At 63.4% G+C, this 57,671-nt stretch carries 55 protein-coding genes (1 of these 55 only partly in view); 34 read left to right on the forward strand and 21 right to left on the reverse strand.

What is annotated here, in order from left to right; all coding sequences use genetic code 11:
* The first annotated feature begins 9 nt into the window (after window positions 1-9).
* The gene (locus ASU23_RS31185) at window positions 10-531 is read left to right on the forward strand and encodes a VOC family protein (protein WP_081305478.1); all 522 of its coding nucleotides are present in this window, start codon (window positions 10-12) and stop codon (window positions 529-531) included.
* 44 nt (window positions 532-575) lie between these two features.
* On the opposite strand, the gene ASU23_RS31190 is transcribed toward ASU23_RS31185, so the two are convergent.
* The 9 genes from ASU23_RS31190 to ASU23_RS31230 form a co-directional block, all read right to left on the reverse strand.
* Complete coding sequence (locus tag ASU23_RS31190; protein ID WP_007731007.1) at window positions 576-1,508, reverse strand: D-isomer specific 2-hydroxyacid dehydrogenase family protein; 933 nt, start codon at window positions 1,506-1,508, stop codon at window positions 576-578.
* A 9-nt stretch (window positions 1,509-1,517) separates the two neighbouring features.
* Window positions 1,518-1,916, reverse strand: coding sequence for an ectoine synthase (locus ASU23_RS31195; RefSeq protein WP_003944463.1), 399 nt, complete (start codon window positions 1,914-1,916; stop codon window positions 1,518-1,520).
* Between the two features lie 15 nt (window positions 1,917-1,931).
* A complete protein-coding gene (ectB, locus tag ASU23_RS31200; RefSeq protein WP_007731008.1) occupies window positions 1,932-3,194 on the reverse strand; it encodes a diaminobutyrate--2-oxoglutarate transaminase in 1,263 nt (420 codons plus the stop codon).
* Window positions 3,195-3,242: 48 nt separating this feature from the next.
* Window positions 3,243-3,758 carry a diaminobutyrate acetyltransferase gene (ectA, locus tag ASU23_RS31205; RefSeq protein ID WP_003944572.1) on the reverse strand — a complete coding sequence of 172 codons (516 nt, stop codon included), beginning with the start codon at window positions 3,756-3,758 and terminating at the stop codon, window positions 3,243-3,245.
* A 160-nt stretch (window positions 3,759-3,918) separates the two neighbouring features.
* A complete protein-coding gene (locus tag ASU23_RS31210) occupies window positions 3,919-6,018 on the reverse strand; it encodes a DEAD/DEAH box helicase (RefSeq protein ID WP_058039395.1) in 2,100 nt (699 codons plus the stop codon).
* A gap of 39 nt (window positions 6,019-6,057) precedes the next feature.
* Window positions 6,058-6,879 carry a MerR family transcriptional regulator gene (locus tag ASU23_RS31215; protein ID WP_007731010.1) on the reverse strand — a complete coding sequence of 274 codons (822 nt, stop codon included), beginning with the start codon at window positions 6,877-6,879 and terminating at the stop codon, window positions 6,058-6,060.
* A gap of 53 nt (window positions 6,880-6,932) precedes the next feature.
* Window positions 6,933-7,814: a ribokinase gene (locus tag ASU23_RS31220; RefSeq protein WP_058039396.1), complete on the reverse strand. Its 882-nt coding sequence runs from the start codon at window positions 7,812-7,814 to the stop codon at window positions 6,933-6,935.
* Window positions 7,811-9,253, reverse strand: a complete 1,443-nt coding sequence (locus tag ASU23_RS31225) for an MFS transporter (RefSeq protein ID WP_003944479.1) — start codon at window positions 9,251-9,253, stop codon at window positions 7,811-7,813. The genes ASU23_RS31220 and ASU23_RS31225 overlap by 4 nt, the downstream gene beginning before the upstream one ends.
* A gap of 243 nt (window positions 9,254-9,496) precedes the next feature.
* A complete protein-coding gene (locus ASU23_RS31230; protein ID WP_042924054.1) occupies window positions 9,497-10,600 on the reverse strand; it encodes an NADH:flavin oxidoreductase/NADH oxidase in 1,104 nt (367 codons plus the stop codon).
* A 218-nt stretch (window positions 10,601-10,818) separates the two neighbouring features.
* Here ASU23_RS31230 and ASU23_RS31235 point away from each other — a divergent pair, with 218 nt between their 5' ends.
* From ASU23_RS31235 to holA, 11 genes are all read left to right on the forward strand, one after another.
* On the forward strand, window positions 10,819-12,105 hold the full coding sequence (locus ASU23_RS31235) for a glutamate-5-semialdehyde dehydrogenase (RefSeq protein WP_058039397.1): 1,287 nt from the start codon (window positions 10,819-10,821) through the stop codon (window positions 12,103-12,105).
* Between the two features lie 40 nt (window positions 12,106-12,145).
* Window positions 12,146-13,057, forward strand: coding sequence for a MoxR family ATPase (locus ASU23_RS31240; protein ID WP_003944506.1), 912 nt, complete (start codon window positions 12,146-12,148; stop codon window positions 13,055-13,057).
* Window positions 13,058-13,065: 8 nt separating this feature from the next.
* The gene (locus ASU23_RS31245; protein WP_007731020.1) at window positions 13,066-14,529 is read left to right on the forward strand and encodes a VWA domain-containing protein; all 1,464 of its coding nucleotides are present in this window, start codon (window positions 13,066-13,068) and stop codon (window positions 14,527-14,529) included.
* Window positions 14,530-14,547: 18 nt separating this feature from the next.
* Window positions 14,548-15,264 carry a nicotinate-nucleotide adenylyltransferase gene (gene nadD / locus ASU23_RS31250; protein ID WP_003944462.1) on the forward strand — a complete coding sequence of 239 codons (717 nt, stop codon included), beginning with the start codon at window positions 14,548-14,550 and terminating at the stop codon, window positions 15,262-15,264.
* Window positions 15,265-15,310: 46 nt separating this feature from the next.
* Entirely contained in the window at window positions 15,311-15,757 is a 447-nt protein-coding gene (rsfS, locus tag ASU23_RS31255) for a ribosome silencing factor (RefSeq protein ID WP_003944502.1), read from the forward strand.
* On the forward strand, window positions 15,754-16,428 hold the full coding sequence (locus tag ASU23_RS31260) for a histidine phosphatase family protein (RefSeq protein ID WP_058039398.1): 675 nt from the start codon (window positions 15,754-15,756) through the stop codon (window positions 16,426-16,428). The genes rsfS and ASU23_RS31260 overlap by 4 nt, the downstream gene beginning before the upstream one ends.
* Window positions 16,415-17,197, forward strand: coding sequence for a diglucosylglycerate octanoyltransferase (octT, locus tag ASU23_RS31265; RefSeq protein ID WP_042924057.1), 783 nt, complete (start codon window positions 16,415-16,417; stop codon window positions 17,195-17,197). The genes ASU23_RS31260 and octT overlap by 14 nt, the downstream gene beginning before the upstream one ends.
* Before the next feature lie 4 nt (window positions 17,198-17,201).
* Window positions 17,202-18,044 carry a DegV family protein gene (locus ASU23_RS31270; protein WP_058039399.1) on the forward strand — a complete coding sequence of 281 codons (843 nt, stop codon included), beginning with the start codon at window positions 17,202-17,204 and terminating at the stop codon, window positions 18,042-18,044.
* Window positions 18,045-18,125: 81 nt separating this feature from the next.
* Window positions 18,126-19,007: a ComEA family DNA-binding protein gene (locus tag ASU23_RS31275; protein WP_058039400.1), complete on the forward strand. Its 882-nt coding sequence runs from the start codon at window positions 18,126-18,128 to the stop codon at window positions 19,005-19,007.
* Entirely contained in the window at window positions 19,004-21,364 is a 2,361-nt protein-coding gene (locus ASU23_RS31280) for a ComEC/Rec2 family competence protein (protein WP_058039401.1), read from the forward strand. The genes ASU23_RS31275 and ASU23_RS31280 overlap by 4 nt, the downstream gene beginning before the upstream one ends.
* Window positions 21,361-22,338 carry a DNA polymerase III subunit delta gene (holA, locus tag ASU23_RS31285; RefSeq protein WP_003944476.1) on the forward strand — a complete coding sequence of 326 codons (978 nt, stop codon included), beginning with the start codon at window positions 21,361-21,363 and terminating at the stop codon, window positions 22,336-22,338. The genes ASU23_RS31280 and holA overlap by 4 nt, the downstream gene beginning before the upstream one ends.
* Window positions 22,339-23,010: 672 nt before the next feature.
* On the opposite strand, the gene rpsT is transcribed toward holA, so the two are convergent.
* Window positions 23,011-23,271, reverse strand: coding sequence for a 30S ribosomal protein S20 (gene rpsT, locus ASU23_RS31290; RefSeq protein WP_003944567.1), 261 nt, complete (start codon window positions 23,269-23,271; stop codon window positions 23,011-23,013).
* 197 nt (window positions 23,272-23,468) lie between these two features.
* Here rpsT and ASU23_RS31295 point away from each other — a divergent pair, with 197 nt between their 5' ends.
* From ASU23_RS31295 to ASU23_RS31310, 4 genes are read left to right on the forward strand one after another with little or no spacing between them, the layout of a single operon-like run.
* Window positions 23,469-25,094: a circularly permuted type 2 ATP-grasp protein gene (locus tag ASU23_RS31295; RefSeq protein WP_047270788.1), complete on the forward strand. Its 1,626-nt coding sequence runs from the start codon at window positions 23,469-23,471 to the stop codon at window positions 25,092-25,094.
* A gap of 56 nt (window positions 25,095-25,150) precedes the next feature.
* Window positions 25,151-26,122 carry an alpha-E domain-containing protein gene (locus tag ASU23_RS31300; RefSeq protein ID WP_003944483.1) on the forward strand — a complete coding sequence of 324 codons (972 nt, stop codon included), beginning with the start codon at window positions 25,151-25,153 and terminating at the stop codon, window positions 26,120-26,122.
* A gap of 8 nt (window positions 26,123-26,130) precedes the next feature.
* Complete coding sequence (locus ASU23_RS31305; RefSeq protein ID WP_007731033.1) at window positions 26,131-26,961, forward strand: transglutaminase family protein; 831 nt, start codon at window positions 26,131-26,133, stop codon at window positions 26,959-26,961.
* Window positions 26,962-27,020: 59 nt separating this feature from the next.
* Window positions 27,021-27,794, forward strand: coding sequence for an aquaporin (locus ASU23_RS31310; protein ID WP_058039402.1), 774 nt, complete (start codon window positions 27,021-27,023; stop codon window positions 27,792-27,794).
* Between the two features lie 30 nt (window positions 27,795-27,824).
* On the opposite strand, the gene ASU23_RS31315 is transcribed toward ASU23_RS31310, so the two are convergent.
* On the reverse strand, window positions 27,825-28,358 hold the full coding sequence (locus ASU23_RS31315) for a type II toxin-antitoxin system PemK/MazF family toxin (protein ID WP_058039403.1): 534 nt from the start codon (window positions 28,356-28,358) through the stop codon (window positions 27,825-27,827).
* A 72-nt stretch (window positions 28,359-28,430) separates the two neighbouring features.
* On the opposite strand from ASU23_RS31315, the gene lepA reads away from it, so the two are divergent.
* From lepA to ASU23_RS31330, 3 genes are all read left to right on the forward strand, one after another.
* Window positions 28,431-30,323 (forward strand): translation elongation factor 4, encoded by a 1,893-nt coding sequence (gene lepA, locus ASU23_RS31320; RefSeq protein WP_058039404.1) that lies wholly within the window; start codon window positions 28,431-28,433, stop codon window positions 30,321-30,323.
* Window positions 30,324-30,329: 6 nt separating this feature from the next.
* Window positions 30,330-31,259: a nitronate monooxygenase family protein gene (locus ASU23_RS31325; protein ID WP_047270792.1), complete on the forward strand. Its 930-nt coding sequence runs from the start codon at window positions 30,330-30,332 to the stop codon at window positions 31,257-31,259.
* Between the two features lie 80 nt (window positions 31,260-31,339).
* On the forward strand, window positions 31,340-32,320 hold the full coding sequence (locus ASU23_RS31330) for an ABC transporter substrate-binding protein (protein WP_231783562.1): 981 nt from the start codon (window positions 31,340-31,342) through the stop codon (window positions 32,318-32,320).
* 56 nt (window positions 32,321-32,376) lie between these two features.
* Here the strand turns inward: ASU23_RS31330 and ASU23_RS31335 are convergent, their stop codons facing one another.
* Complete coding sequence (locus ASU23_RS31335) at window positions 32,377-34,335, reverse strand: glycoside hydrolase family 15 protein (RefSeq protein WP_003944557.1); 1,959 nt, start codon at window positions 34,333-34,335, stop codon at window positions 32,377-32,379.
* A gap of 82 nt (window positions 34,336-34,417) precedes the next feature.
* Here ASU23_RS31335 and ASU23_RS31340 point away from each other — a divergent pair, with 82 nt between their 5' ends.
* The 6 genes from ASU23_RS31340 (at window position 34,418) to ASU23_RS31360 (ending at window position 38,770) form a co-directional block, all read left to right on the forward strand.
* A complete protein-coding gene (locus tag ASU23_RS31340) occupies window positions 34,418-34,624 on the forward strand; it encodes a hypothetical protein (RefSeq protein ID WP_007731042.1) in 207 nt (68 codons plus the stop codon).
* A gap of 123 nt (window positions 34,625-34,747) precedes the next feature.
* Window positions 34,748-34,837, forward strand: a complete 90-nt coding sequence (locus ASU23_RS35380) for an Ms4533A family Cys-rich leader peptide (RefSeq protein WP_309599318.1) — start codon at window positions 34,748-34,750, stop codon at window positions 34,835-34,837.
* Between the two features lie 196 nt (window positions 34,838-35,033).
* Window positions 35,034-36,065 carry a sulfate ABC transporter substrate-binding protein gene (locus ASU23_RS31345; protein WP_003944569.1) on the forward strand — a complete coding sequence of 344 codons (1,032 nt, stop codon included), beginning with the start codon at window positions 35,034-35,036 and terminating at the stop codon, window positions 36,063-36,065.
* Between the two features lie 7 nt (window positions 36,066-36,072).
* The gene (gene cysT / locus ASU23_RS31350) at window positions 36,073-36,921 is read left to right on the forward strand and encodes a sulfate ABC transporter permease subunit CysT (RefSeq protein ID WP_030536617.1); all 849 of its coding nucleotides are present in this window, start codon (window positions 36,073-36,075) and stop codon (window positions 36,919-36,921) included.
* Entirely contained in the window at window positions 36,918-37,724 is an 807-nt protein-coding gene (gene cysW / locus ASU23_RS31355) for a sulfate ABC transporter permease subunit CysW (protein WP_003944503.1), read from the forward strand. Before cysT ends, cysW begins: the two co-directional genes overlap by 4 nt.
* Entirely contained in the window at window positions 37,721-38,770 is a 1,050-nt protein-coding gene (locus ASU23_RS31360) for a sulfate/molybdate ABC transporter ATP-binding protein (protein ID WP_007731046.1), read from the forward strand. Before cysW ends, ASU23_RS31360 begins: the two co-directional genes overlap by 4 nt.
* A gap of 125 nt (window positions 38,771-38,895) precedes the next feature.
* Here the strand turns inward: ASU23_RS31360 and ASU23_RS31365 are convergent, their stop codons facing one another.
* From ASU23_RS31365 to ASU23_RS31395, 7 genes are all read right to left on the reverse strand, one after another.
* Window positions 38,896-39,792 (reverse strand): universal stress protein, encoded by an 897-nt coding sequence (locus tag ASU23_RS31365; protein WP_003944544.1) that lies wholly within the window; start codon window positions 39,790-39,792, stop codon window positions 38,896-38,898.
* A gap of 55 nt (window positions 39,793-39,847) precedes the next feature.
* The gene (locus ASU23_RS31370; RefSeq protein ID WP_030536614.1) at window positions 39,848-40,624 is read right to left on the reverse strand and encodes a DUF998 domain-containing protein; all 777 of its coding nucleotides are present in this window, start codon (window positions 40,622-40,624) and stop codon (window positions 39,848-39,850) included.
* A gap of 94 nt (window positions 40,625-40,718) precedes the next feature.
* The gene (locus ASU23_RS31375; protein ID WP_058039405.1) at window positions 40,719-41,474 is read right to left on the reverse strand and encodes a sirohydrochlorin chelatase; all 756 of its coding nucleotides are present in this window, start codon (window positions 41,472-41,474) and stop codon (window positions 40,719-40,721) included.
* A 4-nt stretch (window positions 41,475-41,478) separates the two neighbouring features.
* On the reverse strand, window positions 41,479-42,765 hold the full coding sequence (locus ASU23_RS31380) for a sulfate adenylyltransferase subunit 1 (protein WP_058039406.1): 1,287 nt from the start codon (window positions 42,763-42,765) through the stop codon (window positions 41,479-41,481).
* Window positions 42,765-43,700, reverse strand: coding sequence for a sulfate adenylyltransferase subunit CysD (cysD, locus tag ASU23_RS31385; RefSeq protein WP_058039499.1), 936 nt, complete (start codon window positions 43,698-43,700; stop codon window positions 42,765-42,767). The genes ASU23_RS31380 and cysD overlap by 1 nt, the downstream gene beginning before the upstream one ends.
* Entirely contained in the window at window positions 43,697-44,410 is a 714-nt protein-coding gene (locus ASU23_RS31390) for a phosphoadenylyl-sulfate reductase (protein ID WP_003944488.1), read from the reverse strand. Before ASU23_RS31390 ends, cysD begins: the two co-directional genes overlap by 4 nt.
* Window positions 44,407-46,137, reverse strand: coding sequence for a nitrite/sulfite reductase (locus ASU23_RS31395; RefSeq protein ID WP_058039407.1), 1,731 nt, complete (start codon window positions 46,135-46,137; stop codon window positions 44,407-44,409). The genes ASU23_RS31390 and ASU23_RS31395 overlap by 4 nt, the downstream gene beginning before the upstream one ends.
* A gap of 504 nt (window positions 46,138-46,641) precedes the next feature.
* Between ASU23_RS31395 and hemW the strand changes: the two genes are divergently transcribed.
* Together hemW and ASU23_RS31410 are read left to right on the forward strand one after the other, a co-directional pair.
* Window positions 46,642-47,868, forward strand: coding sequence for a radical SAM family heme chaperone HemW (gene hemW / locus ASU23_RS31405; RefSeq protein WP_058039409.1), 1,227 nt, complete (start codon window positions 46,642-46,644; stop codon window positions 47,866-47,868).
* Window positions 47,869-47,903: 35 nt separating this feature from the next.
* Window positions 47,904-48,524, forward strand: a complete 621-nt coding sequence (locus tag ASU23_RS31410) for a hypothetical protein (RefSeq protein WP_058039500.1) — start codon at window positions 47,904-47,906, stop codon at window positions 48,522-48,524.
* 26 nt (window positions 48,525-48,550) lie between these two features.
* On the opposite strand, the gene ASU23_RS31415 is transcribed toward ASU23_RS31410, so the two are convergent.
* Window positions 48,551-48,874, reverse strand: a complete 324-nt coding sequence (locus tag ASU23_RS31415) for a type II toxin-antitoxin system VapB family antitoxin (protein WP_003944521.1) — start codon at window positions 48,872-48,874, stop codon at window positions 48,551-48,553.
* Window positions 48,875-49,031: 157 nt separating this feature from the next.
* Here ASU23_RS31415 and hrcA point away from each other — a divergent pair, with 157 nt between their 5' ends.
* From hrcA to ASU23_RS31440, 5 genes are all read left to right on the forward strand, one after another.
* Window positions 49,032-50,075, forward strand: coding sequence for a heat-inducible transcriptional repressor HrcA (hrcA, locus tag ASU23_RS31420; RefSeq protein ID WP_003944583.1), 1,044 nt, complete (start codon window positions 49,032-49,034; stop codon window positions 50,073-50,075).
* An 80-nt stretch (window positions 50,076-50,155) separates the two neighbouring features.
* Window positions 50,156-51,307, forward strand: a complete 1,152-nt coding sequence (gene dnaJ, locus ASU23_RS31425; protein WP_003944460.1) for a molecular chaperone DnaJ — start codon at window positions 50,156-50,158, stop codon at window positions 51,305-51,307.
* A 2-nt stretch (window positions 51,308-51,309) separates the two neighbouring features.
* Window positions 51,310-52,071 carry a 16S rRNA (uracil(1498)-N(3))-methyltransferase gene (locus ASU23_RS31430; RefSeq protein ID WP_058039410.1) on the forward strand — a complete coding sequence of 254 codons (762 nt, stop codon included), beginning with the start codon at window positions 51,310-51,312 and terminating at the stop codon, window positions 52,069-52,071.
* Window positions 52,072-52,194: 123 nt separating this feature from the next.
* Complete coding sequence (locus tag ASU23_RS31435; RefSeq protein WP_054187678.1) at window positions 52,195-53,433, forward strand: Ig-like domain-containing protein; 1,239 nt, start codon at window positions 52,195-52,197, stop codon at window positions 53,431-53,433.
* Between the two features lie 14 nt (window positions 53,434-53,447).
* The gene (locus tag ASU23_RS31440; protein ID WP_042924086.1) at window positions 53,448-54,224 is read left to right on the forward strand and encodes a S9 family peptidase; all 777 of its coding nucleotides are present in this window, start codon (window positions 53,448-53,450) and stop codon (window positions 54,222-54,224) included.
* On the opposite strand, the gene ASU23_RS31445 is transcribed toward ASU23_RS31440, so the two are convergent.
* Window positions 54,216-55,820 (reverse strand): MFS transporter, encoded by a 1,605-nt coding sequence (locus ASU23_RS31445; RefSeq protein ID WP_054187677.1) that lies wholly within the window; start codon window positions 55,818-55,820, stop codon window positions 54,216-54,218. The genes ASU23_RS31440 and ASU23_RS31445 overlap by 9 nt on opposite strands.
* 128 nt (window positions 55,821-55,948) lie before the next feature.
* On the opposite strand from ASU23_RS31445, the gene ASU23_RS31450 reads away from it, so the two are divergent.
* Entirely contained in the window at window positions 55,949-56,644 is a 696-nt protein-coding gene (locus ASU23_RS31450; RefSeq protein WP_007731067.1) for a TetR/AcrR family transcriptional regulator, read from the forward strand.
* A 199-nt stretch (window positions 56,645-56,843) separates the two neighbouring features.
* Window positions 56,844-57,671, forward strand: the 5' portion of a protein-coding gene (locus ASU23_RS31455) for a PhoH family protein (protein WP_223304543.1). It continues 174 nt past the right edge of the window; 828 of the gene's 1,002 nt are visible here — the first part of the coding sequence; its start codon is at window positions 56,844-56,846; its stop codon lies beyond the right edge, outside the window.

A 57,671-nucleotide genomic window follows, 5' to 3' on the forward strand; every position in this document is an offset into this window, starting at 1 on the left:
AAGTCCGAAATGTTCAATAGAACACGTGTGCGATCGCCAATACTCGTACACATGAACACAGTGAACCCGATCCCTGCTGGTTACCGCACGATCACTCCCTACCTTGCGGTGCCGGACGGCCATGCCGCACTCGACTACTACAAACGAGCACTTGGAGCTGAGATAGTCGATGCGATGAACGCACCTGACGGCTCCCTCATGCATGCGGAGATCCGGATCGGCGATTCGATGCTGCAGCTTTCGCAGGAGATGCCGGACTTCGGTCTCAAATCACCGCAGGACGGCTGGGTGCATTCGTCGATCGTCGTCTACACCGAGGACACGGACGAGTTTGTCGCTCGGGCAGTCGCCGAGGGAGGCACGCTGGTCACGGCTGTGGCCGATACATTTTCGGGCGACCGGCATGGAGTGTTTCTCGATCCGTTCGGCCACAGGTGGGCAGTATGCACGAAGGTCGAGGATGTACCTGCCGAAGAGGTCGCTCGCCGGGCGCGGGCGCTTTTCTTTCCGGAGACGCAGTCGTCACAGTAATTTGTGGCAACCGTCGTCCGAGCATTCGAGCTTCGGCGGCGTGCTCAGTATCCGGCTACGGGGTCCACGAGGGCAGCCAGCGCCTCACCCTTCGCGAAGCGGGTCACGTTCTTGGAGACGTGATCCGCGAACGCGGCGGGGCGAACGCCTGGCGGATTGGAATCGTGGGGTGTGATGATCGCATTCGTCAGATCCCACAGTGGGTGACCGTCCGGGAGGGGTTCGGGATCGGTGACGTCGAGACCGGCGCCGCCGATCTGTTCCGACTCGATGGCCTCGACCAGTGCGTCGGTGTCGACCAGTGATCCGCGCGCGACATTGATCACCCAGGAATGGGGTTGCATCGCCGCCAACTGCGCACGGCCCACGAGGTGACGGGTGGCCGGGGTGGCGGGCGCAGCAATCACGAAGTGATCTGCGCGAGAATAGATTTCATCCATTCTGGATGCGGGGTACGTGGAGATCGCCCCGGGGACCGGGCTACCGGAACGATTGACTGCGATGCTGTCCGCCCCCTGCGCGGCCAGCATCGGAATCAGCGCGCGGCCGATACCGCCCGCGCCGATGATCGCAACCGTCGAGCCACGAAGGGTGCCAATCTTGGGAAAGAACTCGAACTGACGCCACGTTCGAGCCTCGATGTGTGCAGGCAAGTGGCGAACTCCGGCCAAGAGAAGCATGAGTGCATGCTCGGCCACCGACGCCGAAAATGCACCGGCCGCCGAGGTCCACGTGATTTCTGTGTCCTTCGGAATCACACCGGAGTCGAACCAATCCTCGATTCCCGCCGACGGAAGCTGCACCCACCTGACCGACGCCGGTAACTCCGACGGAAAGGTCTCGGGTGAGCCCGCCCAGATCAGGGCGTCCGCAGTGTCGATCGGACTGATCAGACCACCGCCCCGAAGCACCGCGCTGTCGAGCAGTGCATCGGGGACGGGGCCGATCGCTACGCGTGGAGAGGTGTCAGTCGCCATGACTAGACGCTACGCGGGGACCTCCACCAGTGGGTAGACACCGTTCTCGTCGTGCACCTCACGCCCGGTGACCGGCGGATTGAACACGCACAGCATGCGCATCTGCGTGTCCGGTTCGACGCGGTGACGCTCGTGGCCGTTGAGCAGGTACATCGACCCCGGTGCGAGATCGTATTCCTTGTTGTTGTCGAGGTCGATCAGCTTGCCGGTGCCCTCGACGAGCCAGACAGCCTCGACGTGGTTGGCGTAATGGAACTCGTTGACCGAACCCGCCTTGATGGTGGTCTCGTGGAACGAGAACCCGACGCGGTCGCCGCCGAGGACGATGCGCTTGCTGCGCCAGTTTCCGTCCTCACTCGTGATGTCGCGGTCGGTGTCGGTGATCTCGGTGGTGGTGCGAACGATCATGGGAGAGTCCTTCCTCTAGCTGCAGACCTTGAGTGTCGCCTCGGCCAGAATGGAGAGGCCGTGCTCGAGCTCGTCGTCGGTAATCGTCAGTGCGGGAAGCAGTTTCACAACCTGGTCGGAGGGTCCGGAGGTCTCGGCGAGCAATCCCTCGTCGAATGCCAACTGGCAGACCTTGCCGGCGCGCTCGGGCTGTTCGAAGACGAGGCCCTGAACCAAGCCACGCCCGCGGTGCGAGACCTCGCCGGGGAACTGATCGGAGAGGTTGGCGAAGCATTCGCTGATGCGTGCGCCCTTCTTCAACGTCGTCTTGGTGAGTGCGTCGTCGGACCAGTAGTGGTCGAGTGCCACCTTGGAGGTGACGAACGCCGGGTTGTTGCCGCGGAAGGTGCCGTTGTGCTCGCCCGGTCCCCAGACGTCGAGTTCACGCTTGAACAGCGTGAGCGCCATCGGCATTCCGTAGCCGCTGATCGACTTGGACAACGTGACGATGTCGGGAACGATTCCGGCCTCTTCGAAGGAGAAGAACGGGCCGGTACGGCCGCAACCCATCTGGACGTCGTCGACGATCAACAGGATTCCGCGATCCGAGCACAGTGTTGCCAGCGCCCGAAGCCATTCGGGGCGAGCGACATTGACGCCACCTTCACCCTGCACGGTTTCGACGATCACTGCCGCGGGGCGGTTGATTCCACTGCCGGAATCATCGAGAACGCGGGAGAACCACTGGAAGTCCTCGGTGACGCCGTCGAAGTAGTTGTCGAAGGGCATCGGTGTCGTGTGCACGAGGGGGACACCGGCGCCCGCGCGCTTCATCGAGTTGCCGGTCACGGAGAGTGCACCAAGTGTCATTCCGTGAAATGCGTTGGTGAAGTTGATGACTGCCGAACGTCCGGTGACCTTGCGGGCCAGCTTCAGTGCAGCCTCGACGGTGTTCGATCCGGTCGGGCCGGGGAACTGGACCTTGTAGTCCAGGCCGCGCGGCTCGAGGATGTTGCGCTGAAAGGTCTCGAGGAACTCACGCTTGGCGACTGTCGACATGTCGAGACCGTGCGTGATGCCGTCGCTCATGATGTAGTCGACCAGTGCGGATTTGAGCACCGGGTTGTTGTGGCCGTAGTTGAGGGCGCCGGCACCGGCGAAGAAATCGAGGTAGTCGCGTCCGTTCTCGTCACGAATCCAGGATCCGGATGCGCTGGTGAACACTGCGGGCCAGTCACGGCAGTAGCTGCGAACCTCGGACTCGAGGGTTTCAAAAATGCTTGCTTCGTTGATATTCATATCTTCTTTGTTCCTCCGGGGCATGCTGTATGCCGAGCGCGAAGTGCGCTAGGCGCCGATCGTGTAAAGATCTTCGGCTTCGTGTCCATCGGGAAAATCGTTGGGTGAGAACAAGGTCTGCCTGGTTATCGGTACTTCGCGCCGACGTGCGAGCGCGGTGAAGAGTGCGATCGAAGCCTCGTTGTCGGGGCTGATCGTCGTCTCCAGATGTGTAACACCCAGCGGGGCAGTGCGATCCATCAAGTCGGACAGCATGCGGGCAGCAATTGCCTTGCCGCGCTGGTCTTCGTCGACCGCCACTTGCCACACGAACAGGGTTTCCTGAGCGCTGGGACGGGTATAACCGGAAACGAATCCGACTACGCGGCCGTCTACCTCCGCGACGATGGACGTCGCGCTGAAATCCCTGCACCACAACAGGTATGCATAACTCGAATTGAGGTCGAGCACCTTCGAATCACGTGCGATCTCCCAGAGCCGGACTCCGTCATCGATCTGTGGGCTTCTGAACAACACCGCGTCCGGCGCGGTGGTCGGGATAGCTCTCGTATCAACAGGCTTCATCGGTCATCTGAACGTAACAATCATTGCTGTCGAAGTCATGCAGATGTCCGTTTCGGGCCGTGTGGAACCCGTTGCGCCCCAGGTGAGGACATGAATGTGATGGTGCTCACATTATGTAACTTTTGCCGTTGTCGGAGCGACTATTTCGGGCAAAAACTCGCTATTTCGGGCTTGCGAGCGCCAACGGAAGTACAGAGTGAGCACCAGCCTGTCGAAGTGCGCGCGCGGCCATCGTGAAAGTCCAACCGGTATCGGCGATTGCGTCGACAAGAAGTATCGGTCCCTGGTGGATGCTCATGTCCGGGACTTCCCAAACATCGACCAGTCCGGACACGCGGTAGGCGGAGTTCGCTGCCGACACCGGAGGGTGGTCGGGGCGCAAGCGAAGAGTGCCCAGGTCGGTCAATCGCCCGACCTCGGCCAACTTGGCAGCCAGGCTCGACACCAACAAAGGATGCGTCGTGGATTCGAGGGCCATGACACCGGTGGGTCGCTCGGCCCAATTCCAGGCGGCCAGAACGCTGATACACGCGCTGACCACCGCATCGGGTACCTCGGCGTCGGGACCGTCGAAAAGCGCGCGGAGACGTTGACCCCAGCCCAGGTCCGACATCCGTCCGAGAATGCGCCCGGTTTCGGGCCCCTCGGTGATCTTCCCGGACAGCTTGACGCCCAGCTTGCTCAGGCCGGTCGGCCACATCTTGCGCGGCTCCAGGTCGAATCCGGGGCGCTGCAAGCGCGCCCGAGTCTCGTCGAGGGCGGCGGTGTCGACAGTGGTGTCGTAGCGATTGCCTGTGCAGTTGTCACAGCGACCGCACTGTGAGTTCTCCGAGTTCAGACCAGGATCGTCGAGTTGTTCACGCAGGAAGGTCATTCGACACGTCGTGATGCTCTGGTACTCGACCATTGCGGCCTGCTCGGCCTGGCGGGCGTCGTCGAGTCGGCCGTAGCGCTCGGCGTCGTACACCCAGGGTTCGCCGGTGCTGATCCACCCGCCCTTGACGCGTTTGACCGCGCCGTCGACGTCGAGGACTTTGAGGACCATCTCGAGACGCGTGCGATTGAGCTCCACCAGAGGTTCGAGTGCCGGTGTCGACGTGGCCTTTTCGGTGTCGAGGTGTTCGATGACGCTGCGGACCAGGTGCTCGCGGGGGAAGGCGACCGAGGCGAAGTAACTCCAGATCTGCTTGTCCTCGGCGCCAGGCAGGAGGATCACGTCTGCCCTGTCGGTGGAACGACCGGCGCGGCCCACCTGCTGGTAGTACGAGATCGGCGACGACGGTGCGCCGAGGTGGACGACGAACCCGAGATCAGGCTTGTCGAAGCCCATCCCGAGTGCCGAGGTGGCCACCAGAGCCTTGACGCGATTACCCAACAAGTCCTGCTCGAGAGATTCACGTTCAGTGGGATCGGTCTGGCCCGTGTAGGCGGCGACGGTATGGCCGCGCTCGGAGAGCAGGCTTGCGAGGTCGCGCGCGGCCGAAACCGTCAGCGTGTAGATGATGCCCGAACCCGGCAGCGTCTCGAGCATGTCGGCAAGCCAGGCAGCGCGCGCCGTCGCCTCCGGAATTTGGACTACAGAGAGGTGAAGCGATTCGCGTTCGAGCCCGCCGCGAAGGACGAGGGTTTCCTCACCGCCGACGCCGAGTTGGGCGGACACGTCCTCGACGACGCGGTTGTTGGCCGTCGCCGTGGTTGCGAGGACGGGAATGCCCTCGCCGAGTTCGGCGATCAAGGTCCTGATGCGGCGGTAGTCGGGACGGAAGTCGTGGCCCCAGTCGGAAACGCAGTGAGCCTCGTCGACTACGACCAGGCCGGCATCAGCTGCCAGGGCCGGGAGTACCTGATCGCGGAAGTCAGGGTTGTTCAGGCGCTCGGGGCTGACCAGAAGGACGTCGAGATTATTGGCTGCGACGCGGGCATGGATGTCGTCCCATTCGGTGACGTTGCCCGAATTGATGGTTGCGGCGCGCACTCCGGCACGTTCGGCAGAACTGACCTGGTTTCGCATCAGGGCCAACAACGGAGAGACGATGACGGTGGGGCCGTGGCCCGTTGCCCGGAGCAGCTTCGCCGAGATGAAGTAGACCGCAGATTTGCCCCAGCCGGTCCGCTGTACGACGAGCGCGCGTTTGCGCTGCACCACCAGCGCCTCGATGGCCGTCCACTGGTCCTCGCGTAGGCGGGCATCCGGCCCCGCGAGTTCGCGGAGCAGCCGCTCGGCTTCGTCGCGCATGGCTGGGGCAGTGGCGGTGGTCATGGACCCCATGGTGCACGACCCTGCCGACACGTGCGGGCTTCAGGCCTTGGCAACAGGTTCCTGCAGTTCGGTGACCCAGCCGTCGACATCCTCCGGGCACGCCAGCGTCACCTCACGGCTGGGGCCGGCATTGCGGTATCCCGCTGCGTCGATCCATTGGGCCAACGCCTGATAAGCGGGCAGGCAGTTGTCCATCGAACCCTTGTGCAGCAGCGAGGCCACGTGCTCTTCGGCCCGCAGGTCCACCACAGCGAACTCGTAGTCGCCATCGGGATTCGCGTCTACCGGTAGCGCCGCATGGACGACGACGTTCTCGTCGTCACCGGCATCCTCGTAGTAAGCGACAGCGGGTCCGATCGCGGCGATACCGGCACGATCCAAACCGGTACAAAGGCGCTCGTACAACCCGCGAACCACCGGGCCGATCGACGACGGATCCATCGTCTTGGCGGTACCGGTCAACTCCGCGACCCGCAGCGCCGGAACTGACTTGATCACAACCTCGTATGCGGACATCTGTCCCTCACTTTCGATGATCCGTAGGCGCGCCTGTACATGCGCCAGCCGCGCGGTGTCTTCCTGGATTCGGGTTTCGAGTTCTGCTCGGCGAAGCGTGAGCATCCCGCGGATCTCGTCGACGGTGACCGCTGACTCCACCACTTGCTGGACCTGGGCCAGAGTCAGGCCCAACTCCTTGAGAGCGACGATGCGGTTGAGCAGCGCCAACTGGCCCGCGGTGTACGAGCGATACCCGGTGGATGCGTCGACCCTCGCGGGTCTGAGCAGACCGATGGCGTCGTAGTGGCGGAGCATGCGCACCGACACACGACCTGCTCTCGCGAAGTCTCCGATGCTCAACATCCTTGCTCGCCCCGTTTCTCTCTCACAAACCCGATACCTACAGGTTTACGACCTCACACGGTGTCAGAGTCAAGCTGTCGGTTCAGGACTTTTTCGATCGCAGCGCGAGTGGGTGACGACACCGACGCGCCGCGGACCGTCGTCGCCAGACTTCCCGCCGTGGCAGCGAACTGCAGGGCGCGGTCCTGGCCCTGCACCCACTCCACGGCGAAGGCGCCGGTGAAAGCATCGCCTGCGCCAGTTGTATCCACGGGTGTCACGGCCGGGGAGTCGGCGTGGATTGTCTCCTCGCCCGACCGGAGATCCGCGCCGCCGGCCCCGAGCGTCGTGACGAGGTATCGGACGCGACCGGTGACCGCGGCCAACTGCTCCGACTCGGTCTGGTTGACGATCAGGATGTCGACAGACTCGATCAGGGCGCCCGGAAGGTCTTGTACCGGCGAAGGATTGAGGATGACAGTTGTTCCGTTGGCACGCGCGTGCCGGGCCGCTGCGGTGACCGTGTCGAGGGGTATTTCGAGTTGGCACAGGAGAACGTCGGCGTGTGCGATCGCGTCGAGGTCTGCTTCGGACAACGAGGTGACCGAGGAATTGGCGCCCGGGACGACGATGATGTTGTTCTCCGCGTCCTCGCTCACGGTGATGGCGGCAACGCCGCTCGGGCCGTCGACATTACGAAGCAACGCGGTGTCGACCCCGGTGTCTTGCAGGGTCTCGCGCAATTGGGTGCCGAAACCGTCGTCGCCGACCGCGCCGACGAACGACACGTCCCCACCGGCCTTCGCGGCGGCGATGGCCTGGTTGCTGCCTTTGCCTCCCGCCGCGGTGGCAAAGGCAGTGCCGAGCAGCGTTTCTCCCGGAGCGGGGAATCTGGACACTGACGTGGTCAGATCCATGTTGATACTGCCGACGACGACGATTCGAGGCGTGCTCATACCTCGAGGTTATCGGCCTTCATTCTCTTTCGACGAACCTTGCGGATGATCCGACGTGCTTCCTCGTCGGTGGCGACGGAGGGCGGAGAGCCGTCGAGTGGCTTGCGTGCGGTCTCGGGGATCATCAGGACTGCGATACCGCCGATCACGGCGGCGATCATCATGTACATCGGTGCGACCAAGTTGCTGCCCGTTGCACTTTCGAGGGCGGTGAGCACCAGGGGAGTGGTCCCGCCGAAGATGGAGACCGCGAGGTTGTATCCGATTGCCAAGCCGCCGTACCTGATTCCGGTCGGAAAGAGTGCGGGAAGCACGGACGGGAACACACCGACGAACAGCAGGAGCAAGCCGCCGAGAATTGCGAGTCCCAGGAAGACCGTCACGTAGTTGCCGACGCCGATCAGAAGGTAGGCAGGCAGGGACAGGACGAAGAATCCGATGAAACCGCTGAGCAGCAAGGGTTTACGCCCGACGCGGTCCGAGAACTTTCCGACGTAGCTGATTCCCATCATCATCACGATCATGACGATGATCATCAGAACGAGTCCGTGGGATTCGTCGTAACCCAACGTGTTGGTCAGATACGTCGGCATGTAGCTGAGCAGTCCGTAGTGAGCGATGTTGTACGTGGCCACCAGGACGATGCACAGAACAAGCGGACGCCAGTTGTCGACGAGAGTTTCGCGTAGTTTCTTGCCTGTGGATTCATCTGCGAGGGAGCGCTCTTCGGCCTGCTCCATCATCTGGAATGCGGGGGTTTCCTCCAAACGCAGACGGAGGTACAGGCCGATGAGACCCAGAGGTCCGGCAATGAGGAAGGGGATGCGCCAGCCCCACTGGAGTAGGTCCTCGGCACTGACGACGGTCTGGATGATCGTCACGATGCCCGCTGCCGCCACATATCCTGCCAGAGTCCCGAATTCGAGGAAGCTGGCGAAGAAACCGCGGCGCTTGTCCGGTGCGTATTCGGCGACGAACGTACTGGCTCCGCCGTATTCGCCGCCGGTGGAAAAGCCCTGCAGTAGGCGTAGGAGTACCAGCAGGATCGGGGCGGCGATACCGATGGATTCGTAGCTCGGGATGAGGCCGATGGCGAAGGTGCTGCCCGCCATCAGAATGATGGTGGTGGCCAGGACTTTCTTGCGTCCGATGCGGTCACCGAGTGGACCGAAGAACAATCCGCCGAGTGGGCGGACGATGAAGGCTGCCGCAAAAATTGCAAAGGTAGAGAGGAGTTGAGCGCTGCCGCTCGCGTCCGGGAAGAACACTTTTCCTATAGTGGTAGCTAGATATGCGTAAACGCCGAAATCGAACCACTCCATGGCATTTCCGAGCATCGTTGCCTTGACAGCGCGCTTGACGGACGCATTGTCGGTGACGCAGACATCGGGTGATTCGGCCACTTCGAGAGCGCTGATCGAGTTCTCTGGTGTAGTCATGACATGCGCTCCCCAGCGCAATCATCGAACCGAGCGGGGCACGTACCTGATGCACGCATCTTTTCGTTGCCCACTCGCCGATGAGCCGGTCGGGAAATCGAGCGTCCGCGTGCCCTGTGGCTCGTTGCGACCCCCGTCGCACGGCTCTGGCCCGCGGCAGTGTCCGGAGCCCTCAGGGCTCCGGACTACCGGCAAGTAAGACGCTTACGCTATCAAAGTTGTGCGCGGGAGCCGATTTTCGGGCTAGAAGGCGCGGGCGTACTGCGACGGGATATGCGGTCCTACCTCGGCGTTCAGTTCACGGGCCGCCCGGCGCGCCCAGTAGGGATCTCGCAACAGTTCGCGGCCGAGGAGCACCGCCACTGCGCTTCCGTCTTCGACGATCTTCTCGGCCTGCTCGGGTTCGGTGATGAGGCCGACGGCGGCGGCCGGTAGCAGGCTCTCGTTCTGCAGGCGACGGGCGAACGGAACCTGGTATCCCGGCTCCACCGGAATCTTGGCTGCCGGTGAATTACCGCCGGTGGACACGTCGACGAGATCGACGCCGTAGTCGGAGAGGATGTTGGCGAGGGCAACGGTCTGATCCGCGGTCCAGCTGTCGACCTCGAGCCCACGTTCTTCCGTGAGCCAATCGGTCGCCGAGACCCGGACGAAGAGCGGTAGCTCGGCCGGCCACACCTCGCGGACTGCGCTCAGGATTTCGAGGAGCAATCGGATGCGGTTCTCGAAGCTGCCTCCGTAGCGGTCCGTTCGCTTGTTGCTCTCGGGGGAGAGGAACTGATGGATCAGGTATCCGTGGGCCGCGTGAATTTCCACGACCTTGAATTCGGCCTTCAATGCGCGGGTAGCCGCCGCTGCGAAGTCCGCGACGACCTTCTCGATGCCCTCGGTGGTGAGCTCGACCGGATCGGCAAGGTGACCGAACGGAACCGCGCTCGGGGCAACCGTCTGCCACGAGAGTCGGTCGTCGGCGGGCAGACTCTTGCCGCCGCGCCACGGAACCTGCGTCGACGCTTTGCGTCCGGCGTGGGCCAGCTGAATTCCGGGCACTGCGCCGAAGTACGCGAGTTGCGCGTTGATCTCGGCGAAGGCTTGCGCCTGCGTGTCGTTCCAGATCCCCAGATCAGCTGCCGATATGCGGCCTTCGGGATTGACGGCCGTCGCCTCGGTGAGAATCAGGCCGGTGCCGCCGATTGCACGGCTCACCAGATGCGTGCGATGCCACTCGTTGGGCACTCCGACCTGGTCGCCGATGACGTCAGCGGAGTACTGGCACATCGGTGCCATCCAGACGCGGTTCGGGATGGTGACGCCGCGCAGGGTCAAAGGCTCGAACAACACACTCACGGATGGCTCCTGACTCGAAGAAGAAGGTCGGTGGGTGCAACAGTGTCGCGCGCCGGAATTGTTCCCCGGCGGTCCGCCTAAATGTTCGCAGGCGGTCCGCCTAAATGTTCGCAGGCGGTCCGCCTAAATGTTCGCAGGCGGTCCGCCGGAATGGTCCCGGGTGGTCACAGCCTCGTTCCGCCGAGCAGGCCGTCACGGTGGGTGGTTAATGTGTATTCATGACCGCTGTGACTTCCAACGCAGAAACCGTCGACTCGAACGCGTCCGACACCAAGTCCGTCGTGCACGACGCCGCACGCCGAGCCCGCAAGGCTTCGCGCGTCCTGGCTCTGCTGACCACCGCGCAGAAGGATGCTGCGCTCAACGCCGCAGCCGACGCGGTACTCGCGGCAAGTGATCGGATTCTCGCGGCCAACGCTCTCGATATCGACACCGCGAAGGCGGGCGGCACCGAGGAATCGCTGCTCGACCGTCTTCGTCTGACCGCTGACCGGATCGAGGGCATCGCGTCGGGTTTGCGTCAGGTTGCCGGACTACCCGATCCGATCGGCGAAGTTCTTCGCGGCTCCACTCTGCCTAACGGTTTGGAACTACGGCAGCAGCGCGTTCCGCTCGGTGTCGTCGGCATGGTGTACGAGGCTCGTCCCAACGTGACCGTCGATGCCTTCGGGCTCACCCTCAAATCGGGAAATGCTGCGCTGCTTCGTGGTTCGTCCTCGGCGGTCAAGTCCAACGAAGCGTTGGTGGCGGCTCTGCGTGCGTCGTTGGTTGATCAGGGACTGCCCGAGGATTCCGTTCAACTTCTGCCGAGTGCGGATCGGTCGACGGTCACGCACCTCATCCAGGCCCGCGGCCTCGTCGATGTAGTCATCCCGCGCGGCGGTGCCGGCCTGATCAGCGCCGTAGTTCGCGATGCCACTGTCCCCACCATCGAGACCGGTGTCGGTAACTGCCACGTCTATGTTCACTCGGCCGCCGATCTACTGATGGCCGAGAAGATTCTTCTCAACTCCAAAACCCGTCGGCCCAGTGTGTGCAACACGGCAGAGACGGTGCTGGTCGACGCCGCTATTGCCGAGACGGCCGTGCCGAAGCTGCTCCAAGCGCTCCAGATGCACGACGTCGTCGTGCACGGTGATCTGCCGGGACTGGTTCCCGCGACCGAGGACGACTGGTCGAAGGAATACCTCACCCTCGACGTCGCCCTCAAGGTCGTCAAGGACTTGGACGCTGCCGTCGAGCACATCGACCAGTACGGAACCGGCCACACCGAAGCCATCGTGACGTCCGATCTCTCGGCTGCCCGCGAGTTCACCGCTCGAGTCGACGCTGCGGCAGTGATGGTCAACGCGTCGACTGCCTTCACCGACGGTGAGCAGTTCGGGTTCGGCGCCGAGATCGGCATCTCCACCCAGAAACTGCACGCGCGTGGCCCCATGGGGCTGCCGGAACTGACGTCCACCAAGTGGATCGTCTGGGGCGACGGGCATACCCGACCCGCCTGAAAAGTTCACCAGACTTGCCCCACCTCTCAAGGAGTTAACCGTGGACCGAGCACTTCCCGACACGACGCCGTTCTTCTCGACCGTCGACGACGTGATCGAACGGCTGGCCGAAACCGGCTATCTGTCCGACAAGGCCACCGCGACGGCAGTCTTCCTGGCCGATCGTCTGGGCAAGCCGCTGCTCATCGAGGGCCCGGCCGGTGTCGGAAAGACGGAACTCGCCCGCGCAGTCGCCCAGACCACGGGCGCAGAACTGGTGCGTCTGCAGTGCTACGAGGGCGTCGACGAGGCTCGTGCACTCTACGAGTGGAACCACGCGAAGCAGATTCTTCGGATTCAGTCGGGCGGGGCGAGCGGCGCGAGGGGTGATGTCGCGGTCGACCACAGCTGGGATTCGACGAAGGCGGATGTCTTCTCGGAGGAGTTCCTGCTCGCACGTCCACTGCTCAAGGCCATTCGCCGCGAGGACCCGACGGTGCTGTTGATCGACGAGACGGACAAGGCAGACGTCGAGATCGAAGGTCTGCTCCTCGAAGTGCTCAGCGACTTCGCGGTCACGATCCCCGAGCTCGGAACCATTACCGCCACCCGCAAGCCGTTCACGGTGTTGACCTCGAATGCCACTCGCGAACTCTCGGAGGCTCTGAAGCGTCGTTGCCTCTTCCTGCATCTCGACTTCCCGGACGCCGACCTCGAGCGTCGCATCCTCGCAAGCCGTGTGCCGGAGCTTCCTGAAGCGATTGCCGAGCAGCTGGTCAACACCATTCGTGTTCTTCGCGGAATGCAGCTCAAGAAGGTCCCTTCGGTATCCGAGACCATCGACTGGGGACGCACCCTTCTTGCTCTGGGCATGGACACTCTCGACGACGATGCCGTTCGCGCCACGCTCGGCGTGATCCTCAAGCACCAGTCGGACCAGGTGCGTGCCGCCGCTGAACTTCGGCTGAACTGAGGTCTGACATGGCTCCCGCAGCATCGACGTCGCCGCTCTCACCTGGCGGCCTGGCAGCGCCGCACGGGATTCCCGGTCACCTCGTCGATTTTGTCGAGGCTCTGCGACGACGCGGAATCATGGTCGGCCCGTCCGAGACAGTCGACGCCGGTCAGGTCATGTCTGTTCTCGACCTGCTCGATCGTGAAGCGCTTCGTGAAGGGCTGGCATGCTCGCTCCTGCGCAGGCCGACCCACCGGGCGACGTTCGACGCCGTCTTCGACCTGTGGTTCCCCAAGGCGATCGGTGACCGTGCGGTCGGCGACGTCGACGTCACACTGCCGCGCAAGCCAGACGGCTCGATCGACCTGCAGGCATTGCGTGAGCTGATCGCCGAACTGCTGACAGACGGCAGTGACGAGGCGATGGAGATGACCGAACTCCTGACCGCCGCGATGGTCGAGGAACTCGGGCAGTACCAGTCGAGCAACGGCCCGTCGTTCTCCGCCTACCAGGCGCTGCGCGACGTCGCCCCGGAGACGTTGCTCAACAAGATCCTGCAGGGCCTGCTCGGCAACCAGGAGGGTTCCGGGTCAGAGGGCAAGGACAACTCCGACTATCAATCCGAGGTCGCCAAGCGCACGGCAGCGCAGCGCATCGCGGACTTCCGCAAGATGGTCGAGAAGGAAACGCGTCGACGCACAGCCGAGAATTTGGGCAAGGAGCGGGTCGCCACGTACGGCGTTCCGAAACTCGCCGAGGAAGTCGACTTCTTGCGAGCGTCCGATGCCGAACTCACCACGCTGAAGAAGAACGTCGCACCCCTGGCTCGCTTGTTGGCCAGTCGTCTCGCCGTGCGTCGTAGCCGCTCTCGCGCGGGTTCGATCGACCTACGTCGTACGTTGCGCAAGTCCATGTCGACGGGCGGAGTGCCGATCGATCTGGTGCAGCGCAAGCCGAAGCGGGCGCGGCCCGAACTTGTGGTGATGTGCGACGTGTCCGGCTCGGTGGCGGGGTTCAGCCATTTCACTCTGCTGCTCGTGAACGCTTTGCGTGAGCAGTTCTCGCGCGTGCGGGTGTTCGCGTTCATCGACACGACCGACGAGGTCACGCGGTTCTTCGACTCGAACGCAGACCTCGGATCAGCGATGTCACGGATGGTGCGTGAGGCCGAACTGATCACCTACGACGGCCACTCAGACTACGGACACGCCTTCGGAGTGTTCCAGGAGAAGTTCGCGCAGTCGATCACCAGTCGCACGTCGCTACTGGTACTCGGCGACGGTCGCAACAACTACCGCGATCCCAACCTTCAGTCGCTGTCGCAGATGGTGGCAGTAGCCAAGCACGCGCACTGGCTCAACCCCGAGCCGAAGGGGCAATGGGGAACGGGTGACTCCGCGGCGAAGGTCTACAACGAGGTCATCAGCATGCACGAGTGCCGCTCGGCCCAGCAGCTTGCCGACGTCGTGTCCCGTCTGCTGCCGGTCTGACCCGTAAGCTCGACACTCGTGCAGAAGGGACTATCGGTGGAACGTGCTCGACGCCTAGGAGTGATGGGTGGCACCTTCGACCCCATTCACCATGGCCACCTCGTTGCGGCCAGTGAGGTCGCCGACCGGTTCGGACTCGACGAAGTGATCTTCGTCCCCACCGGGCGGCCCTGGCAGAAGCAGGGGAAGGGCGTCAGTCCTGCCGAGGACCGGTACCTCATGACGGTCATCGCCACCGCCTCCAACCCGCGGTTTTCCGTCTCTCGGGTCGACGTCGACCGTGAAAAAGTGACGTACACCGTGGACACGCTGCGAGACCTCCGGGCCTACCACCCTGACGCCGAACTCTTCTTCATCACCGGTGCCGATGCGCTGGCCAGCATCCTTTCCTGGCAAGATTGGGAAGAGTTGTTCGCATTGGCGAAGTTCGTCGGGGTATCGCGACCGGGTTTCGATCTCAATGCAGAGCACCTGGCCGGTCACCTCGACACCATGCCCGCCGACGCGGTCACGTTGATAGAGATTCCGGCACTTGCCATTTCGTCGACCGAATGTCGGCGTCGGGCAAGTGAAGACCGCCCCGTCTGGTACCTGGTGCCGGACGGAGTGGTGCAGTACATCTCGAAGCGGAACCTGTATCGACCTGTCGACGCGGAGCGCCGCGACGGAGCTACAACGATGTCGGAGCCCGCACCGGGGAAGTCGGAAGCCGTCCCGGGCGCCGAATCGAGCTAGCCGAGAACAACAAGTACTTTCTGAAGACGAAACTGGAGAACATCGAGTGAGCGCAAACACCGAAGCCATCGACATGGCACGCATCGCGGCCTTGGCAGCCGACGAGAAGCTGGCCACCGAAGTGGTGGTGCTCGATGTGTCCGAACAGCTGGTCATCACGGACTGCTTCGTCATCGCATCTGCGACGAACGAGCGTCAGGTCAACTCGATTGTCGAGAACATCGAAGACCGTCTCCGCGAAGCGGGACACAAGCCGGTCCGCCGGGAAGGCACCCGCGAGGGCCGCTGGGCACTGCTCGACTACGCCGACATCGTCGTCCACGTCCAGCATGACGAGGAGCGCAACTTCTACGCTCTCGATCGTCTGTGGAAGGACTGCCCGACGGTCGAGGTCGAAGGCCTCGGACAGAACCGTCCCGGCCCCGCCGACGCCAACACGGTGTTCGAGACCGACACGGTTTCCGAGCCGGACGCGCAGGATCCCTCGCTGTGACTTCGTCGGCGCCCAGTGCGGCGTCGAACCCTGTCCGCCGGCTCATCCTGCTGCGTCACGGACAGACCGAATACAACGCCGACTCTCGGATGCAGGGGCAACTCGACACCGACCTGTCGGAGTTGGGACGCACGCAGGCCAAGAGTGCAGGTCCGGTGATCGCCGATCGCAGGCCGTTGACGATCGTGTCCTCGGATCTGCGTCGGGCGTACTTCACGGCCGTCGCTGTCGGTGATGCCGCCGGACTTCCGGTCCTCACCGACACGCGTCTGCGTGAGACACACCTGGGGGAATGGCAGGGCCTGACTCATCATGACGTCGACGAGCGCACTCCCGGTGTGCGATCTGCGTGGCGAGCGGATGCCACGTTGGCGCCGCCCGGCGGCGAAAGCCGAATCGACGTCGCGAATCGCAGCCTCCCCGTAGTTCACGAATTGCTCGACACGCACCCGGACTGGGCCGAGCGGCCCGTGGTTCTGGTGGCGCACGGAGGCTTGATCGCGGCACTGACAGCGGCATTGCTCGACCTACCCATCGATCGCTGGGCCGTCCTCGGCGGATTGGGAAACACCAGTTGGGTGCAACTCAGTGGACATGGTGACGTCAAGTCGATCGAGTGGCGACTCGACGTATGGAATGCTTCTGCGAGTGTCGCAAATGACGTCCTCTGAAAGTGCCGACGGGCAGCGCCCCGTCCTCCTCGTACTCGCGGATTCGCTGTCGTATTTCGGCCCCAAAGGCGGCCTCGCGGCAGATCATCCACGCATCTGGCCCAACATCGTGGCCGACGAACTCGGCTGGGACGTCGAGTTGGTCGCCCGTATCGGATGGACGTGTCGCGACGCGTGGTGGGCACTGACTCAGGATCCTCGTGTGTGGGCGGCGGTGCCGCGGGCCGGCGCCGTCGTGTTCGCGGTCGGCGGGATGGACTCGCTGCCGTCCCCATTGCCTACCGCGCTCCGCGAGACCATCCGCTACGTTCGGCCACCCGCGCTTCGACGCGTGGTGCGCGAGGGTTATCAGTGGCTGCAGCCGCGGCTTGCACCTCTGGGCCGCCCGGTCGCACTTCCGCCCAAGCTGAGCGTCGAGTATCTGGAAAGCTCGCGAAATGCGTTGGAGTACATGCGGCCCGAACTGCCGATGATCGCGACCCTGCCGTCGGTGCACCGCAGTGATGCCTACGCCAGCGTGCATGCCGGACGACCTGCCGCGGTGTCCGCGATCACCGAGTGGGCTACGGAGAAAGACGTTCCCGTAGTCGACCTTGCAGATGCAGTGCGTGACAACGTCTTTTCCGAGAACGGCAATCCTGACGGCATTCACTGGGGTTGGGACGGTCACCTCGGCGTAGCCCGCGCGATGATAGCTGCGATTCGCGGGGTCGAGGCGCAGAAAGTGGTTTCGCCGGAACTGGTAGCACCGCCGAGCGAAGTCGGGTAGCAGAATGCCGGTCGTCGTCGTCACGGATTCCTCCGCCTGCATCCCGCAGGAGTCGGCCGACGCATGTGGCATTCAGGTTGTTCCTCTCCACGTGCTCCGTGACGGCTGCGACTTGCGAGAGGGCGTCGACGCAATGCCGAGCGACCTGTCGGGAGTGACAACGGCCGGAGCGTCGCCCTCCGAGTTGTCCGAAGCGTATGCACGCGCCCTGGACATGAGCGACGGTGACGGCGTTCTCGCCGTTCACATTTCACGCCAACTGTCGGGAACGTGGGAAGCCGGACGAGTCGCGGCCCAGGAGTTCGGTGGCGCCGTCCGCATCGTCGATTCACAGTCCGCCGGTATGGGTTTGGGATATCCCGTCCTCGAAGCTGCACGCTTGGCCGAGAAGGGCGCTTCACTCGAAGAGGCGTACGGCCGGGCGGTCGACGTAGCGAGCCGTGGGCGCTGCTACATCGTCGTCGACAAACTTGATCAATTGCGTAGGGGAGGACGAATCGGAACCGCGGCCGCACTGCTGGGCACTGCATTGGCCATGAAACCGATCCTGCATCTGGTGGACGGCAAGCTGGTGCTCGGCGAGAAAACACGTACCACCACCAAAGCTCTTGCGCGCTTGGTGGATTCGGCAGTCGAACGCGCCGGTCTCGGTCGTGTGGCGATAGCCGTGCATCACATGCGCGCGCGAGAGCGTGCGGACGGGATAGCCGAACAGTTGGCCGAGCGCATTCCCGATGTAGCGGAATCCGTCGTCACCGACTTCAGTGCGGTTATCGGAGCGCACGTCGGTGTCGGCGCGATCGGTGTTGTGGTGTGCCCGTTGCCGGAGATCGACACGAGCGCCTGATCGTTTCTCCACAATCCGCGAGTTCTCCACAGATACAAATTGTTCGTCGTTGGCGGCGAGGTCTCTCGTTAGCGTCCAGTCATGAGGATCAGCGAGGAGCGCGAGCGGGCGCGTGATCGCCTCGCGGCGATGGACGGCAACTACCGGCGGCGACACGAGGACGTCGACGAATTCGAGGATTCAGGGTCTTTCGAGAGGTCCCCCGAGTGGCTTCGGGACTTCGACGAGGACGACTACGACGCTCAGCCCGACTCGTCACGGTTCGACCGATTGCCCGAACACTGGCGCGGTACACGTTGGCGCCCGAGTCGGTCGGCGACCTGGGTGTTGGCGATCGTTGCAGTTCTGGCCACGGGAATCGGCTTGTTCGCCGTGTGGTGGGATTCTCCGAGCATGCAGGCGGTCCCACCGTTGCCCTCGCCCCAGAATGTCACGGAGAAGAATGTGACTGCCGGCGATGGTGAATCAGCCAGTCCTGTACCGACCGGCGTCGTGGCAGAGCAGCCGCCCGAGGCTGTGGTGGTCAGTGTCGTCGGGCTCGTGCGCACGCCTGGGCTTGTCAATCTTCATTCGGGCTCGCGCATCGCCGACGCGCTTGCTGCGGCAGGTGGCGTGCTCGACGGTGCGGAGACGGTGGGCCTGAATCTGGCTCAGAAACTTGTCGACGGCGATCAGATCGTGGTTGGTGCGGCCGATCAGTCCGGTGGTGTTTCTTCGAGTACCACTGCAGGAGGGACCAGCCCCGCAGCTACGGGGGAATCCGGCGGGGCTGGGCTGGTGAACCTCAATATCGCCACCGAGGCCGAACTGGACGAGCTTCCCGGGGTAGGGCCGGTAACGGCTGCGGCGATCATCTCCTGGCGCACATCCAACGGAAAATTCACGGACATAGAACAATTGGGGGAAGTCGACGGGATCGGCCCGGCAAGGTTGGCCAAATTGCGAGTGCTGGTGTCGGTGTGAACGAACCGGAAGCCTCGCCGGTCCTCGACGCTCGACTGCTTCTGTCGGCGGTCGCGGTGTGGGGGAGCAGTGCGGTGGGGATCCTGTTCGGCCCGGTCGCCGCGTGGGTACTGGCGGTGGCGTGTGCGGTTCCAGCGGCACTCCTCACTTACGTGGTTGTGCGCCGGACATCAGCGGGGTGGGTACGAATCATGTTGGTTGCATTGCTGTTCGGTGCCGGGTGTAGTGCCGTCGGCGGGTGGCGGGCGTCCGAGGCGGAGAGGCACCCACTGACCCGAGCTTCTCTCGAGGGAGCTTGGGTGAGTGTCGAAGTGGAACCCTCGGAGGATCCGCACGCGGTCTCCGGCGCGGTGGGTCAAGGTCAGGTCGTCTTCAGGGCAACCGTCAATTCGGTGACTGCCCAGAACCGCAGGTACTCCGGAGGCGGCTTGGTCACCATCCGGGCGCCCAGTTCGTCGTGGCTCGAAGTTGTTCCAGGGCAGAGCCTCACGGTTCGTGGCCGGGCGAGTCAGCCATGGCGTAGCGATTCCACGCTCGCCGTGATCACGTCCGAAGGGCCTCCCGTCGCGGTGGGAGAAGTGCCCTGGTATCAGCGATGGGCGAGTGTGGTGCGCATTCGTTTCGCGGCTGCGTGCTCGGCTGCACTCCCGCCGGATCAGGCGGGTCTGCTGCCTGGCCTCGTCGTCGGAGACACGTCGGCGCTGTCGCCGGTGGTGAAGGACAACTTCACCGTTGCCGGACTTTCCCATCTCACCGCGGTGTCCGGCGCCAACATCAGCATTCTGCTCGGGGCCGTTCTGCTGTTGGTCAGAGCCGCGGCGCTCAGTCCGCGGGTCGGCGCCGCTTTGGCGGCGGTAGCCCTCGTTGCCTTTGTTGTCGTCGCGAGGCCGTCGCCGAGTGTTCTGCGCGCCTCGGTGATGGGCTTGGTAGGCCTGCTCAGTCTGGTCACTGGTCGGCGCAAACAGGCGCTGCCTGCTCTTGCTGCCGCCGTCATCGTTCTGGTTGTCGTGATGCCCGAGCTGGCCGTCGACTGGGGGTTTGCGCTGTCGACTACTGCCACGGGCGCGCTGGTGATCATTGCGCCGGTGTGGGTGGACGTGCTTCGCCGAAGAGGCTGGCCCCGTTGGTTTTCGGAGATGACAGCTGTCTCGGGTGCTGCGTTTGTCGTGACTGCACCGTTGGTGGGCGCCATGGCGGGAACCTTCAGCGTAGTCACGATTGCCGCGAACATGGCGGTGGCGCCCGTGATCGGAATCATCACGGTGTTCGGTGCGGTGATTGCCTTGTGTGCGCTGATCTGTCCACCGATCGCGGTGTTCGTCGCGCCATTGGTGCGGCCGCCGATGGGGTGGCTGCTGTGCGTGTCCGAACGGGCGGCGGCGCTTCCCGGAGCGTCGGTGGTAGTGCCGTCAGGACTCATAGGTGCCCTCGTCGTCGTGGGAGTCCTACTGGCCGCGGCCCTGACGCTGTGGAATCGGATTTCGAGATGGGTGCTCGGCGTTCTTGTTCTGGGAGTTGTTCTGGCCCTGATCTTTCAACACGTGTTCGGGGGTGGCCGTTTTGCTCCGGGGTGGGCGCTGGTGATGTGCGACGTCGGTCAGGGGGACGGTCTTGTGCTCTCGACTGGAGACGGCAGGGTAATCGTGATCGATGTCGGTCCTGATCCCACGTCGATGGATCGTTGCCTGAACATGTTGGACGTCAACGACATCGCGTTGCTGATGATCAGTCATTTTCATGCCGATCACATCGGTGGATTGGAAGCAGTCCTGAGTGGGCGTTCGGTCGCTGCGATCGGAGTCGGGTCGATGTTGTTGCCGGAGTCAGGTTTTCGAGCGGTGAAGGATACCGCCGACTCGCAGGCCGTTCCGGTTGTCCCGTTGCTCGCAGGTATGGAGTTGACGCTGGGATCGGTGAACGTGGAGGTTCTCGGTCCGTTGGTTCCAGCTCCCCGCGATTCCGTCGATGCCGCAGATGCAGCCAACGATCAGTCGCTGGTGGTGATGGCGCACACGGGCGCGGGTCGAATTCTGTTGACGGGCGACGCCGAAGTTGCGGGGGAGGAGGCCATCCTCCGATCGGGAACGGACGTGAAGGCCGATGTGTTGAAGCTGCCCCATCACGGTTCTCGGACCACGTCGTCGGCATTTCTGGAAGCGGTGCGTCCGAGGTTGACGATGATCAGCGTCGGCGTCGGCAACAGTTTCGGGCACCCGAATGCGGAGGTTCTCGATGAACTGGATTCATTGGGCGGGGCGGTGGTTCGGACCGACGTCGACGGCACCGTCGCTGTGTACGGCGGGGGCGGCGGGTCTGTGTCGATCGTGTCGGTTCCTCGTGGGACCATCTTCGGGTGAGTAATCCGTCTGGAGTCGATCCGCTGCATCTTGTTCTCGGGGACGACGAGTTCCTGATCGACCGCACGGTATCGCAGCTCATCAGAGCCGTCCGCGGTGACCGCGGCCAGGGTATTTCGGATCTCCCGGTGACCAAGATGCGCGCGGGCGACACCAATGCTCCCGAGTTGGCCGAGTTGCTCAGCCCTTCTCTTTTTGCCGAAGACCGTGTGATCGTCTTGGAATCGGCTGCAGAAGCAGGCAAAGATGCCGTAGCGCTTGTCCTGGAGGCTGCACGCGAGCCGGCAGAAGGTGTGGTTCTGATCGTCGTGCACTCGGGCGGCGGTCGCGCGAAAGCGTTGGCGCCGGCCCTCGAGAAGCTCGGCGCGACGGTTCACAACTGCGGAAAACTGAACAAGAGTCAGCTTGTCGACTTCGTCCGGGGTGAGTTTCGGACCGCAGACGTCAGGGTTGCGCCAGATGCGATCGCCGCGATGATCGAAAGCGTCGGCTCCAACCTCCGCGAACTAGCGTCGGCCTGCTCGCAATTGGCGGCAGATACGGGCGGCAAGATCGACGTCGATGCGGTCCACAAGTATTACTCGGGCAAGGCCGAGGTTTCCGGATTCGACGTGGCCGACAAAGTCATCGTCGGCGATACCCGGGGTGCGCTCGAGGCGCTCCGATGGGCAGATCAGATCGGAACAGCCCATGTTCTGCTCGCGGATGCCCTCGCTGACGCAGTCCACACCATCGCGAAGGTCGGCCCGTTTGCACGGGGCGGTGACCCGTTCCGGTTGGCGTCGGATCTCGGAATGCCGCCGTGGAAGGTCAAGAAGGCGATCAAGGAGGTCGGCGGCTGGGATCCCACGTCGATCGGCGCTGCGATGCAGATCGTCGCCGCCCTCAATGCCGACGTGAAGGGTGCCGCAGTCGACTCGTCCTTCGCCCTGGAGATGGCAGTGCGGAAAGTGTGCGCGTTGCGGAAGAACTGAGTACAACGTGGCCTACTGCGCGTCCGGCCAGAAGTAGTCCGACGACAGTGGCGGCCGTGGCCTCACCCGCCCGGTAGTCGAGGCGTTTCACGCAGGCTTGCTCCAACTGAGTATGCGGAATGGCCTGAGGCCGTGTCGTTGGTTCACCTGTTCTGATGTCGGTCACCCGTAGTGAGTCGTGCGACACCGGATTCACCACACTGCCGCAGACAATGGTTTCTTGGCCGATGCTGTCCACCGGCACCTTCACGGTGGTGAGTAGCGCTCGTCCAACGGCGAGAAACGCCAGAATCGCAACGAGTGAACACATCACGCCGAAGAAGATCCGGAATTCGCTACGTTGCCTGCGCTTACACCATCCGTAGCTTGCGGCACCTCCGACGACTGCAACCGTCAATGATTCCCACCAACGAGGGATTCCCAGGGTGGCCACTACGCCGAAAGCGACGACCGCCCAGAAGACAGTCGTGAATAACCAGCTGCGAGGGCGCTTCCCGTGCCCGTTGATCGCCATCATCAGATGGTTGCAGCCCGCTCCACATATTCGCTGCAAGACATGGATGGCGGGTCTTCGCACTGACCCGATTGAATACGCAAAATAGCCGCCTGGTCTTTCGACCTGGCGGCTATCGAGACGAACCAGTGTGACGGCGAACCGTCACAGTGGAAACGTCAGAGCTTGTTGGCAGCCTGCGAGAGTGCAGACTTCTTGTTGGCAGCCTGGTTGGCGTGAATGACGCCCTTGCTGGCTGCCTTGTCGAGCTTGCGGCTGGTGGAGACGAGGAGCTCGTTGGCCTTGTCCTTGTCACCGGCTGCCGCAGCCTCGCGGAACGAACGGATCGCGGTACGCAGCGAGGACTTCACCGACTGGTTACGGAGTCGGGCCGCCTCGTTGGTACGGATTCGCTTCACCTGGGACTTGATGTTGGCCACGCGTAAAATCCTTGTCGTCTTTAGCTGGTTACGGTCGAGAAAGCTGTGGGCGCACTGATGCACCGACTGGCAAGATTACCAGCCGAGGGCCCAAGAACCCAAACCGTCGCACGTTGCGTCTGTCGAGAAGGGTACACCGAGCGCCCGATTGCTCGCCGCGCTGCCGAATAGCCCCACTTGTAGCAGCATGTTGCCCTATGACGCCGTCGCCTTCGAAAAGTTCGAGTAAAACAGGTTCGACCACCACCCGAGCGCGTCCTGCCGCAGTGTTCGACGGATATTCAGACATCGGTCGCTACGAGTTGGCTTTCGACGAGATGTTCGAGCCCGACGGCTCGGTGCGTGGTCCGTACAAGGGTGTGTACAAAGCCCTGGCGCCGACGAGCAGCGCCGACCTCGCCGCGCGTGCCGACGCACTCGGACGCGCATTCATCGACCAAGGTGTGACGTTTTCGCTGTCCGGGCAGGAACGACCCTTCCCGTTGGATCTGGTGCCACGCGTCATCGCCGCCCAGGAGTGGTCGCGGCTGGAAAAGGGCATCAAACAGCGGGTGAAGGCGCTCGAGTTGTTTCTCGCGGACATCTACGGCGAGCAGCGAATCCTGCGCGATCACGTGTTGCCGCGCCGCCTGGTCACCTCGTGCGAGCACTTCCACCGTGAAGCGGCAGGCATCGTGCCGCCCAACGGTGTGCGAATTCACGTCGCGGGTATCGACCTGGTCCGAGACGAGGCTGGAGAGTTCCGAGTTCTCGAGGACAATCTGCGATCTCCGTCCGGTGTCTCCTATGTGATGGAAAACCGTCGCACCATGACTCGGGTGTTCCCGGATCTGTTCATGTCCCACAAGGTGCGGGCGGTCGGTGATTACGCAACACACCTGCTGAGGGCGCTGCGTGCGGGTGCTGCACTCAACGAAGCGGACCCGACAGTGGTTGTTCTCACACCGGGTATCGCCAATTCCGCCTATTTCGAGCATTCGTTGCTCGCTCGTCAGATGGGTGTGGAACTCGTCGAAGGTCGCGACCTGTTCTGCCGCGACAACATGGTGTACATGCGCACTACGGAAGGCGAGCGCCAGGTCGACGTCATCTATCGCCGCATCGACGACGAGTATCTCGACCCGATGCACTTCCGTCCGGATTCGATTCTCGGCGTCGCAGGCCTACTGAATGCGGCGCGGGCGGGCAACGTGGTGATCTCGAGCGCCGTCGGCAACGGAGTCGGTGACGACAAACTCGTCTATACCTACGTTCCGCAGATCATCGACTACTACCTCGGTGAGAAGCCGCTCTTGCAGAACGTCGACACGTTCCGCTGTTGGTTGGACGAGGAGTGCGAGCAAGTCCTCGACCGCGTCGCCGAACTGGTCATCAAGCCGGTGGAAGGGTCCGGCGGCTACGGAATCGTCTTCGGACCCGACGCGAGCCCCAAGGAACTGGCCGCGATCACCCGCAAGATCAAGGCAGACCCGCGCGGGTGGATTGCGCAGCCACTCGTGCAGTTGTCCACGGTGCCGACCAAGATCGACGATGTTCTCTCGCCGCGCCACGTGGACTTGCGGCCCTTTGCCGTCAACGACGGTGAGGACGTGTGGGTGTTGCCCGGCGGCCTGACCCGGGTGGCACTTCCGGAAGGTTCGCTGGTGGTCAACTCCAGCCAGGGCGGCGGAAGCAAGGACACGTGGGTGCTTGCGAGTCGCACCTCTGACGAAGACCCAGAGTTGTCAGGCGAGGAACTGGTGTCCGAGCCCCCGGAATCCGCGGAGCCGGTGCAGGGTCCCGAACTGAGCACCTCGCAGCAACAACAGCAGCAGCAACAGTGAACACCTCGGAAGTGCCCAGCTACCAAGAACTATCAGTGAACGGAGCGTGGTGACCGATGCTTGCTCGCAACGCAGAGTCCCTCTACTGGATCGGCCGCTACGTCGAGCGCGCCGACGACACTGCTCGGATCCTCGACGTCGCCGTCCATCAATTGCTCGACGACGCCACCGTCGACCCGGACCGCACGTCGCGTCTGCTCCTGCGTGTCCTCGGCATCGAGGCGCCGGAGGGCAAGCTCGACGTGCGCTCGCTCACCGATCTGGTTGCGTTCAGCCGCAACCAGGTTGGTTCGATCGTGGACTCGCTGGCAAGTGCTCGTGAGAATGCTCGCGGGGCGCGTGAGGTCACGTCGAGTGAGATGTGGGAGTGCCTGAACACCACGTACAACGGACTGGCCGAGCGTGAACGTGCCTCACGCAGGCTGGGGCCACACGAGTTCTTCCGCTATGTGGAGGAACGCGCAGCGATGTTCGCGGGCCTGGCGGATTCCACGCTCAGTCGCGACGACGGCTATCGGTTCCTTCTGCTGGGCAGGTCGATCGAACGTGTCGACATGATCGTGCGGATGCTTCTGGCGCGCGCCGGTGACCGCCCGTCGTCGCCGGCATGGGTCAGCGTTCTTCGCTCGGCGGGCGCACATGACACGTATCTGCGTACGTATCGCGGAGCACTCGACGCCAATCGCGTCGTCGAGTTCATCTTGTTGGACAGGCTCTTTCCGCGCTCGGTGTTCCACTCGATCAGGCAGGCCGAGAAGTGCCTGCAGGAGCTCGACCCGCAGCCGGGCAGTCGCGTCGGAATCCGGGCGGAGGCGCCGCGGCTTCTGGGCCGCGCACGCAGCGAACTCGAGTTCCTGCCGCAGGGCGTGTTGCTCGAGGATCTGCAGGGACGGTTGCTCGGTTGGCAGGAGACCTGCCGCGAACTGGGTGAGGCAATTGCATTGCAGTACTTCCACGCTGCGCCGTGGGTCGCGTGGACGGATGCCGGCGCCGCGTATGCGGAGTCGACGGTGGAGGGAGAGCTGTGAGCTGGCGGATGAGGGTCGTGCACACCACGGGATATGCGTACGACGCCCCGGTGACGTCGTCGTACAACGAAGCGCGATTGACACCTCGCGGCGACACCAGGCAGACGGTGATACTCACGCGCGTCGAAACCCAGCCGGCAACGCGTTCCTACCGATACACCGATTACTGGGGCACCGCGGTGACCGCCTTCGACTTGCACGCCCCGCATACGGAACTCGAAGTGACCGGACTGTCGGTGGTGGAGACCGAACCGTTCGTTCAGCCCGAGGAAACCGTCGACTGGGATGAATTGTCGGGAAACGCGATTAAAGATCGATTCAACGAACAACTGAGTTTCACGAGATATGTTCCGCGTGATCGTAAGCTGGCGACAATTGCCAAGGAATTGCGCAAAGATAAATCACCTGAAGATGCAGTAGTGGCTGCGTCGCAATGGGTTTACGGCGAAATGTCATATGTGCCGGGTACGACCGGAGTGCATACGTCGGCGGTCGAGGCGTGGTCGGCACGGAAAGGCGTCTGCCAGGACTATGCGCATCTGACCTTGGTATTGCTTCGAACGATGGGGATACCGTGTCGATACGTTTCCGGCTATCTCCACCCCAAACGTGATGCGGCAGTCGGGGACACGGTGGTCGGCGAATCGCACGCGTGGATCGAGGCGTGGACCGGCGCGTGGTGGGGATACGACCCGACCAATGCGATAGCTGTGAATGAACAGCATGTCTCGGTCGGAATAGGAAGGGACTATTCGGATGTGCCGCCTTTGAAGGGAATCTTTTCCGGTGGACGTTCCACAGATCTCGAAGTTGTTGTGGAGATCACCAGGCTTGCGTAAAGTCCGGCAAATCTAGGCGCGTGAGCATTACTACCGTTCGATGAGAAGAAGGTGGGAATATGTCTCCAACTGCACAGGAATTGACTGAGATCGAACCGATCTCGGATGTGAAGAAGTATGCGGCCGAAGCGGTGGGAACATTTGTGCTCGTGTTCTCCGCAGTCGGAACTGCCGTCTTTGCAGGTGCGAAAGTCGGCAACCTCGGAGTTGCCTTCGCATTCGGCCTGACCCTGCTGTTCCTCGTATATGCGATCGGCCCGATTTCCGGTTGCCACGTCAACCCAGCCGTGACTCTCGGCCAATTCGTGATCGGGCGAATCTCAGCCGTCAATGCGGCGATTTACGTTGTCGCGCAAGTGATCGGCGGCTTGGTCGCAGGCGTCGTGATCTACACGGTGGCCAACAGTCTCCCGGCGTACAACCGTGCTGCTGACGGTTTGGGTGCAAACGGTTGGGGCGCACACAGTCCGTCTGCCGAGAAGAATCTTCTCGGAAATGTGGTTTCCGACGGCTACGGCATCGGTGCCGCCATGATCATCGAGATCCTGCTGACAGCACTGCTGGTATTCGTCGTTCTCGCGTCGACCGACCAGATCTCCGACGTGCCGCTCGCCGGGGTGTCCATCGGCTTCACGCTGGCCGTCATTCACCTGATCTCGATCCCGATCGACAACACCTCCGTCAACCCCGCTCGAAGCCTCGCTGTCGCACCGTTCCAGGACGGTGCATTAGGTCAAGTGTGGTTGTTCATCGTGTTCCCGCTCATCGGCGGTGCGCTCGGTGCACTCATCTATCGAGCACTCTTCGGACGGTTCAACCGTCTGGACAGCTGATCGACACTGTTTCCATCGTCCGGGTCGGCTTCAGCTCCAGCTGAAGTCGGCCCGAAGTTTTGCCGCGACCGCGTCGAACTTTTTGTGATCCATGACGGCGCCCTCGCGCCGGATCCCGCTCTCGGGAACGTCGAGCACCCGGTCGAGCCGGACCCAGCTGGGCCTTCCCTCTCCGTCCCATGGACCCGAACCGATTGCGAGCCAATCGCGCTCACCCTGGCGTTTACTCTGCGAAGACAACATCAGGCCGATCAGCGTGTCGCCGTCGCGGCCGACAACCAGCACCGGGCGGTCTTTGCCCTGGGTCGGATCCTCCTCGTAGGCAACCCAGGTCCAGACGATTTCGCCCGGATCGGCCTTGCCGTCGAGGTCGGGGGAGTACTCGACCTTGCGGGCGCGATGTGCGGTCGGAGACGTTCGCGCGGCGATCGGGCGGCCGGACGGACCCGGCTTCGAGGCAGACGACTGGGACGTGGACGACTGCAACTGGCGCAGCAACGCGGGCCCCTTCTCCACCGCGAGGGCGCCGAGGGTTCTGCCGATCTGCTTCCACATGCTTGCCATAGCGTTCGAGCATAATCACCCGCCCGTGGGAACCCCTGGTACGGCGGCGCCGAGACTTGGATATCCTGAGGGTTGACAGTGGCCCGGATCCGGGCCGGTGCCGGTCCGACTAAGGGGTCTCCCATCAGCAGCTTCGCCGACAAGACGTTCACGGATCCTGCGCGGATCCGGAACTTCTGCATCATCGCGCACATCGACCACGGTAAGTCGACGCTGGCAGATCGCATGCTTCAGCTCACCGGTGTGGTCGAAGAGCGGGCGATGCGTGCGCAGTACCTGGACCGCATGGACATCGAGCGTGAACGCGGCATCACCATCAAGGCTCAGAACGTTCGTCTGCCCTGGACCGTCGACGGCGAAGAGTTCGTCCTCCACCTCATCGACACTCCCGGCCACGTCGACTTCACGTACGAGGTCTCCCGTGCGCTCGAAGCATGCGAGGGCGCAATTCTGCTGGTCGATGCTGCTCAGGGCATCGAAGCTCAGACGCTGGCGAACCTCTACCTGGCGATGGAGAAGGATCTCAAGATCATTCCCGTCCTCAACAAGATCGACCTCCCGGCCGCGGATCCCGACCGCTATGCCGAAGAGATCGCGCACATCACGGGCTGCGAGCCCGGTGATGTCCTGCGCGTCTCGGGTAAGACCGGTATGGGCGTCAAGGAACTGCTCGACGAGGTGATCAAGCAGGTACCTGCGCCTGTCGGCGATGCTGACGGTCCCGCCCGCGCGATGATCTTCGACTCCGTCTACGACGCCTACCGCGGCGTGGTCACTTACGTGCGTGTGGTCGACGGTCGGATCCGTCCCCGCGAGAAGATCACGATGATGTCCACGGGCACTACACACGAACTGCTCGAGGTCGGCATCATTTCCCCCGAGCCGAAGGCCAGTATCGGTCTGGGCGTCGGCGAGGTGGGCTACCTCATCACCGGTGTGAAGGATGTCCGTCAGTCGCGCGTCGGTGACACCGTCACCACCACCCGCAACGGCGCGACCGAACCGCTGGTCGGCTACCGCGATCCCAAGCCGATGGTCTACTCGGGCCTCTACCCGATGGACGGCTCGGACTACCCCGTGCTGCGCGATGCCCTCGACAAGCTCCGTCTCAACGACGCGGCCCTGGCGTATGAACCCGAGACGTCGGTTGCCCTCGGATTCGGCTTCCGCTGCGGCTTCCTCGGCCTGCTCCACATGGAGATCACCCGCGACCGCCTCGAGCGTGAGTTCGGCCTCGAACTGATTTCCACCGCGCCCAACGTCGTCTACCGCGTCGTGATGGAGGACGGGGCCGAGGTCATCGTCACCAACCCGTCGTACTGGCCGGAAGGCAAGGTTCGCGAGGTCTACGAGCCCGTCGCCAAGTGCACCGTCATCGCCCCGAGTGAGTACGTCGGCGCCATCATGGAGCTGTGCCAGTCCCGTCGCGGTGAGCTCGGCGGCATGGACTACCTCTCCGAGACTCGCGTCGAACTGCGCTACGAACTGCCCATGGGCGAGATCATGTTCGACTTCTTCGACGCCCTCAAGTCCCGCACCAAGGGTTATGCCAGCCTCGATTACGAGGAGGCCGGTGAGCAGCAGGCCGATCTGGTGAAGGTCGACATCCTGCTGCAGGGCGAGGCCGTCGACGCGTTCTCCTCGATCGTGCACCGTTCCAACGCCGGCGCTTACGGCGGACGCATGACGTCGAAGCTTCGTGAGCTGATTCCTCGCCAGCAGTTCGAGGTTCCGATCCAGGCCGCGATCGGCGCGAAGATCATCTCGCGCGAAAACATTCGCGCAATCCGCAAGGACGTTCTCGCCAAGTGCTACGGCGGCGACATCAGCCGTAAGCGCAAGCTGCTCGAGAAGCAGAAGGAAGGCAAGAAGCGCATGAAGACCATCGGTCGCGTCGAGGTGCCGCAGGAAGCATTCGTGGCGGCCTTGACGTCGGAATCGGTCGGCGAGAAGCCCAAGAAGTAGGAGCGCATGGTCACCACCTGGTTGTCCCGAGAGTTCGGAATCGAAATCCCGGTTCTCGGGGCGCCCATGGGTGGTCGCGCGGGCGGCGCGCTCGCCGGAGCTGTTTCGGCGGCCGGCGGGTTGGGGCTGCTCGGCGCGGCTCGGTACAACACACCGGAGTGGATCGAGGCCGAAGCCGAGGTGGCCCGCTCGATCGGCGGAAAGTTCGGCGTCGGCCTGATGACGTGGTCGCTGCCCGAGAACGAGTTGATGCTCGACGCCGCGATTGCCGTCGAGCCGACCATGATCACCTTGTCGTTCGGTGATCCCGCCTCGTATGTCGGACGAATCCACGATGCGGGCATTCCCGTTGTGTCACAGATCAATACGCTCGAAGACCTTCGCATTGTCGAGGCCGCGGGTGTCGACGGCGTGATCGCGCAAGGCGGTGAGGCAGGCGGTCACACGGGCCGAATCGGAACCTTGCCGCTGCTGCAGGAGATCCTCGAAACGACATCACTTCCGGTACTGGCGGCCGGCGGAATCGGGACCGGCCGCGGTTTGGCCGCAGTCCTGGCGGCCGGCGGGGAAGGCGTGATGATCGGAACGGCGCTGCTCGCCAGCCCGGAGACGGTCGGGCCGGACTATGCCCGCGAGCGCGTCGTCGAAGCCGGAAGTGCCGACACGATTTACACCTCGGTGTTCGACCGAGCGCGCAGTCAACCGTGGCCGCAGCGGTGGGGTGGCCGCGCGGTGGCCAACGAGTTCACCGCCGCCTGGCACGGAGTCGACGCCGATGAGGAAATGCTGGCAAAGGCGTACGACCCCTCGGATCCCCACAGCGGAGTCGTCTACGCCGGAGAAGCTGTCGGACTCGTACACGGAACCCATCCGGCCGGCGACGTGGTTCGACGCATCGGCGCCGATGCGGAGCGTCTGCTCTCTCGTTTCGCCTGAAAGCAAGGTCGGACACAGCCGGGTCCCATATGAGAAGGTAAGCCTCTGCTAACTAGTGGAGGAGTATTTTCGTGCGTGCGATGAAGTTTTCGGCGGTGGCTCTCTTGGGAGCGCTGGTCGTAGGTATCAGCGGATGTTCGTCCTCGGACGCCGACGAGATCGCGGGCGGTCGGGTCACCACGATCGACCACAAGTTCGGCGCCACCACGATCACCGGGACGCCGACGCGCATCGTCGCGGCCGACACCCAGTGGCTCGACGCTCTGCTCGAACTCGGAATCCAGCCGGTGGGGTACCTGGCTGCCGGCCCGATGGGCGACGAGCGTGGTCTGTTCCCGTGGGAGAGTGGCGTGGACGCGTCGGCGAAGGAACTCGATCGCTCGGCGATCCAGCAGTTCGGTGTCCCGCTCAAAGCTGAAGAAATTGCAGCCTTGGATCCCGATCTGATTCTCGGCGGGTTCTCCGTCGCCGATCAGAACGATTTCGACCAGTTGAGCAAGATCGCTCCGACAATTGCCGGTCTGTCCGACGTCCAGGTCGATCCGTGGCAGGACCAGGTGGAGATTCTCGGCCGGGTTCTCGACAAGGAGTCGCGAGCCGACGAGATCGTCGAGGCGACAAACGGGCAGATCGATGCGCTCGCACAGCGGTTGCCGGGGCTGAAGGGTAAGACCGCTCTTTTGTCGCAGTACGTCTTCCCGACGTCGCAGTTGGTGATCGTCGCTGATCCCAAGGACGGTGCTTCGGGACTGTTCACGCGTCTGGGAATGTCGTTGCCGCCCAAGCTGGTCGACGAGGCCGGTGTGACCGGTGGCCGGCTGATACTCAGCCCGGAACGGGTCGACGCTCTCAGCGCCGACGTCGTGGTGCTGCTGCCCAACGGCGGGTCGCTCGACGACATGATGAAGCTGCCGGGGTTTGCCGACCTGCCTGCAGTCAAGGGTGGCGGATTGGCCATCGTCGACTATCCGACTGTCGCCGGGTTGAACACTCCGTCGTCGCTGTCGCTGAAGTACTCGCTCGAATCGATCACGCCGCAGCTCGAAGCGGTGGCCGGCTAGACCTGCTGTGCGCCTTTATTAACCGCGGGCGGTTAATAAAGGCGCACAGCAGGGGTCTAGGTTGCGTTGTGCGCGGGCTGGAAAGCTCCGGCTTCGGCAGCTTCCTCGGCGCGGATCACATGGACCACGGCGTTGATCAGCGCCAGGTGTGTGAACGCCTGCGGGAAATTACCCAGATGGCGACCGGTGTGCGCGTCGATCTCCTCCGCGTACAGCTTGAGCGGGCTCGCGAACCCGAGCAGACGCTCGCAGAGATGCTTTGCCCGATCCAGTTCGCCGATCTCGACGAGGGCGGACACCAACCAGAAGGAACAGATGGTGAACGTTCCTTCTTCACCGCTCAATCCGTCGTCGGTGGTGTCGACGCGATAGCGCAGGACCAACCCCTCTTCGGTGAGCTCGTCGGCGATCGCCAGCACCGTCGCCCGGATGCGCGGATCGTCGGCCGGCAGGAAGCGCAGCAGCGGTGCCAACAAGAGCGACGCGTCGAGTGAATCGTGGCCGTACCGCTGTGTCAGAACTCCGCGCGAGTCGACACCGTGCGCGAGGATGTCGGCCTTGATCTCGTCCGCGATGGCCGTCCATTGCTGTGCAAAGCTCTTCTCGCCCTGCATCTCTGCCAGCTTGGCGCCGCGATCGAGAGCGACCCAGCACATGATCTTCGACGACGTGAAGTGCTGCGGTTCACCGCGCACCTCCCAGATCCCGCGGTCGGGCTGGCGCCAATGCTTGATCGCTTCCTCGACCTGCTTCTTGAGCAGCGGCCACAACGCCTCGGGGACGCGCTCGCGGGTACGGATGTGGAGGTACACCGAGTCGAGCATGGTGCCCCAGATGTCGTGCTGCTGTTGATCGAACGCCCCGTTGCCGATACGCACCGGACGGGCGCCGTCGTAGCCGGACAGATGGTTGAGTTCGGATTCCTCGAGCGTGCGCTCGCCGCCGATGCCGTACATCACCTGCAAGGGATGCGGCTGACCGTTGTCCGAACTCGACACGTCGTAGATGAAGTTGAAGAAGTCGTTGGCCTCACGGTCCAACCCCAGCGTGTAGAGGCCCCACAGTGCGAAGGTGGAGTCGCGAACCCACGCGTAGCGGTAGTCCCAGTTGCGTTCTCCGCCTGGTGTTTCCGGTAGCGAGGTCGTCGAAGCCGCAAGCAGGGCTCCGGTCGGTGCGTAGGTGAGCCCCTTGAGTGTGAGCGCACTGCGCTGCAGGTATCCGCGCCACGGGTGATCGGGGAACTTGCCGATCGTCACCCACTCACGCCAGGACTTGGACGTCTGCCACATCTTGTCGGCGGCCTCGTCGAACGTCTGCGGCGCGGGAAGATCCGACCACGAGAGCGCGACGTACACGTTGTCGCCTTCGACCAGTCGCGTCCGGGCCCGTGCCTCACGACCTTCCAGACCCAGTCGGAGATCGGTGGTCAAGCGCAGAGTGGGATGGTCGCCGGGCTTGGCGGAGCGACACGTTGCCGTTGCTTCCTCGTAGACCTTTCCGGTGTACTCCCAATTCGCCGTGCCACGGTGATAGTCGAACGCCGGCTCACAGCTCATCTCGAGTTCGACGGTGCCGCTGACGCATTTGACCGTACGGAGAAGAGTGTGTTCGGCATCCCAGTCGGTCGGTGTGCGCTTGTGCGTGTTCGATCGCTTGTCGACGTTGTGCCAGGGACCGAGAACCAGGGCGTCACGGACGACGAGCCAGCCGGTCTCGGTCTGCCAGGTCGTTTCGAGAATGAGTCCACCCGGCAGATAGCGCCGAGCGGCCGGCACGTTCTGGCCGTAGGGGCCGATACGGAAATGGCCTGCGCTGCGGTCGAGGATGGCACCGAACACGCTGGGGGAGTCCGGGCGGGGAACGCACATCCACTCGACAGATCCGTTACGGGCAATCAGGCACGAGGTTTCGCAATCGGAAAGAAACGCATAGTCGTCGATCGGGGGAAAGTTGCTTCGATGGTGACCCGTGGAGGCGGGAGGAATCGTCTGCACCACTTCGTCGTCAGCACTCATTCGGCCATCATCCGGCCAGAATCGGCACACGTCCAATCCACACGCTGTCGGGACCGTATCGTCCGAAGGATAGGGTGTTGGCGTGGATCGGATAGCGGATTGGTGGGACAGCTTCGAGCTGTGGATGGCGGGGCTCCCGTTCATCCCGCAGGTCGCGTTGGTCCTGATCGTCGTCGTTCCGCTGTGCCGCCTGGTGGCCATCGGTCTGGATCGCGTGTTGGCCGCCGTTCTCGCTCTGCCGCTCTTCGGCTGGTTGCGTAGGAATTCTCGAGAAGTAGAGGAAAGCTGATGCCCCGCTCACGGGTCACTCTCGCCCTGATAGCCCTGATTCTCCTCGTGATCGTCGCGTGGCTTCTCACCCGTTAGTTCTCCCGATTAGAGCGGGCGCCGGTGCTCTGCTAAAGTCCACCGCGTGTCCGAAGCAACAGCTCCCGTAATCCGCCACCAGTTGGCGTTGATTGCTGTCGGCATGCTCGACGTCGCTGACGTCGCCTGTTGTTGATTTCCTGAGTTCGACCTCTCCGGTGGTGCTGCGCACCCCACTCGAACTTCTCTGCGCGTAACTCGCGCCCCCGATTCAGGGCTCATCGCCCGTCGGCTCTCCATGTCTGAACATCCCGATGGAATCAGCCCCAGAGGTCTCGGACTTGTCGTTTGACCAACCCTCGTTTGTCAGTCCTTTCAGGAAGGTATCTGCAATGAAACGCCGTTCCCGCACACTTCTCACTGCTATCGCGACCATGGGGGCCGTGGTACTCACAGCGTGCAGTGGTGGCTCGAGCGACACCGTGGGTGGTGACAGCGCCGCCAGCGACGGTAGCGCCGGCACGATCAACCTGTTCGCCTACGCCGTGCCGAAGCCTGGCTTCGACAAGCTCACCGCAGCCTTCCAGGCGACCGACGAGGGCAAGAACGTCAACTTCAATCCTTCCTACGGCGCCTCGGGCGACCAGTCGCGCAAGGTGAAGGACGGTGCCGAGGCAGACTTCGTCAACTTCTCCGTCGAGCCCGACATCACCCGCCTGGTCGATGCCGGTCTGGTCGATCAGAACTGGAACCAGGACGCCTACAACGGAATTCCGTTCGGATCGGTAGTCACCATCGTGACGCGTCCGGGGAACCCGAAGGGCATCAAGGACTGGGACGACCTGCTTCAGCCCGGCCTCGAGGTCGTCACGCCGAACCCGTTCAGCTCCGGCTCGGCCAAGTGGAACCTCTTGGCGCCGTACGCCGCCAAGAGCGACGGTGGCAAAAACCCGCAGGCGGGGCTCGACTACGTCACCGCCTTGGTCAACGATCACGTCAAGATCCAGCCCAAGTCGGGACGCGAGGCTTCGGAAGCCTTCCTGCAGGGTAGCGGTGACGTTCTGATCAGTTACGAGAACGAGGCACTGTTCATCGAAGGCAACGGCGACCCGGTCGAGCACGTCACCCCGCCCACGACCTTCAAGATCGAGAACCCCGTTGCCGTGATCTCGAACAGCAAGGTCCTCGACAAGGCGACCGCGTTCAAGGACTACCTGTACACGACCGAGGGTCAGACGCTCTGGGCCGAAGCAGGATTCCGTCCCGTTGATCCCGCCGTCGCTGCCAAGTTCACCGACAAGTTCCCCGAGCCGACCAAGCTGTGGACCATTGCAGACCTCGGCGGCTGGAAGGCCGTGGACAGTGCTCTGTTCACCAAGGACACCGGTTCGATCGCAGTGATCTACGACAACGCGACCAAGTAAGACTGACGTGACTGACACTATTGACCCCACCCCCGTGGCTCGTCGGCGAAAACTCGCGCGGGTCACGGGGAGTGTGGGGCCGCTCGGAATCGGAGTGGCCACCCTGTGGCTCTCCGTCATCGTTCTGCTTCCGCTCGCCGCGTTGACCGCCACCGCGTTCGACGAGGGGATCTCCGGATTCTGGGACGCCGTCACCGCACCCGTCGCCTTGGCGTCGTTGCGCGTGACGTTGTTGGTCTCGGTGATCGTGGCATTGATCAACGTCGTGATGGGCACGATCATCGCGTGGGTGCTGGTCCGGGACGACTTCCCGGGCAAGCGCATCGTCAACTCGATGATCGATCTGCCGTTCGCGCTACCGACCATCGTGGCATCGATCGTGCTGCTGTCCCTCTACGGCCCGCAGTCACCGATCGACATCCATCTCAATGCAACTCAGCCCGGACTGATCGTGGCATTGGCCTTCGTGACCTTGCCGTTCGTCGTCCGTTCCGTGCAGCCGGTGCTGATGGAGGTCGACCGCGAAGTCGAGGAGGCCGCTGCGTCGTTGGGAGCTTCCAACTGGACGATCTTTCGCTCGGTTGTTCTCCCGACGTTGGCGCCTGCCGTCATCTCCGGTGCGGGCCTCGCGTTCGCCAGAGCGATCGGTGAATACGGCTCGGTCGTTCTGATCGGCGGCAACATCCCACGCGTGACACAGATGACGTCGCAGTACATTCAGCAGCAGATCGAGATCGATCGTCCGACCAACGCCGCTGCCGTCTCGGTAGCGTTGCTGGCCATCGCATTCGTGACGCTGTTCGTCCTGCGAATCTTCGCCTCGCGGGGACAGCGACGTGAGGAGAGTTCCCGATGAACGTGTCCAGAGGATCGAAGATCGGTCTGCGGACCATCGCTCTCGTCTACCTGTTCGTGTTGCTGGTCGTGCCGATCGGTGTGATCCTGACGCGAACGTTCGAGAACGGAATCGGCCCGTTTCTCGAATCGATCACGACACCGGCAGCGATTTCCGCGCTGAATCTTTCGCTGATCATCGTGGCGATCGTGGTTCCGATCAACGTGGTGTTCGGTGTCGTCACGGCTCTGGCACTCGTGCGTGGTCGGTTCCCGGGCCGCGGAGTTCTGCAGTCGGTGGTCGACCTGCCCTTCGCGGTCTCGCCCGTCGTCGTCGGTGTGTCGTTGATTCTCCTGTGGGGTGCCAACGGTTGGTTCGGCGGCATCGAATCGTTGGGGTTCAAAGTCATCTTCGGGTTGCCAGGCATGGTGATCGCGACGATTTTCGTGACGCTGCCCTTCGTCGTCCGGGAAGTCGAACCCGTACTTCACGAGATCGGCGACGAGCAAGAACAAGCAGCCGCGACGCTCGGTGCCTCTGGTTGGCAGACGTTCTGGCGGATCACCTTGCCCGCGATCCGTTGGGGCTTGACATACGGAATCGTGTTGACGGTGGCGCGTTCGCTCGGTGAATTCGGCGCAGTCATCATGGTCTCTTCCGGCTTCCCGGGGGTATCCCAGACACTGACGTTGCTGGTGCACTCGCGATACATCGACGACCACAACACCTTTGGTGCGTATTCGGCGGCAACGCTGCTGATGGGCATCGCCATCATTGTCCTGTTGCTGATGACGCTGCTGGACCGTAAGAGGAGCACCACATGATCACAGTGACCGGGGCCCGCAAGAACTACGGTGATTTCGCGGCGCTCGACGACGTGACGGTCAACATTCCCTCGGGTTCGTTGACGGCATTGCTCGGGCCCAGTGGCTCGGGAAAGTCGACGTTGCTGCGTTCGATCGCAGGGCTCGAAGAACTCGATTCGGGAACCATCACCATCGCAGGCAAGGACGTCACCGGCGTGTCGCCGCAGAAGCGTGACATCGGTTTCGTGTTCCAGCACTACGCGGCGTTCAAGCACATGACCGTGCGCGACAACGTGGCGTTCGGGCTCAAGATCCGCAAGCGCCCGAAGCCGGAGATCGAGAAGAAGGTCAACGAACTACTGGGGATCGTCGGTCTCGACGGCTTTCAGCATCGGTACCCCGCGCAGCTCTCCGGCGGTCAACGTCAGCGCATGGCGTTGGCACGCGCTCTGGCTGTGGATCCGCAGGTGCTCCTGCTCGACGAGCCCTTCGGCGCGCTCGACGCGAAGGTGCGTGCCGACCTGCGCACGTGGTTGCGTCGCCTGCACGACGAGGTGCACGTCACCACCGTCCTGGTCACCCACGACCAGGAAGAGGCTCTCGACGTCGCCGACCGCATCGCGGTGCTGAACAAGGGGCGGATCGAGCAGATCGGTGAACCTGCCGACCTGTACGACCGCCCGTCCAACGACTTCGTGATGTCCTTCCTCGGATCCGTCGCGAAGCTCAACGGGCAGTTGGTCCGTCCGCATGACATCCGTCTCGGCCGCGATCCGAGCATGGCTCTCGCGCAGGAATCCGGAACGGCCGAGTCGCTCGGCGTCACACGCGCAACCGTCGAGCGCGTCGTGTACCTCGGCTTCGAGGTTCGAGTGGACCTGCGCAACGAGGCAACCGGCGAGCTCTTCTCGGCTCAGGTCACGCGCGGTGACAGTGCAGCGCTGCACCTCGAGGCGGGGGAGACGGTGTACGCGCGTGCTACCCGGGTGCCGGATCTGCCGGAGACCCCGGTGTCGACGCCGGTGCAGGAGCCGGTCACGGTGAGCGTGGTCGGCCAGGTATGACCCGCTCGCCCTGTTCGACCTGTTGTACCCCCACTCCTGTTTGAGCGAACGGCACTTTCGGTCTCCTGATGGCGCCGAAAGTGCCGTTCGCTCAGAGGTGGGGGTCGGGCAACAGCGAGACGAGTTCAGCCCTCTCGGCAGACGAGGACCGGGCACTGGGCGTGGTGGATGAGGCTCTGACTGGTCGAACCGACTATCGACGCCATGAACGGGCTGCGGCCGTGGCTACCGACGACTACGAGTTGGGCTTCCGCCGAGTGCTCGAGCAGTGCCTTCATCGGTCCGCTGCGCTGGACACTGCGGGTGACCTCGACATCGGGGTACTTCTCCGTCCAGCCGGCGAGGCACTCGGACAGCAGTGCATGCTCATGCTGTTCGTACGGTCCCCAGTCGACGAAGCGCCTGGCTTCGGAATACCCGCCCAGCGAGGCGTGCTCGTTCCACGTGTGGACCGCAACCAAAGGTGCGCCGAGGAACGCGGCAAATTCGAAGGCATGCGCGACGGCGAGTTCGCTGAGCTTGCTCCCGTCGACGCCGACGACGATGGGCCTGGTGTCGGCCATCGCGTGATCACCCGTACCGCGGAATACGGCCACGGGACAGTGCGCGCGGTTGACCACCCGAATGGTGTCGGATCCGAGAAACACGGACTGCATTTCGCTGGTGCCGGCCTGACCCAGTGCAACGATGCGAGCCGACTTCGAGAGTTCGACGAGTGTGGTTGCGGGAGTACCGGTCACGAGGCCACGTTCGACGGTGACGTCGGTGTGATCATCGCGGATGGCGTCCTCGGCCTCGTCGAGCAGTTTTGCACCCTCGACGCGAAGGTGGTGGTCGAACATCTCTTCGTCGGTGACATTGGTACCGCCACCGGACTCGGGTTGTCCTGGCAGCACGTGGGTCAGGCGAAGTGGTTCGTCGAATCTCTTTGCAGCCGAAGCTGCCCACCTCGCGGCGTTGACCGCGCTTGCCGAGCCGTCGATACCGGCCACGATTCCGTGTCGAACAGATGCACTGGTCATGGAAGTCTCCTCGCGTCGCCTCCTTACCAGTGTGTCCCTGCTCACCCCCGGTTCGCTACAAACCGGTCAGCTCCCGTGGTGCGAGAACGTCGGTGGGCACTGCCGCGCGAGATCGACGCGGGCGCAACGACAACAGAGCGGTGATGAATCCGTTACCGGACAGTGTCAGTTCCACGTTCTTCAACACGGTTCGGCGCATCAACGCGAGCAGGGCCGCGACGCCGGTGACGGCCATCCACATAGGCAGCGGGTACAGCGTCAGGCGTTCACCAAGGCCGAAAGTGAGGGTTCGTCCGAGAAGCAGTACGGCACCGACGATTCCGGTAGCCGCGCACAGCCCTGACCACACTGCGATCCATTTGCTGTGCTTCCAGAATTGAATTGCCATGAGGACGAGAACGGCATGACGTGCGACGAAGCCGGGAAGTACGGCGGTCCAATGAACGAAGGTCCCGTCGTTCGCCGGGAAGAGGCCGGTGGCCGCGGTGCTCAATGCAACGACGACGGCAAGACCGAGAATCCACTTCTTCGCACGACCGTCCGGAATGTACTTGTGCAGCAAGGCCGCACCGAGGATGGTGAGCGCACCGAGGATCATGAAGGCCGCGTTCATCACGTCGTGCATCGGCGAACATGAATCCACGCTGCATGTCGTCACGCCCAGCGAACTGATGGAGTCGCGCGCGAAACTGTACGGCGTCTTCCATGCTCCGGCTGTGAAGATTTCGACAAGCAGGTAGAGCACCGACAGGACCCATGCGATGCCGGCTGTGCCGAGGCGAAGATTGTGAGTGATGGTGTTCCCTCTCGCCGCGCTCTGAGGGGATTGCACCCAAAGATCTGTTTCGCAGGCGAAGGAGGTACCTTCGCGAGCTGGACAGATCCAACACTACGGTAACAATCTGATAACGGCCTGTGAAACCGGATCAGGCGGAGCGGACCAGACGGCCGGGTAGTGCATCAGCGACTTGTCGGTAACGGTCGATCATCGTTTCGATCAGTAGAGAGTGCCCACCGATCGTGTCGGCGAAACGCGCGCGCGGACATGCAGTTGCTGCGGCAGCGCTGAGTCGATCGGTCAGTAGGCCGGGAGCCAAGAACCACGGCGCGACGACAACACGTTCGGCGCCGTCCTGCTCGAGTGCGGAGATCGCCTGGGCAACTGTCGGTTCCGCGGATGTCGCGAAACAGATTCGAACGCCCGACCAGTTGGTTCCGCCGAGGAGAGTGGACGCCAATTCTGCGGTCGCGGCATTGGCGCGCGCATCGGACGAGCCGACTGCCGCAAGAGCGACACCGACCGACGGATCGTCCGGCCGGGCACCCACTTCGAGAATTCGCTCGCGTACTGCCTCGATCAGCCGAGCATCGCGACCCAGTACGTCTGCTTGGAACACGGTCAACTGGGGGTGGCGTGTCGCGGCAGCGGCCAAGAGTCCGGGCAGATCTACCCGGGCGTGGAAGGCATTGCCCAGCAGCATCGGAACAACAACGGCGTGAGTGTGGCCGTCGTGTGCAACTCCGTCCAGGACCTGATCGATGGACGGTGCATTGAGGTCGAGAAACGCCAGCCGGACATCGAGGTCTGGCCGGACTTCACGAAGAGCTGCCACAGCAGCCGCGATCACCCGAGCAGAACGGGGGTCACGGCTGCCGTGCGCAACAGCGATGAGCGGAACCATCGACTTAGACGCGCTCGCCCAATTCGACAGCGGAAATGACGTCGCCCACCAGGCCGGCTGCGAGAGTGTTTCCACCAGCGGGATCGATCAGCAGGAAGCTGCCGGTGTGGCGGTTGACGGCGTAGTCGTCAGCCACGATCGGCTCGGCCACCCGGATGGAGATCTTGCCGATCTCGTTGAGCTCGAGCGTTTCCGGGCCCTGATCCGTGGTGAGGTCCTGCTCGTTGAAGCGTTCCACCAAGCTGCCCACGATGGCCTGCGTCGTTCGCGTGCCGTGCTTGAGCAGCAGACGTGCACCGGGGCGCAGCGACTTCTCGGCCAGCCAGCAGACAGTGGCGTCGAATTCGCCGATCGGCTCGGGTGCGTCGGACGGCGATGCGATGGTGTCGCCGCGAGAGACGTCGACGTCGTCGGCCAGGATCAGCGTGACGCTGCGTCCGGCGTGGGCGACGTCCAGTTCGCCGTCGGCCGTGTCGATACGTGTGACGGTGGTGCGCGTACCCGAGGGCAGGATCACCACTTCGTCGCCGGGCACGACGGAACCGGCAGCGACCTGACCGGCGTAGCCGCGGTAGTCGAGGAACTCTGCGGTGCGGGGGCGGATCACGTACTGCACCGGGAAACGCAGACCGACGCGATGTGGCTCGGCGTCGACCGGAATCGACTCGAGGTGCTCGATCAGCGTGGGGCCGGTGTAGTACGGGGTCTTGTCGGAGCGGATGGCGACGTTGTCACCGTGCAGTGCCGACACCGGGATCTCGACGACGTCTTCGCTTGCCCAGCCAAGTGAGCTGGTGAGTTCGTTGAACTCGGCGGAGATCGAGGTGAAGACCTCTTCGGGGTTCTCGACGAGGTCGATCTTGTTCACGGCGAGAACGAGCTTCGGGACACCGAGCAACGCGAGAACCGCTGCGTGCCTGCGAGTCTGCGCGATGACGCCCTTGCGAGCATCGACCAGCAGGATCACGAGCTGAGCCGTCGAGGCACCGGAGACCGTGTTGCGGGTGTACTGCACGTGGCCCGGTGTATCGGCGAGCACGAAGGTGCGCTTGGGGGTCGCGAAGTAGCGGTACGCCACGTCGATGGTGATGCCCTGCTCACGCTCGGCGCGCAGTCCGTCCACCAGGAGCGAGAGGTCAGGGGTGTCGAGACCGCGGTCCACCGACGCACGGGTCACGGCGTCGATCTGGTCGGCGAGAACGGATTTCGTGTCGTACAACAGGCGGCCCACGAGGGTGGACTTTCCGTCGTCGACACTGCCGGCAGTTGCCAGTCTGAGCAGATCGCTCATCAGAAGTAGCCCTCTCGCTTGCGGTCTTCCATGGCCGCTTCGGAAACTCGGTCGTCGCCACGGGTCGCGCCGCGCTCGGTCAAACGTGATGCCGCAACCTCGGCGAGGATCGCTTCGTTGTCGGCCGCATCGGAGAGAACAGCACCGGTGGTCGAACCGTCGCCGACGGTGCGGTATCGCACCGAAAGGGTCTGCAGCTCTTCGCTGTCAGCCGGCCCACCCCAGACTCCGGGGGTCATCCACATGCCGTCGCGCTGGTACACCGGACGCTGGTGGGCGTAGTAGATGCTGGCGAGTTCGACATTGTCGCGAGCGATGTAACGCCAGATGTCCAGTTCGGTGAAGTTGCTGAGCGGGAAGACGCGCACCTGCTCGCCGGGGGAGTGGCGACCGTTGTAGAGGTTCCACAGCTCCGGGCGCTGCTTCTTGGGATCCCACTGGCCGAAAGCGTTGCGCAGTGAGAAGATCCGCTCCTTGGCACGTGCCCGCTCCTCGTCGCGGCGAGCGCCACCGAAGACGGCGTCGAAGCGATTCTCCGAGATCGCGTCCAGCAACGGCACGGTCTGCAGAGGATTGCGGATACCGTCGGGACGCTCGGTGAGGCGACCGTCCGCGATGTACTCCTCGACGCTGGCCACGTGCAGGCGCAGGTTGTACTTGGCCACCACGTGGTCGCGGAAGTCGAGGACTTCCTGCAGGTTGTGGCCGGTGTCGACATGCAGCAGGGTGAACGGCAACGGCGCAGGCCAGAAGGCCTTGATCGCCAGGTGCAGCAGCACGGTGGAGTCCTTACCGCCCGAGAAGAGAATGACCGGGCGTTCGAATTCGCCGGCCACCTCTCGGAAGATGTGGATCGCTTCGGACTCGAGGGCGTCGAGAGTATCGAACTGTGTGCCGTCGAGCTGAGGCCGCGAAGGTGTCAAGTCAACTGTCATGATGCGTGCAACCCGCATTCTGTCTTGGAGGCACCGGCCCAACGACCGCTACGCGGATCGCTGCCGGGGGCTGGCTTGCTGGTGCAGGGTGCGCAGCCGATGGACGGATATCCCTCGTCGACAAGGGGATTGACGAGGATGGAATTGGTGTCGATGTAGTTCTGCATCTCCTCGTCCGACCAGGGAGCGATCGGGTTGATCTTCACGAGTCCGAAGGCTTCGTCGAAGGAGATCAGGGGAGCGTTGGCGCGGGTGGGCGCTTCGACGCGGCGGATGCCGGTCACCCATGCGCTGTACCCGGACAGTGTCTGCTTGAGCGGCGCGACTTTGCGTAGTGCGCAGCAGCGGTTGGGATCACGGGCGAACAGATCCTTGCCCTCGGCGACATCCTGCTCGGCGACGCTTGCCAGCGCACGAGCGTTGATGACGTTGACGCCGTACACCTGCTCGACCGCGTCACGCGTGCCGATGGTTTCGGGGAAGTGGTAGCCGGTGTCGAGGAAGAGTACGTCGACGCCCGGATGCACCTGTGCGGCAAGGTGAACCAACACCCCGTCCTGCATGTTCGACGCCACGATGTACGAGTCACCGAACGTGTCCTCGGTCCACTGCAACAGTTCCTGCGCGCCGGCTCCGTCGAGTTCTACTGCACCGCGCTCGGCGATGGACCGAAGCTCGTCGGCAGTTGCTCGCGAAATGTCCACTGTCATCGCAAATCTCCTTCGTCTGCGCGCACTGCCCATTCGGCGAACCGTTCACCTTCGTTGCGGTTCTTGACGAACTGACGTACGACGCGGTCGATGTAGTCACCCATCTCGACGCTGGTGACCTTGTGCTGGCGCAGCTTGCGTCCGAAGGCGCTGTCGAATCCGAGGCTGCCTCCCAGGTGAACCTGGAAACCCTCGACTTGATTCCCCTCACCGTCGTCGACGAGCTGGCCCTTGAAGCCGATGTCGGCGATCTGCGAGCGAGCGCAGGAGTTGGGGCAACCGTTGATGTTGATGGTGATCGGCACGTCGAGCTGGCTGTTGATGTCGGCGAGACGCTGTTCGAGTTCGGGCACGAGCACCTGCGAACGCTTGCGGGTCTCGGCGAACGAGAGCTTGCAGAACTCGATGCCGGAGCAGGCCATCAGGTTCTTGCGCCAGTGTGACGGTCGGGCGGGAAGGCCCAGCGCGTCGAGATCGGCGATGAGCGGCTCGAGCGTCTCGTCGGCGACGTCGAGGATGATCAGCTTCTGGTACGGAGTGAAGCGGATCCGGTCGCTGCCGGCCTTCTCCGCGGCGTCGGCGACCTGAGCCAGGATGTCTCCCGAGACGCGGCCGGCGATCGGAGCGAAACCGACTGCGTTGTGGCCGTTGCGGGTCTTCTGGATACCGACGTGATCGATCGGGCGCTTGGGCTTCTCGGGCGCGGGGCCGTCGATGAGCGGACGCTTCAGGTACTCGGTCTCGAGAACCTCGCGGAACTTCTCGATACCCCAGTCCTTGACGAGGAACTTGAGCCTGGCCTTCGCGCGCAGACGGCGGTAGCCGTAGTCACGGAAGATCGAGACGACGCCCTCCCAGACATCGGGGACCTCGTCGAGCGGAATCCAGGCGCCGACGCGCTGCGCCAGCATCGGGTTGGTGGACAGTCCGCCGCCGACCCAGAGGTCGAGGCCCGGGCCGTGCTCGGGGTGGTTCACGCCGATGAAGGCGATGTCGTTGATCTCGTGAACAACATCCTGCTGACCGGAGATAGCGGTCTTGAACTTGCGCGGCAGGTTGGAGTACTTGGGGTCGCCGATGTAGCGGCGCACGATCTCGTCGATCGCCGGGGTGGGATCGAGGACCTCGTCGAGCGATTCGCCGGCCAGGGGAGAACCGAGGACGACGCGAGGGCAGTCACCGCACGCTTCGGTGGTCTTGAGCCCGACGGCTTCGAGGCGCTTCCAGATCTCCGGGACGTTCTCGACTTCGATCCAGTGGAACTGAACGTTCTCACGGTCCGACAGGTCGGCGGTGTTCCGGCCGAATTCCTTCGAGATACCGGCGATGGTGCGCAGCTGCTCGACGTTCAGAGCGCCGGCGTCGCAACGCACGCGCATCATGAAGTACTTGGCCTCGAGCAGGTCGATGTTCTCGTCGCCGGTGAAGGTGCCGTCGTAGCCTTCTTCGCGCTGGGTGTAGAGACCCCACCAGCGGAAGCGGCCGCGAAGGTCGCCCTTGTCGATGCTGTCGAAGCCCTGCTTGGAGTAGATGTTCTCGATGCGGGCCCGAACGTTGAGCGGGTTGTCGTCCTTCTTGGCCTGCTCGTTGGCGTTGAGAGGCTCGCGGTAACCGAGGGCCCACTGACCTTCGGCGCGACGCTTGGCGGGACGCGCAGCGCGTGCAGGCCGGGCTTCGGCAGGTGCTGCCGAATCGGCGGGTGTGGCGGCGTCGGTGGTCGACGTCATCGATGAACTCCTGGATCTGGGCGGTTGATCGGCACGCGGCACGCACTATCGATGAACTGTGGCGGTGTCTGATCGGGACGCACCGGTCCGTGTCGGAAAGCGAGGGGGCTGTCCTCGGTCTCGGAAAGCTCGCGGCCGGCAGGTGTGCTCACGAAAACGAACAGCTGGAGAAGCTGTATCTCTGAAAACGAAGTGTCTCTGCAGAGAGTTGTTTCGGTGAAGCAGATGGAGATGAGCGGGAAAGGCTGGAAGATCAGTGAAAGATCAACAGCTACACAGGTGCAGACACGACGAGCTGCACACACGCTTGAAGTCGACATGGCGACGCGCCACAAGTCGCACTCCGAGTCCGGTCATGCGGACCATTGTGCCACGTCAACTCGATAATTCCGACTCGGGGACATATTTCCACGAAAAACGGGGGAAATATCGAGTTCAAGCCACGTGCCGACCTGCACCGCAGGCTGAATAGGTGTGTGTTCCGGATGCTGGGACACTGGAGTCGTGAATGCCACCAGCACGACTCCCACTCGACAGAGCGAGGCGACACCCTTCGCCTTGCCCGCGCGATCGCTCGAGGGTGTCGGGAAACGGCCGTTCGGGATCTACATCCACGTCCCGTTCTGTGCCACCAGGTGTGGGTACTGCGATTTCAACACCTACACGGCCGGTGAACTCGGAACCTCGGCGTCGCCGCAGTCGTGGTTGGAAGGTCTGCGGCGCGAACTCGATCTCGCAGCCGAGATGACGGGCGCCCCGGCGGCGGAGACGGTGTTCGTTGGTGGCGGAACACCGTCGCTGCTCGGCGGCGACGGTCTGTCCGATGTGCTGTCGGCGGTGCGCAGCAGTTTCGGCTTGGCATCGGGCGCCGAGGTGACCACGGAATCGAACCCCGAATCGACCTCGCCGGAATTCTTCGGTGCTCTGCGCAACGCCGGATTCACCCGGATCTCCCTCGGCATGCAGTCGGCCGCCCAGCACGTTCTGAAGATCCTCGACCGCACGCATACTCCCGGCCGCGCCGTCGCGGCCGCGAAAGAGGCTCGCGCAGCTGGTTTTTCGCACGTGAATTTGGATTTGATCTACGGAACGCCGGGGGAGCGCGACCAGGATCTCGACGCCTCGCTCGACGCGGTTCTCTCCGCCGACGTCGACCATGTCTCGGCCTACGCGCTGATCGTCGAGGACGGCACCGCGATGGCTCGAAAAGTCAGGCGCGGCGAGTTGCCGGCCCCGGACGACGACGTGCTGGCCTCACGATACGAACGGATCGATTCACGTCTCGCCGAAGCAGGCTTGCAGTGGTACGAGGTGTCCAACTGGGCAAAAGCGGAAACCGCGGACTCCGGTGACACCCGTTGCCGTCACAACCTCGGCTACTGGGACGGCGGTGACTGGTGGGGCGCCGGTCCGGGTGCGCACAGTCACGTCGGCGGAGTGCGGTGGTGGAACGTCAAGCACCCGGCGCGGTACGCGGAACAGTTGGCGCTCGGCGAACTTCCCGTCGGCGGCAGCGAAGAACTGACCGCCGAGGACGAACACATGGAGCGCGTCATGCTGACCGCACGGTTGCGTACGGGACTTCCGTTGTCGGAACTGTCTGCATCCGAACGCCTTTCGGCCGAACAGGTGGTAGTCGACGGGTTGGCCGTGATCGAGAACGATCACGTGGTTCTCACCGACCGTGGTCGCCTGCTCGCCGATGCGGTGATTCGCACGATCCTGACCTGACGCGCCACTATCCTTCGCCGCGTAATGTGGCCGTGGTGGCCATCATTCATCGTGCGCAGCTGAATCCGTCCAAGAACGACCTGCTCCGAGCATGGGTGCCCAAGCAGCCGTGGCTCGGGTCGGTCGACTGTTCGACGCTCGAACGCGTCGACGCCTATCGTTTCGACGACCCGGACGGTGAGGTCGGAATCGAGACGCACCTGATGCGCTCTGCCGACGGTCGAATTCTTCAGGTCCCGCTCACTTATCGAGGTGCTCCGCTGGCCGGGGCGGACGCCGCACTGATCGCAACCATGGATCATTCGGTGCTGGGCGAGCGGTGGGTGTACGACGCATGCTGTGATCCGGTTTACGTCAGCGCGGTGGCGACCGCGATTCTGACCGGTGGGGCCGGAGTCGAACTGGTCTTCGCGGACACCGCCGATCACATCCCCGTGACGGCTCACGTAGTAGGCAGCGGTACGGCCGGCGCTTCCGTACCGGACGTCGAATCCGTGACCTGCTCGACAGTCGGCACCGACACGATCATCAGCGCGGGAGATCAGGAATTGACCGTGGTGAGAGTGATCGACGCAGATCGAGTGTCAGGCTCGGCGACGCTCATCGGAACCTGGCCGGGGCAGCCGAATCCCGCACTGCTCGCGTTCGTCGGTTGAGTCTCGGCGCCTGAGTCGCGTGAGCGTCAGCGGACGCCCTCGATGACACCGGGCATCGCATCGAAGTCGAAGACACGCGCGTGCAGCACGACGCGGTTTCGCAGGGCCGAACGAACCGCTCGGTGCAAGCCGTCCTCGAGGTAGAGAGTGCCGCGCCACTGCACTGCGTGCGGGAACAGATCGCCGTAGAAGGTCGAGTCCTCCGACAGCAGGCGATCGAGTTCGAGGACCTTCGTGGTGGTCACGATCTCGTCGAGTCGAACCTGACGTGGAGGGAACTTCGACCAGTCGCGTAGAGACAGTCCGTGATCGGGATACGGTTTGCCGTCCATCACGCCTTTGAAGATCATGTGCCGCCTTGTCCATGGTTGTGCGATCGACCTTTCGCCGATCTCACTCCACAGTAAGGGCAACAGCCGTCTCTGGCGCTCGGGCGATTAGACTGCCAGTGGAAACCGATGTGTAAATGTCGGTGTTCGTTCTTTTCAGGAAACGGAGGTGGCAACGATGTCGAGTACCGACGACAGGCGTTTCGAGGTCTTACGTGCAATCGTGGCCGATTACGTCTCCACCCAGGACCCGGTGGGATCCAAGGCACTGGTCGAGCGTCACAACCTCGGAGTGTCGAGCGCCACTGTGCGCAACGACATGGCATTCCTCGAGGCCGAGGGCTACATCGCCCAACCGCACACCAGTTCCGGCCGCGTCCCCACCGACAAGGGATACCGCGAATTCGTCGATCGCATCGCCGACGTCAAGCCCATGTCCGGGCCCGAGCGTCGAGCGATCCTCGAGTTCTTGGAGTCGGGTGTCGATCTCGACGACGTTCTGCGTCGTGGTGTGCGACTGCTCGCGCAACTGACCCGTCAGGTCGCGGTTGTCCAGTACCCGTCGCTGTCCGCGTCGTCGGTTCGCCACCTCGAGGTGGTCGCTTTGACGCCGGCGCGCCTGCTTCTCGTTCTCATCACCGATTCCGGCCGCGTCGATCAGCGAATCGTCGAACTCGGAGACGTCCTCGAAGACGAAGACCTTTCCCGGTTGCGCACGCTTCTCGGCGGAGCACTGGAAGGCAAGCGCCTGGCCGCCGCGTCGATTGCCGTGGCCGAACTGGCCGACGAGTCTCCGGCCGACCTTCGCGACGCCGTGATCCGCTCGGCAACGGTGCTGGTCGAGACCCTGGTCGAACATCCGGAAGATCGCCTCGTTCTGGGCGGAACCTCGAATCTCACGCGCAACGCCGCCGATTTCTCCGGTCTGGCCGGCTTCCCCGGTTCGCTGCGCGCAGTGCTCGAAGCACTGGAAGAGCAGGTAGTGGTCCTCAAACTGCTCGCTGCGACGCAGAACTCCGGCACGGTCACCGTTCAGATCGGTGAAGAGACGCAGGTCGAACAGATGCGCGGAACCTCCGTGATTTCGACTGGCTACGGCGCGGCCGGTACCGTTTTCGGTGGTGTCGGTGTGCTCGGACCCACTCGGATGGACTATCCGGGAACAATTGCATCGGTTGCCGCCGTTGCCAGATACATCGGCGAAGTTCTCTCCGAGCGATGACGGACGTCGACATTCGTCGGCACGCCTCCTCGCGAGGACTGAGGAAAACCTAGAAGTAAGAGAAGGACGAGAGACTCAACGTGGCACGGGATTACTACGGATTGCTCGGCGTCGACAAGAACGCGACAGACCAGGAGCTCAAGCGCGCTTACCGCAAGCTGGCACGCGAACTGCACCCGGACGTCAACCCTGACGAGGCGGCGCAGGCCAAGTTCAAGGAGATCTCGACGGCCTACGAGGTCCTGACCGACCCGGAGAAGCGTCGCATCGTCGATCTCGGCGGAGACCCGCTCGAGTCCGGTGGTGGCGGCGGTGGTGGCTTCGGCGGCGGATTCGGTGGCGGCGGCCTCGGCGACGTCTTCGAAGCATTCTTCGGCGGCGGTGGCGGCGCAGGTCGTGGGCCGCGCGGTCGCGTTCAGCCCGGAGCCGACTCGTTGCTTCGCACCAAGCTGACCCTCGCAGAATGTGCGACGGGAGTCAGCAAGCACGTGACCGTCGAGACGGCCATTCTGTGCGACAGCTGCACCGGAGCCGGAACCAACGGCGACTCCAAGCCGGTCCGCTGTGAGACCTGCAACGGTGCCGGCGAAGTTCAATCCATCCAGCGCTCGTTCCTCGGTCAGGTCATGACCTCGCGTCCCTGCCCGACGTGCCGCGGTGCCGGTGAGACCATCCCGGATCCCTGCCACAAGTGTGGCGGCGACGGCCGAGTTCGGGCCAAGCGTGACATCACCGTGAAGGTTCCCGCGGGCGTCGCCGGTGGCATGCGCATCCGTTTGACCGCGCAGGGTGAAGTGGGCCCGGGCGGCGGACACCCCGGCGACCTCTACGTCGAGATCGTCGAGCAGCAGCACGACGTCTTCGTTCGAGACGGTGAAGACCTGCACTGCACGATCCGCGTTCCGATGGTCGACGCAGCGCTCGGTACGACTGTCACCGTCGACACCATCATCGACGGCCCCAAGGAAATCACCATCGAGCCAGGCACCCAGCCCGGACACGTTGCTGTTCTTCGCGGTCATGGCATGCCGAAACTGCGGTCGGGAGTGCGCGGCGACGTGCACGCTCACCTCGAGGTGGTCATCCCGAGCCGTCTCGATCACAAGCAGTCCAAGCTGCTCAAGGAATTCAAGCTGCTCCGCGATCGTGACGAGGCCGAGGTTGTCTCGACGGCCTCGCAGAACAGCGGTGGATTGTTCTCGCGTCTTCGCGAAGCATTCAGCGGCCGCTGACGGTGGCCGCAACGGTCTTCTTTCTCGACCCGGTTCCCGGCGTCGGTGAAATCGCAGTTCTGGACGGACAGGAGGGTCGCCACGCGGCCACTGTCCGCCGGATCGGCGTCGGTGAGCGATTGGTGTTGGCCGACGGCCGTGGCCGGGTGGCCGACGCCGAGGTGACGAGCGTCGGCAAGGACCGCCTGGAACTGTTGGTCAGTGACGTTCAGGTTCTCGAGCAGCCCAAGCCGTTGGTGACCCTCGTTCAGGCACTTCCCAAGGCCGAGCGTTCCGAGTTGGCCATCGAACTGGCGACCGAGGCGGGGATCGACGCGGTGATCCCGTGGCATTCCTTGCGTTGTGTCGCCAAGTGGGAGGGCCCCAAGCTCGCCAAGGGCGTCGCACGCTGGCGAAGTGCGGCAGTGTCTGCGGCAAAGCAGTCCAGACGCGCGTTCGTCCCGGAAATTGCGGAACTGCACAAGACGCCGGCGGTGATCGCGTTGGTTCGTGACGCCGTTGCCCGCGGCGCTGTGGTTGCGGTGCTTCACGAATCGGCGACGACGCCGTTGGCCGGTTTGCCGCTGGCGAGCGCGGACGAGGTATTTCTGGTTGTCGGTCCCGAAGGTGGGCTGGACGATTCGGAGATCAACGCGTTGTCGGAGGCCGGGGCCACTCCGGTGCTTCTCGGCCCGACGGTCCTGCGCACGTCGACCGCCGGGGCTGTTGCTCTGGGCGCGATCGGAGTGCTGACCGATCGCTGGGGACCACGGCCACTGCACTGATCTTGTTGTGATCCCGAGCTGAATCGGATCCGGCGCTCAGCGAAGTGTCAGATTTGCGCACTATCGTAAGGACGTCGGGGGTCGCCTTCGGCGTGAGTTGGTTCGGGGATTTCAGGAGGCCAGATGTTGTCACGTGCGCATATGCGAATCGTTGGAGCGGTGTGTGCCGCGGCGGCGTTGATGCTCGTCGCGGGGTGCACGGTCTCCACCGGAGACAACACGGGTTCCTCCAGCAGCGCCGTCACCACTACCCCGACCAGCGAGGCGCTCGTCACCGTCACACCGGCGGACGGCGGAACTCCGGTGAGTCCACTCGACCCCATCGAGGTCCAGGTCGCGAAGGGAACACTGACGACCGTCGCGCTGACCAATCCCGAGGGTAAGGAAGTCGCCGGTATCACCACGCCGGACAAGACGTCCTGGAAACCGAGCGAACCACTCGGATACGGCAAGACTTACAAGCTGGTCGTCGACGTCGTCGACGCGAATGGTGTTGCCACGACCAAGAACACGACGCTGACCACCGTCGCGCCGAGTAACCAGACCCGGGCGTACATCAACACCACCGGTGGCGCCTCGATATCGGACGGTGGCACGTACGGTGTCGGCACCGTCGTCGCCGTTCATTTCGACGAGTTGATCGGTGACAAGGCCGCGGCCGAGAAGTCTCTGCTGGTCACAACCAATCCGCCCGTACAGGGATCGTGGTACTGGGTCGACGGTCAGAACGTTCACTGGCGACCGCAGAACTACTACGCACCAGGCACGACGGTCTCGGTGAATGCGAACATCTACGGCAAGCAGCTCGGCAACGGACTGTACGGCCAGCAGGACGACACCGTGTCCTTCAAAATCGGCGACTCCCACGTCTCGGTCGCCGACGACAACACCAAGATGGTGACCGTCTACGAAAACGGTCAGGTGATCAAGGAAATGCCGACCTCGATGGGAATGGGCGGCACCGAGACGATCGGCGGCACGACGCTCTCGTTCTGGACCCAGCCCGGCACGTACACCGTGATGGACAAGGCCAACCCCGTCATCATGGATTCGTCGACCTACGGTCTGCCGATCAACTCGCGCCTCGGCTACAAGGAATCCATCAACTGGGCCACCCGCATCAGCACCGACGGTATCTATCTTCACGAGTTGGAGAGCACCGTCTGGGCGCAGGGAAACACCGACACCTCGCACGGTTGCCTTAATCTCAGTGCGGCCAATGCCAAATGGTTCTTCGATTTCTCGCAGCCGGGAGATGTCGTCGAGATCAAGAACACCGGCGGCGCTCCGCTGGAGGTGTGGCAGAACGGCGACTGGACCCTTTCCTGGGCAGACTGGGCCGCAGGCAGCGCCCTCGCCTGAGATAGATTTCCTCGGTGCCTCGATTCAAGATTCCGTACGGCCGACACGAGCAGCAGTTCGGGCATCTCTACGTTCCCGACGGAGTCGCTGACGGCCCGATCCCGGTCGTCATGCAGATCCACGGCGGCTTCTGGAGCGGGCAGTACGGATTGACTCTGGGCACCGCATTTGCCGTCGAACTCGCGCGGCACGGCGTCGCGGTGTGGAACATCGAATACCGCCGTCTCGGGGCGGGCGGTGGTTGGCCGGAGATGTCCGCCGACGTGAAAACGGCGTACGACGAAATCCCCGGACTGGTTGCCGGGAAGTCCTCGGCCGAATTGGATCTGAATCAGATTCGCTTGCTCGGGCATTCGGCCGGAGGACATCTTGCAGTGTGGCTGGCGGGGGAGAAGGACACGTTTACCCGGCCTGAACGGGTCATCGCACAGGCGGCCGCACTCGATCTGGCGTCGGCAGGCGAGCGTGGACGACGGATCAGCTTCATCGAGGATCTGTTCGGCGTTCCGTTCGACGCGGACCCGGATCTGTATCGCAGTGCGTCGCCGCAGCATCGATTGCCGATCGGCGTCCCCGTTGTGTGCGTCACGGGTGCGGAGGATCTGCAGGTGCCGGCCAAGGTGAGCTCCCGGTACGCGAAAGCCGCGGAAGCGGCTGGTGATCCCGTGGCACTGCGTGTGATCGAGGGCGAAGGACACGACGCATTTCTCTCACCCTCGACCGAGTCGTGGCGGGTCTCCCGCGAGTTGGTTCTCGCCGAAGACCCGCTGGCTCCGAGCACGTCAGACTGACGCGGGGTCCACTTCCACAGGGGCCTTCTTGCCCGGCAGGATGAACGCCACGACAACTGCCCCCACGAACAGTGCAAGACCGCCCGCCCAACTGGCCGCCGAAATCGCGTCGGCGTAGGCACTGCCTGCGGCGTCGAGCAACGGCCCTGCCTGAGCTGCAGCCAACGGGTTGCCTGCCATCTCTTCGGCGACCAACGAAGCGCCGCCGACGGATTCGCCCGACACCTCCATCGCGTACGCGGCCTGTTGCGCAAGTTCGCCCGTCAACTGCGGAACCTGCATTCCATCGATGAATCCGGCAATCGAATCCTTGTAGCTCGCAGCGAGGATCGAGCCGAGGATCGCGATACCCAGCGAGCCGCCGAGTTCGATGGCGGTGTCGTTGAGGCCACCCGCAGCACCGAGATCGTCCTCGGAGAAGTTGTCCATGATGGCGTCGGTGGCCGGCGGTTCGCTGAGACCGATGCCCAGGCCGAGCAGGATCAGTGGGACTGCGAACATCCAGTAGCCCGAATCGCCGTCGACCTGCGTGAGAATCAGAACGCCGATCGCGGCGACCACCATGCCGCCGACGATGGACGCCCGGACGCCGATCAGCGGAGTGATCCGCCCACTGACAACGGCGCCGATCGAAACGGCAATTGCCAAGGGCAGCAAACGAACACCGGTTTCGAGTGCGCCGTAGCCGAGGATGAACTGGAACTGCTGTGAGATGAAGTAGATGGCGCCGAAGGCGGCCAGGAACAGCAGAAGTACGGCGAGCGTCGCGCCGCCGACCATGCGCTGGCCGAGCTTACGGACGTCGAGCAGTGGCTGCGGGTGACGCAGTTCCCAGACGACGAACGAGACGAGGCCGATCGCAGCGAGTACCGCGGCACCGATGGGTCCGCCGGTCCACCCGAAGTGGAATCCGTTGATGATCGAGTACACGAGCGAGCCGATGGTGACCACCGAGAGTGCGCCGCCGATCCAGTCGATCCGGCCCAGGTGCTCGGCCTTGCTCGGCGGCACCAGAATTACGGCGGCGACGGCAGCGACTGCGGCGATCGGGACGTTGATCAGGAAAGTGATGCTCCAGGAATGACTGTCGAGAATCCATCCGGCCAACAGCGGACCGAGTGCAATCGCGAGACCCGACGTCGCCGCCCACGCCGCGATGGCGCGTGATCGCTCCGCTTTGGGAAAGGTAGCGACCAGAAGCGAAAGCGTCGCGGGCATGATGATCGCGGCGCCGACGCCCATGATCATTCGTGCCGCGATGACGGCGTTGGTGGTGTCCGCGATGCTGCCGAAGACGGCGCCGCCGGCGAACACGGCGAGTCCGGCGAGAAGTGCGCCGCGGCGACTGTACTTGTCACCGATCACGCCGAACAGCAGCATCAATGCGGCGTAGGGGACGGTGTAGCCGTCGATGACCCATTGAAGTTGCGTGCTGGTGAGGCCGAGGTCTCTGGTCATGTCCGGCGCCGCGACGATCAGCGCGGTATTCGCCATCACGACGATCAGCAGACTCAGGCACAACACCCCGAGCGCGGCCCACCGCCGTGAGTACGGCTGGTCCATCTCCGAGACAGGTTTGCTCATGAGTGTCGTCATGACGCGACTCCGTTCCTGATGATCGAAGACACTCCTCGATCTATTTGCACACTGATGTGTAAGTTAATAACTTGCACACCGATGTGCAACTATGATTGACCTAGATCACAGTTGGGCAGTCGAAAGAGGTGGAACGCGCGTTGACGCATTCGGGCACAGTCGTTTCGGGAACTGCCGAATCGGGCGGACGGCAGCGTCGTAGTCAGGCCGCGGCCAATCGCAATCGCATCATCGAGGCGGCGATCACGGCGTTTGCTGCTGATCCGGATGCGAGCATGGACGACGTCGCAAAGGCCGCCGGTGTGGTCAGGCGAACCGTGTACGCGCATTTCGACAGCCGAGAGGCGCTGATCAACGGCATCGTGGACGAGGCGTCGACCGATCTCGTAGCTGCGCTGAGCCAAGCCGGCGAGCCGCCCGAGCGCCCGGATCTGGCGACTGCCGTACTGGCATTGCTGTCATGGCCGGTCGGTGATCGCTTCCGGATGCTGCTCAGCTTTGCTCGCAAAGAGTTGGGGGAGCAGCGGATTCTCGATCTGATGGAGCCCGCGCGCGCCGTGAGTATCAGCGTCGTCGAGCGCGGTCAGCGTGACGGAACCTTCTCGAAATACCTGCCGGCCGAGACTCTGGTAGCGATGACCGAGGCGATCACGATCACTTTGTTCGATCAGGCCAACAGTGGGCTCATCACGGACTCGGGCGAATCCTTTGCCGCCGTGTGCCTGGTCATCGCGGGTATCAGTCCGGACAGAAGCTCCGAGATCGTCGCCGAAGCGTCGGAGTGGATCCGCGAATCGCTGCCGTCCGGTCGCCGCGAGGATTAGGCCGGGACGATTAACAAGTGGGCCGTGTCCGACTCTGGCGCTAGACTTCGAAGTATCGAGGCTCACGAGTCGAGTGGGCTGATCGGACCAGAAAGCAGGCCATATTCACCACGTGAGTGAACACAGTGAACTCGACGGGAACCGTGTAACCACCATCACCGAGCGCGCTCTGCCCGCAGAGCGCACCGTCCGTTCGAGTATGGATCTGGCGCCGGAGACCGTGCGTCAAATCCTGGGGGCGACGGACGAGAATCTCACCGCGATCGAACGTGAGCTTCGTGCCGACATTCATGTACGTGGCGGAACCATCTCCTTGTCGGGGACGGCTGCAGACGTGGCGCTGGCAGAACGTGTGTTCAGTGAATTGGCGTCGCTGGCCGGTCGGGGGCAGCCCATTGCTCCGGACGCTGTTCGACGAACCATCGGCATGCTCACCAACGAGGTCGGCGAGTCTCCGGCCGAGGTGCTCTCCCTCGACATTCTTTCGCGTCGGGGCAAGACGATTCGGCCGAAGACCCTCAACCAGAAACGCTACGTCGACGCCATCGACGAGAACACCATCGTGTTCGGAGTCGGCCCGGCCGGTACCGGCAAGACCTACCTCGCCATGGCCAAGGCCGTTCAGGCGTTGCAGGCCAAGCAGGTCTCTCGGATCATCTTGACCAGGCCGGCAGTCGAGGCCGGGGAGCGACTGGGCTTTCTGCCCGGCACGCTGCACGAGAAGATCGATCCGTATCTCCGCCCGCTGCACGACGCATTGCACGACATGATGGATCCCGAGGCGATTCCGAAGTTGATGCAGGCCGGAGTCATCGAGGTCGCTCCGCTCGCCTACATGCGTGGCCGGACGCTCAACGACGCCTTCATCATCTTGGACGAAGCGCAGAACACCACGGCCGAGCAGATGAAGATGTTCCTGACCCGCCTCGGGTTCGGTTCCAAGATCGTGGTCACCGGAGACGTGACCCAGGTCGATCTGCCGGGCGGGGCCCGTTCGGGTCTGCGCGCGGCATCCGAAATCCTCACC

This window comes from Rhodococcus sp. KB6 (assembly GCF_001445685.1).
In the GTDB taxonomy this organism is placed as follows: Bacteria; Actinomycetota; Actinomycetes; order Mycobacteriales; family Mycobacteriaceae; genus Rhodococcus_F; species Rhodococcus_F qingshengii.

Bases quoted from the DNA above. Each gene is read 5' to 3' on its own strand.
- ASU23_RS31295 (WP_047270788.1), top strand. From the start codon at position 23,469: ATGACGCCGTCGCCTTCGAAAAGTTCGAGTAAAACAGGTTCGACCACC.
- cysW (WP_003944503.1), top strand. From the start codon at position 36,918: ATGAACGTGTCCAGAGGATCGAAGATCGGTCTGCGGACCATCGCTCTC.
- ASU23_RS31190 (WP_007731007.1), bottom strand. From the start codon at position 1,508: ATGGCGACTGACACCTCTCCACGCGTAGCGATCGGCCCCGTCCCCGAT.
- ASU23_RS31245 (WP_007731020.1), top strand. From the start codon at position 13,066: ATGGCTCCCGCAGCATCGACGTCGCCGCTCTCACCTGGCGGCCTGGCA.
- ASU23_RS31375 (WP_058039405.1), bottom strand. From the start codon at position 41,474: ATGGTTCCGCTCATCGCTGTTGCGCACGGCAGCCGTGACCCCCGTTCT.
- ASU23_RS31445 (WP_054187677.1), bottom strand. From the start codon at position 55,820: ATGACGACACTCATGAGCAAACCTGTCTCGGAGATGGACCAGCCGTAC.
- ASU23_RS31360 (WP_007731046.1), top strand. From the start codon at position 37,721: ATGATCACAGTGACCGGGGCCCGCAAGAACTACGGTGATTTCGCGGCG.
- ectA (WP_003944572.1), bottom strand. From the start codon at position 3,758: ATGAAGCCTGTTGATACGAGAGCTATCCCGACCACCGCGCCGGACGCG.
- cysD (WP_058039499.1), bottom strand. From the start codon at position 43,700: ATGACAGTTGACTTGACACCTTCGCGGCCTCAGCTCGACGGCACACAG.
- ASU23_RS31270 (WP_058039399.1), top strand. From the start codon at position 17,202: ATGCCGGTCGTCGTCGTCACGGATTCCTCCGCCTGCATCCCGCAGGAG.
- ASU23_RS31330 (WP_231783562.1), top strand. From the start codon at position 31,340: ATGAAGTTTTCGGCGGTGGCTCTCTTGGGAGCGCTGGTCGTAGGTATC.
- ASU23_RS31195 (WP_003944463.1), bottom strand. From the start codon at position 1,916: ATGATCGTTCGCACCACCACCGAGATCACCGACACCGACCGCGACATC.
- ASU23_RS31415 (WP_003944521.1), bottom strand. From the start codon at position 48,874: ATGATCTTCAAAGGCGTGATGGACGGCAAACCGTATCCCGATCACGGA.
- ASU23_RS31220 (WP_058039396.1), bottom strand. From the start codon at position 7,814: ATGAGCACGCCTCGAATCGTCGTCGTCGGCAGTATCAACATGGATCTG.
- ASU23_RS31365 (WP_003944544.1), bottom strand. From the start codon at position 39,792: ATGACCAGTGCATCTGTTCGACACGGAATCGTGGCCGGTATCGACGGC.
- ASU23_RS31395 (WP_058039407.1), bottom strand. From the start codon at position 46,137: ATGACGTCGACCACCGACGCCGCCACACCCGCCGATTCGGCAGCACCT.
- ASU23_RS31315 (WP_058039403.1), bottom strand. From the start codon at position 28,358: ATGGCAAGCATGTGGAAGCAGATCGGCAGAACCCTCGGCGCCCTCGCG.
- ASU23_RS31210 (WP_058039395.1), bottom strand. From the start codon at position 6,018: ATGACCACCGCCACTGCCCCAGCCATGCGCGACGAAGCCGAGCGGCTG.
- ASU23_RS31335 (WP_003944557.1), bottom strand. From the start codon at position 34,335: ATGAGTGCTGACGACGAAGTGGTGCAGACGATTCCTCCCGCCTCCACG.
- octT (WP_042924057.1), top strand. From the start codon at position 16,415: ATGACGTCCTCTGAAAGTGCCGACGGGCAGCGCCCCGTCCTCCTCGTA.
- ASU23_RS31380 (WP_058039406.1), bottom strand. From the start codon at position 42,765: ATGAGCGATCTGCTCAGACTGGCAACTGCCGGCAGTGTCGACGACGGA.
- ASU23_RS31345 (WP_003944569.1), top strand. From the start codon at position 35,034: ATGAAACGCCGTTCCCGCACACTTCTCACTGCTATCGCGACCATGGGG.
- ASU23_RS31390 (WP_003944488.1), bottom strand. From the start codon at position 44,410: ATGACAGTGGACATTTCGCGAGCAACTGCCGACGAGCTTCGGTCCATC.
- ASU23_RS31305 (WP_007731033.1), top strand. From the start codon at position 26,131: ATGAGGGTCGTGCACACCACGGGATATGCGTACGACGCCCCGGTGACG.
- ectB (WP_007731008.1), bottom strand. From the start codon at position 3,194: ATGAATATCAACGAAGCAAGCATTTTTGAAACCCTCGAGTCCGAGGTT.
- ASU23_RS31225 (WP_003944479.1), bottom strand. From the start codon at position 9,253: ATGACTACACCAGAGAACTCGATCAGCGCTCTCGAAGTGGCCGAATCA.
- ASU23_RS31235 (WP_058039397.1), top strand. From the start codon at position 10,819: ATGACCGCTGTGACTTCCAACGCAGAAACCGTCGACTCGAACGCGTCC.
- ASU23_RS31185 (WP_081305478.1), top strand. From the start codon at position 10: ATGTTCAATAGAACACGTGTGCGATCGCCAATACTCGTACACATGAAC.
- ASU23_RS31310 (WP_058039402.1), top strand. From the start codon at position 27,021: ATGTCTCCAACTGCACAGGAATTGACTGAGATCGAACCGATCTCGGAT.
- hrcA (WP_003944583.1), top strand. From the start codon at position 49,032: ATGTCGAGTACCGACGACAGGCGTTTCGAGGTCTTACGTGCAATCGTG.
- ASU23_RS31435 (WP_054187678.1), top strand. From the start codon at position 52,195: ATGTTGTCACGTGCGCATATGCGAATCGTTGGAGCGGTGTGTGCCGCG.
- ASU23_RS31275 (WP_058039400.1), top strand. From the start codon at position 18,126: ATGAGGATCAGCGAGGAGCGCGAGCGGGCGCGTGATCGCCTCGCGGCG.
- ASU23_RS31215 (WP_007731010.1), bottom strand. From the start codon at position 6,879: ATGTTGAGCATCGGAGACTTCGCGAGAGCAGGTCGTGTGTCGGTGCGC.
- ASU23_RS31325 (WP_047270792.1), top strand. From the start codon at position 30,330: ATGGTCACCACCTGGTTGTCCCGAGAGTTCGGAATCGAAATCCCGGTT.
- ASU23_RS31300 (WP_003944483.1), top strand. From the start codon at position 25,151: ATGCTTGCTCGCAACGCAGAGTCCCTCTACTGGATCGGCCGCTACGTC.